This is a genomic window from Caballeronia choica (genome assembly GCF_001544535.1).
GTDB lineage: Bacteria > Pseudomonadota > Gammaproteobacteria > Burkholderiales > Burkholderiaceae > Caballeronia > Caballeronia choica.
In genome coordinates this window covers 1-56,889 of sequence record NZ_FCON02000024.1, presented here as the reverse complement: position 1 = coordinate 56,889, position 56,889 = coordinate 1, and the positions used below count along the sequence as shown (strand labels likewise).

General features: G+C 62.4%; 51 protein-coding genes and 1 pseudogene (1 of these 52 only partly in view). 21 read left to right on the top strand and 31 right to left on the bottom strand.

Annotation, left to right across the window (positions count from 1 at the left end; all coding sequences use genetic code 11):
- Positions 1 to 952, top strand: partial view of an efflux RND transporter periplasmic adaptor subunit gene (locus AWB68_RS13640; RefSeq protein ID WP_087644886.1) — the 3' portion only. Its footprint begins 389 nt before the window's first position; the window shows 952 of its 1,341 coding nt (coding positions 390-1,341); the start codon falls outside the window, past its left edge; its stop codon occupies positions 950 to 952.
- Entirely contained in the window at positions 952 to 3,048 is a 2,097-nt protein-coding gene (locus AWB68_RS13635; RefSeq protein WP_235028316.1) for a site-2 protease family protein, read from the top strand. Before AWB68_RS13640 ends, AWB68_RS13635 begins: the two co-directional genes overlap by 1 nt.
- Before the next feature lie 91 nt (positions 3,049 to 3,139).
- Here AWB68_RS13635 and AWB68_RS13630 read toward each other — a convergent pair whose 3' ends face one another.
- Complete coding sequence (locus AWB68_RS13630; RefSeq protein WP_087644884.1) at positions 3,140 to 3,904, bottom strand: bestrophin-like domain; 765 nt, start codon at positions 3,902 to 3,904, stop codon at positions 3,140 to 3,142.
- Positions 3,905 to 4,308: 404 nt separating this feature from the next.
- Between AWB68_RS13630 and AWB68_RS13625 the strand changes: the two genes are divergently transcribed.
- From AWB68_RS13625 to AWB68_RS13595, 8 genes are all read left to right on the top strand, one after another.
- On the top strand, positions 4,309 to 5,226 hold the full coding sequence (locus AWB68_RS13625; protein WP_160110011.1) for an amidohydrolase family protein: 918 nt from the start codon (positions 4,309 to 4,311) through the stop codon (positions 5,224 to 5,226).
- 243 nt (positions 5,227 to 5,469) lie between these two features.
- Positions 5,470 to 7,203, top strand: a complete 1,734-nt coding sequence (gene ggt, locus AWB68_RS13620; protein WP_087644882.1) for a gamma-glutamyltransferase — start codon at positions 5,470 to 5,472, stop codon at positions 7,201 to 7,203.
- A 513-nt stretch (positions 7,204 to 7,716) separates the two neighbouring features.
- A complete protein-coding gene (gene kdgT / locus AWB68_RS13615) occupies positions 7,717 to 8,736 on the top strand; it encodes a 2-keto-3-deoxygluconate transporter (RefSeq protein ID WP_087644881.1) in 1,020 nt (339 codons plus the stop codon).
- A 574-nt stretch (positions 8,737 to 9,310) separates the two neighbouring features.
- A complete protein-coding gene (locus AWB68_RS13610) occupies positions 9,311 to 10,771 on the top strand; it encodes an amino acid permease (RefSeq protein ID WP_087644880.1) in 1,461 nt (486 codons plus the stop codon).
- A 167-nt stretch (positions 10,772 to 10,938) separates the two neighbouring features.
- A complete protein-coding gene (locus AWB68_RS48195) occupies positions 10,939 to 11,088 on the top strand; it encodes a hypothetical protein (RefSeq protein WP_160110010.1) in 150 nt (49 codons plus the stop codon).
- A 188-nt stretch (positions 11,089 to 11,276) separates the two neighbouring features.
- Entirely contained in the window at positions 11,277 to 12,161 is an 885-nt protein-coding gene (locus AWB68_RS13605; protein WP_087644879.1) for a hypothetical protein, read from the top strand.
- 195 nt (positions 12,162 to 12,356) lie between these two features.
- Complete coding sequence (locus tag AWB68_RS13600; RefSeq protein WP_235028314.1) at positions 12,357 to 12,776, top strand: hypothetical protein; 420 nt, start codon at positions 12,357 to 12,359, stop codon at positions 12,774 to 12,776.
- A gap of 346 nt (positions 12,777 to 13,122) precedes the next feature.
- Entirely contained in the window at positions 13,123 to 13,812 is a 690-nt protein-coding gene (locus AWB68_RS13595; protein WP_087644878.1) for a ferredoxin reductase domain-containing protein, read from the top strand.
- A 256-nt stretch (positions 13,813 to 14,068) separates the two neighbouring features.
- On the opposite strand, the gene AWB68_RS13590 is transcribed toward AWB68_RS13595, so the two are convergent.
- From AWB68_RS13590 to AWB68_RS13575, 4 genes are all read right to left on the bottom strand, one after another.
- Positions 14,069 to 14,308: a hypothetical protein gene (locus AWB68_RS13590; protein ID WP_087644877.1), complete on the bottom strand. Its 240-nt coding sequence runs from the start codon at positions 14,306 to 14,308 to the stop codon at positions 14,069 to 14,071.
- 363 nt (positions 14,309 to 14,671) lie between these two features.
- A complete protein-coding gene (locus tag AWB68_RS13585) occupies positions 14,672 to 15,493 on the bottom strand; it encodes a gamma-glutamylcyclotransferase family protein (RefSeq protein WP_087644876.1) in 822 nt (273 codons plus the stop codon).
- A 216-nt stretch (positions 15,494 to 15,709) separates the two neighbouring features.
- Complete coding sequence (locus tag AWB68_RS13580) at positions 15,710 to 17,035, bottom strand: epoxide hydrolase family protein (RefSeq protein ID WP_200828690.1); 1,326 nt, start codon at positions 17,033 to 17,035, stop codon at positions 15,710 to 15,712.
- 466 nt (positions 17,036 to 17,501) lie between these two features.
- Positions 17,502 to 18,455 carry a LysR family transcriptional regulator gene (locus AWB68_RS13575; RefSeq protein WP_200828689.1) on the bottom strand — a complete coding sequence of 318 codons (954 nt, stop codon included), beginning with the start codon at positions 18,453 to 18,455 and terminating at the stop codon, positions 17,502 to 17,504.
- 63 nt (positions 18,456 to 18,518) lie between these two features.
- Between AWB68_RS13575 and metE the strand changes: the two genes are divergently transcribed.
- The 3 genes from metE (at position 18,519) to AWB68_RS13560 (ending at position 22,351) form a co-directional block, all read left to right on the top strand.
- On the top strand, positions 18,519 to 20,810 hold the full coding sequence (gene metE, locus AWB68_RS13570) for a 5-methyltetrahydropteroyltriglutamate--homocysteine S-methyltransferase (protein WP_087644873.1): 2,292 nt from the start codon (positions 18,519 to 18,521) through the stop codon (positions 20,808 to 20,810).
- Positions 20,811 to 21,076: 266 nt separating this feature from the next.
- Positions 21,077 to 22,006: a DnaJ C-terminal domain-containing protein gene (locus AWB68_RS13565; RefSeq protein WP_087644872.1), complete on the top strand. Its 930-nt coding sequence runs from the start codon at positions 21,077 to 21,079 to the stop codon at positions 22,004 to 22,006.
- 6 nt (positions 22,007 to 22,012) lie between these two features.
- Positions 22,013 to 22,351, top strand: a complete 339-nt coding sequence (locus tag AWB68_RS13560) for a chaperone modulator CbpM (RefSeq protein WP_087644871.1) — start codon at positions 22,013 to 22,015, stop codon at positions 22,349 to 22,351.
- Positions 22,352 to 22,412: 61 nt separating this feature from the next.
- Here the strand turns inward: AWB68_RS13560 and AWB68_RS13555 are convergent, their stop codons facing one another.
- Together AWB68_RS13555 and AWB68_RS13550 are read right to left on the bottom strand one after the other, a co-directional pair.
- A complete protein-coding gene (locus tag AWB68_RS13555) occupies positions 22,413 to 23,333 on the bottom strand; it encodes a sterol desaturase family protein (RefSeq protein ID WP_087644870.1) in 921 nt (306 codons plus the stop codon).
- A 310-nt stretch (positions 23,334 to 23,643) separates the two neighbouring features.
- A complete protein-coding gene (locus tag AWB68_RS13550) occupies positions 23,644 to 24,018 on the bottom strand; it encodes an NUDIX domain-containing protein (RefSeq protein ID WP_087644869.1) in 375 nt (124 codons plus the stop codon).
- Between the two features lie 487 nt (positions 24,019 to 24,505).
- Here AWB68_RS13550 and AWB68_RS13545 point away from each other — a divergent pair, with 487 nt between their 5' ends.
- Positions 24,506 to 24,844: a hypothetical protein gene (locus AWB68_RS13545; protein ID WP_087644868.1), complete on the top strand. Its 339-nt coding sequence runs from the start codon at positions 24,506 to 24,508 to the stop codon at positions 24,842 to 24,844.
- Between the two features lie 127 nt (positions 24,845 to 24,971).
- Here the strand turns inward: AWB68_RS13545 and AWB68_RS13540 are convergent, their stop codons facing one another.
- The 8 genes from AWB68_RS13540 to AWB68_RS13505 form a co-directional block, all read right to left on the bottom strand.
- A complete protein-coding gene (locus AWB68_RS13540; RefSeq protein WP_087644867.1) occupies positions 24,972 to 25,595 on the bottom strand; it encodes a hypothetical protein in 624 nt (207 codons plus the stop codon).
- Between the two features lie 239 nt (positions 25,596 to 25,834).
- Positions 25,835 to 26,254: a DUF3830 family protein gene (locus AWB68_RS13535; RefSeq protein WP_087644866.1), complete on the bottom strand. Its 420-nt coding sequence runs from the start codon at positions 26,252 to 26,254 to the stop codon at positions 25,835 to 25,837.
- A 136-nt stretch (positions 26,255 to 26,390) separates the two neighbouring features.
- Positions 26,391 to 26,912, bottom strand: coding sequence for an outer membrane lipoprotein YfiB (gene yfiB, locus AWB68_RS13530; RefSeq protein ID WP_087644905.1), 522 nt, complete (start codon positions 26,910 to 26,912; stop codon positions 26,391 to 26,393).
- Positions 26,913 to 26,997: 85 nt separating this feature from the next.
- Positions 26,998 to 28,266, bottom strand: a complete 1,269-nt coding sequence (gene dgcN, locus AWB68_RS13525) for a diguanylate cyclase DgcN/YfiN (protein ID WP_087644865.1) — start codon at positions 28,264 to 28,266, stop codon at positions 26,998 to 27,000.
- Entirely contained in the window at positions 28,263 to 28,961 is a 699-nt protein-coding gene (gene yfiR, locus AWB68_RS13520) for a regulatory sequestration protein YfiR (RefSeq protein ID WP_087644864.1), read from the bottom strand. The genes dgcN and yfiR overlap by 4 nt, the downstream gene beginning before the upstream one ends.
- A gap of 185 nt (positions 28,962 to 29,146) precedes the next feature.
- Entirely contained in the window at positions 29,147 to 30,838 is a 1,692-nt protein-coding gene (betA, locus tag AWB68_RS13515) for a choline dehydrogenase (protein WP_087644863.1), read from the bottom strand.
- Positions 30,839 to 30,880: 42 nt separating this feature from the next.
- A complete protein-coding gene (locus AWB68_RS13510) occupies positions 30,881 to 32,407 on the bottom strand; it encodes a purine-cytosine permease family protein (RefSeq protein ID WP_087644862.1) in 1,527 nt (508 codons plus the stop codon).
- 63 nt (positions 32,408 to 32,470) lie between these two features.
- Positions 32,471 to 33,979: an aldehyde dehydrogenase family protein gene (locus AWB68_RS13505; protein WP_087644861.1), complete on the bottom strand. Its 1,509-nt coding sequence runs from the start codon at positions 33,977 to 33,979 to the stop codon at positions 32,471 to 32,473.
- 146 nt (positions 33,980 to 34,125) lie between these two features.
- Between AWB68_RS13505 and AWB68_RS13500 the strand changes: the two genes are divergently transcribed.
- Positions 34,126 to 35,073: a LysR family transcriptional regulator gene (locus AWB68_RS13500; RefSeq protein ID WP_235028313.1), complete on the top strand. Its 948-nt coding sequence runs from the start codon at positions 34,126 to 34,128 to the stop codon at positions 35,071 to 35,073.
- Here the strand turns inward: AWB68_RS13500 and AWB68_RS13495 are convergent.
- Entirely contained in the window at positions 35,070 to 36,212 is a 1,143-nt protein-coding gene (locus AWB68_RS13495; protein ID WP_087644903.1) for a branched-chain amino acid ABC transporter substrate-binding protein, read from the bottom strand. The two genes, AWB68_RS13500 and AWB68_RS13495, sit on opposite strands and share 4 nt — an antisense overlap.
- Positions 36,213 to 36,362: 150 nt before the next feature.
- Here AWB68_RS13495 and AWB68_RS13490 point away from each other — a divergent pair, with 150 nt between their 5' ends.
- Complete coding sequence (locus tag AWB68_RS13490) at positions 36,363 to 37,331, top strand: LysR family transcriptional regulator (RefSeq protein ID WP_235028312.1); 969 nt, start codon at positions 36,363 to 36,365, stop codon at positions 37,329 to 37,331.
- An 8-nt stretch (positions 37,332 to 37,339) separates the two neighbouring features.
- On the opposite strand, the gene speB is transcribed toward AWB68_RS13490, so the two are convergent.
- From speB to AWB68_RS13475, 3 genes are all read right to left on the bottom strand, one after another.
- Positions 37,340 to 38,317, bottom strand: coding sequence for an agmatinase (speB, locus tag AWB68_RS13485; protein ID WP_087644860.1), 978 nt, complete (start codon positions 38,315 to 38,317; stop codon positions 37,340 to 37,342).
- Between the two features lie 222 nt (positions 38,318 to 38,539).
- Positions 38,540 to 39,223 carry an SDR family NAD(P)-dependent oxidoreductase gene (locus AWB68_RS13480; RefSeq protein ID WP_087644859.1) on the bottom strand — a complete coding sequence of 228 codons (684 nt, stop codon included), beginning with the start codon at positions 39,221 to 39,223 and terminating at the stop codon, positions 38,540 to 38,542.
- Between the two features lie 123 nt (positions 39,224 to 39,346).
- Entirely contained in the window at positions 39,347 to 40,219 is an 873-nt protein-coding gene (locus AWB68_RS13475; RefSeq protein WP_087644858.1) for a LysR family transcriptional regulator, read from the bottom strand.
- Between the two features lie 96 nt (positions 40,220 to 40,315).
- Here AWB68_RS13475 and AWB68_RS13470 point away from each other — a divergent pair, with 96 nt between their 5' ends.
- Positions 40,316 to 41,530 (top strand): YbfB/YjiJ family MFS transporter, encoded by a 1,215-nt coding sequence (locus AWB68_RS13470; RefSeq protein WP_087644857.1) that lies wholly within the window; start codon positions 40,316 to 40,318, stop codon positions 41,528 to 41,530.
- Positions 41,531 to 41,622: 92 nt separating this feature from the next.
- Positions 41,623 to 42,366 carry an SDR family oxidoreductase gene (locus AWB68_RS13465; protein ID WP_087644856.1) on the top strand — a complete coding sequence of 248 codons (744 nt, stop codon included), beginning with the start codon at positions 41,623 to 41,625 and terminating at the stop codon, positions 42,364 to 42,366.
- Positions 42,367 to 42,576: 210 nt separating this feature from the next.
- Here the strand turns inward: AWB68_RS13465 and AWB68_RS13460 are convergent, their stop codons facing one another.
- The 5 genes from AWB68_RS13460 to AWB68_RS13435 form a co-directional block, all read right to left on the bottom strand.
- The gene (locus tag AWB68_RS13460; RefSeq protein ID WP_087644855.1) at positions 42,577 to 43,575 is read right to left on the bottom strand and encodes an AraC family transcriptional regulator; all 999 of its coding nucleotides are present in this window, start codon (positions 43,573 to 43,575) and stop codon (positions 42,577 to 42,579) included.
- Between the two features lie 114 nt (positions 43,576 to 43,689).
- A complete protein-coding gene (gene antC / locus AWB68_RS13455; RefSeq protein ID WP_087644854.1) occupies positions 43,690 to 44,730 on the bottom strand; it encodes an anthranilate 1,2-dioxygenase electron transfer component AntC in 1,041 nt (346 codons plus the stop codon).
- 16 nt (positions 44,731 to 44,746) lie between these two features.
- Positions 44,747 to 45,235 (bottom strand): anthranilate 1,2-dioxygenase small subunit, encoded by a 489-nt coding sequence (gene antB / locus AWB68_RS13450; RefSeq protein WP_087644853.1) that lies wholly within the window; start codon positions 45,233 to 45,235, stop codon positions 44,747 to 44,749.
- A gap of 3 nt (positions 45,236 to 45,238) precedes the next feature.
- Entirely contained in the window at positions 45,239 to 46,627 is a 1,389-nt protein-coding gene (gene antA / locus AWB68_RS13445) for an anthranilate 1,2-dioxygenase large subunit (RefSeq protein WP_087644852.1), read from the bottom strand.
- A 490-nt stretch (positions 46,628 to 47,117) separates the two neighbouring features.
- Positions 47,118 to 47,444 (bottom strand): HdeA/HdeB family chaperone, encoded by a 327-nt coding sequence (locus AWB68_RS13435; protein WP_087644850.1) that lies wholly within the window; start codon positions 47,442 to 47,444, stop codon positions 47,118 to 47,120.
- Positions 47,445 to 47,739: 295 nt separating this feature from the next.
- On the opposite strand from AWB68_RS13435, the gene AWB68_RS13430 reads away from it, so the two are divergent.
- Together AWB68_RS13430 and AWB68_RS13425 are read left to right on the top strand one after the other, a co-directional pair.
- Positions 47,740 to 48,246, top strand: a complete 507-nt coding sequence (locus tag AWB68_RS13430) for a universal stress protein (RefSeq protein ID WP_160110009.1) — start codon at positions 47,740 to 47,742, stop codon at positions 48,244 to 48,246.
- A 187-nt stretch (positions 48,247 to 48,433) separates the two neighbouring features.
- A complete protein-coding gene (locus AWB68_RS13425) occupies positions 48,434 to 48,826 on the top strand; it encodes a hypothetical protein (protein ID WP_087644848.1) in 393 nt (130 codons plus the stop codon).
- 765 nt (positions 48,827 to 49,591) lie between these two features.
- On the opposite strand, the pseudogene AWB68_RS46455 reads toward AWB68_RS13425, so the two are convergent.
- The 6 genes and pseudogenes from AWB68_RS46455 to AWB68_RS13400 all read right to left on the bottom strand — a co-directional run.
- Positions 49,592 to 49,684, bottom strand: a pseudogene (locus AWB68_RS46455) (SDR family NAD(P)-dependent oxidoreductase); the annotation flags it as partial.
- A 33-nt stretch (positions 49,685 to 49,717) separates the two neighbouring features.
- Entirely contained in the window at positions 49,718 to 50,071 is a 354-nt protein-coding gene (locus AWB68_RS13420; RefSeq protein ID WP_087644847.1) for a carboxymuconolactone decarboxylase family protein, read from the bottom strand.
- 93 nt (positions 50,072 to 50,164) lie between these two features.
- Positions 50,165 to 51,286 carry an acetoin dehydrogenase dihydrolipoyllysine-residue acetyltransferase subunit gene (locus AWB68_RS13415; RefSeq protein WP_087644846.1) on the bottom strand — a complete coding sequence of 374 codons (1,122 nt, stop codon included), beginning with the start codon at positions 51,284 to 51,286 and terminating at the stop codon, positions 50,165 to 50,167.
- A complete protein-coding gene (locus AWB68_RS13410) occupies positions 51,286 to 52,308 on the bottom strand; it encodes an alpha-ketoacid dehydrogenase subunit beta (RefSeq protein WP_087644845.1) in 1,023 nt (340 codons plus the stop codon). Before AWB68_RS13410 ends, AWB68_RS13415 begins: the two co-directional genes overlap by 1 nt.
- Before the next feature lie 33 nt (positions 52,309 to 52,341).
- Entirely contained in the window at positions 52,342 to 53,346 is a 1,005-nt protein-coding gene (locus AWB68_RS13405) for a thiamine pyrophosphate-dependent dehydrogenase E1 component subunit alpha (RefSeq protein ID WP_087644844.1), read from the bottom strand.
- Between the two features lie 40 nt (positions 53,347 to 53,386).
- On the bottom strand, positions 53,387 to 54,457 hold the full coding sequence (locus AWB68_RS13400; RefSeq protein WP_087644843.1) for an ATP-NAD kinase family protein: 1,071 nt from the start codon (positions 54,455 to 54,457) through the stop codon (positions 53,387 to 53,389).
- A gap of 668 nt (positions 54,458 to 55,125) precedes the next feature.
- On the opposite strand from AWB68_RS13400, the gene AWB68_RS13395 reads away from it, so the two are divergent.
- Positions 55,126 to 55,950, top strand: coding sequence for an isocitrate lyase/PEP mutase family protein (locus AWB68_RS13395; RefSeq protein WP_087644842.1), 825 nt, complete (start codon positions 55,126 to 55,128; stop codon positions 55,948 to 55,950).
- Positions 55,951 to 56,148: 198 nt separating this feature from the next.
- On the opposite strand, the gene AWB68_RS13390 is transcribed toward AWB68_RS13395, so the two are convergent.
- The gene (locus tag AWB68_RS13390; protein ID WP_087644841.1) at positions 56,149 to 56,595 is read right to left on the bottom strand and encodes a hypothetical protein; all 447 of its coding nucleotides are present in this window, start codon (positions 56,593 to 56,595) and stop codon (positions 56,149 to 56,151) included.
- Positions 56,596 to 56,889: the final 294 nt, after the last annotated feature.

Here is a 56,889-nt window from a genome sequence, read left to right as displayed (position 1 = left end):
CAGACGGCTCGGCATGCTGCTCGTCCTGCTCGACCAACGTCCGCCCGAAACCTTGCCGCCGATGCTGCACGGCGTCATCCAGACCTGGGCCTACTGCTGGGACGCCCTCGTGCGTCGCCGGCGCCGCCTGCTGTGGAGGCCGAGCCGCCGCCAGAGCAGCGCCGCGCTGGCAGTCGTCGCGATGCTCTTGTTCGTTCCCGTGCGCCAGACCGTGCTGGCTCCGGCCGAGATCGTGTCGCGGGACGCACGCATCATCAGCTCGCCGATCGATGGCGTGATCGAACGAATCGCGGTGCGTCCGAACCAGGCCGTGCAGGTCGGGGCGCTGTTGTTCACGCTCAATGAAACGTCGTTGAAAAGCCGCGTCGACGTATTGAGCAAGCAGGTCGCGGTAGCCGACGCGGAACTGATGGCGGCGAGCCAGCGCGCCTTCGACAACCCGCAAAGCAAGAACGAACTGACCGTGCTTGGCGGCGTTGCCGAGCAACGCCGCGCCGAACTGGCGGCGGTGATCGCGCAACTGGGGCGCACCCAGGTGTTCTCGCCCGAGGCGGGCGTCGTCGTATTCAGCGACCCGAACGACTGGATCGGCAAGCCCGTCGTGACCGGCGAGCGCATCCTGCAACTGGCCGATCCCGCGAAGCCCGCGATGCTGATCCAGCTCGCTGTCGCCGATGCGATCGCCCTCGAACCGGGCGCGCAAGTGACGCTTTATCTGAGCGCCTATCCGCTTGCCCCGCTGCACGGGCGGATTCTCGAAACCAGCTATCAGGCGAAGGCAAGCGAAGACGGCATCGTGGCTTACCGGCTGCTCGCGAGCGTCGACGGCGAGCACGCGCAAGCGCGCCTCGGCCTGCACGGCACCGCGAAGCTGTACGGCAAGGAGGTGAGCCTCGGCTACTACCTTCTCCGCCGGCCGCTTGCCACGCTCAGAGCGTGGTCGGGACTATGATGCCAGTCGATCCGGACCTGCCCTCGCCTGCGCTGCGCGAAGACCTGCGTCTCGGCGAGACGGCCGATGGACGCGACGGCGAGCCGTCCTGGATGATTCAGGACACCGTGCTCAACCGCTTCTATCGCGTGGGGTGGCTGGAGTTCGAATGTCTCGTGCGCTGGGAAAAACCGCCCGCGCAGATCTGCAGGGAGATCAACGAACAGACTTCGCTGCGCCCGGACCTGGACCAGATCCTCGACTTCCGGCGCTTCCTGGAACAGCACGAACTCCTCAGGCCCACGCCCGAAGCGCTCGCCCGCCTGCAGCAGCGCGACCGGCGCGGCGGATGGCTGACGTGGCGCTGGTGGCTGCACCACTATCTGTTTTTTCGTATCCCGCTGCTGCGTCCGCAACGGTTCCTCACGCGCATCGCAAGACGGCTCGACTGGCTGTTCAACCCGGTCGCGGCGATCACCGTCGTACTGCTCAGCCTCGTGGGGATCGTGCTCGTGATGCAGCAATGGGACACCTTCACGACCGCCGTGGTGGAGTCGTTCTCGACCGAGGGCCTCGTCAGCTTCGCGCTCGCGCTCGTGGTCGCGAAAACGCTGCACGAACTGGCGCATGCGCTCGTCGCGACGAGGCTCGGCTTGCGGGTCGCGCACATGGGCATCGCGTTCGTGGTGCTGTGGCCGATGCTCTACACCGACACCGGCGAAAGCTGGAAGCTGCGCAGCTCGCGCCAGCGGCTCGCCATCGCCTCGGCGGGCATTCTGTGTGAACTCTCGCTCGCCGGGCTCTCGACCCTCGGCTGGGCACTCTCCGATCCGGGGCCGTTGCGCAATGCGCTGTTGTATCTCGCGACCACCAGTTGGGTGCTGTCGCTGGCGCTGAACGCCAGCCCCTTCATGCGCTTCGATGGCTACTTCATCCTGTCCGACCTGCTCGATTTTCCGAACCTGCATCAACGCGCGTCGGCACTTGCGCGCGTGAGCATCCGGCGCACGCTGCTCGGCTTCGACGACGACTGGCCCGAAGCCTTCAGCGCTTCACATCGGCGGATGCTCGTCGCCTTCGAGTTCCTGACATGGCTGTACCGGCTGGTGCTGTTCCTCGGCATCGCGGTCACCGTGTACCTGTTCTTCTTCAAGCTGCTCGGCGTGTTCCTGTTTATCGTCGAAGTGACGTGGTTCATCATGATGCCGGTCGTGCGCGAACTGAAATACTGGTGGACCCAACGCAGCCGCATCCGGCCGGGCCGGAAAGTGCTGTTTGCGGGCATCGCGGGCGGCTTCCTGCTGCTCGTCGCATTGCCGTGGCGCACGCAGATCCACGCCGAGGGCGTCGCGCGGACCGAGCAACAGTTGCGGGTCTTCGTGCCGTTTCCCGCGCGCATCCAGTCGATCCATCCGACCGGCGACGTGCGCGCAGACGACACGCTGATGGTCATGGACGAGCCGGACATTGCCTCGCACATGATCGGCAGCGAAGCGGGCATCCGCGGTTACGAAGCACGGCTCTCCGGGTTGATCGCGGATGCCGGTGGACTCGATCAGCAGGCCGCCACGCGCGAGCGTCTCAGCGTGCAGTACGAGGAAGCACGGGCTGCCCGCACGGAAATTGCCCGCCTGATACTGCGCGCGCCGTTTGCGGGCAAGTGGATGGATGTCGATCCGCAGTGGCGGCCGGGACAATGGATCAATCCCAGGGAGCCGGTGGGCGTGCTGGTCGATCCGGGCCGCTGGCAAGTGGACGCCTACGTCAAGCAGGATGACGTCCAGCGCCTCGCTCCCGACGACAGCGCGCGCTTCTATCCGATCGGACAGGCTGCCCCGATACACGGCCGCGTCATCGCGATCGACACGACACGCGCGCGGGAACTCGCCCATCCGATGCTGGCTTCGCGCTACAAGGGGCCGGTATCGGTGGCCGCGGATCACGACACGCTGACGCCAAACCCGCCGATGTTCCATGTGCTCGTGCAACTCGATGGCGCACCATCCGGGCTGTGGGAAACGCGTGGTCAGTTGCAGATCGACGGGAACCGACGCAGCCTTTTGATCGAGGGGTTGGAGCACCTGTACGCGGCGCTGATTCGGGAGAGCGGATTCTGACGACGCCTGGCCGAACTCAGTCCGACGGTGACCCGGTGGATTACGGGCGATCGATTGGTTCGCGCAGGGCAGAAACGGACCCACCCCGGTCCTACTTTTCCAACGATTGAAGAAGCCGGGTCAGGTTTTGCGGTTGAACGTGAATAATGCCGCCACGAGGACTATCGATATCGGCTATCAGCGCAAGTGACAGCGAAATCGTCACGGGCAAGATGGTCATGAGCAGTGCCGTGCGGCGCCTCCCCTTCGCGCCATAACCCTGTACTGCGCAACCGAAAAATGCAATCAGGATCATCAGTACCCACGCCCCGAGCGGGATATGATTGATTCTTGCCGCCTCCGAATAGTCTTGCGAATTCAGCACGTCGTTCATTCCTGCCACGACCAGCGATCCAATGGGCGTAGGCTGAGTCTTTGCAACCTGCGCCGCCTGCTCCCACAATTTCGATTGAAGCGCCGAAATTTCCGCGTCAAGACGTTGGCGATCGTCGCGGTTGCGAGTCTGAAACTCCGTCAACCTCAGGCGGGTGTACTGGACCAGTGCCAGCCTTATCGAGTCACGGATGTGAGGCTCCGTCAAGTCAGCTCTCGCGTACTCGGTACCAATCGCGTTGGCCTCCGCCTCTTCAAGGGTCTTTCGCTGGTCATAGCGGCTTACCGCCATTGAGATACTGAATCCGATCAGTAACGCCAACAGCGTAAGGGTCGCGCCCTGAACGGCGTTGAAATCGTCTCGTTCGTCGTCGCGCAATGGAGCAACGCGCCGCAGGACGAATACCCCGAACGCGACCGCCACGATCAACAAGGCAAAGAGCACGACAAACAAAATCGCCGGATGGTCGACGAATGCTGCCATTCGATATCTCCTTTCAGAACGCTGCCTGGCATGCTCCTCAATCAATCCCGGAACGCACGTCAGCGGACCAGGAAGCATGGAGAGCCGGTCTCCGCCTCGCGGGCATGGTAAAAGGCCGAGCATCACGGCTCGGCCCTTTTACGCTCCAACGGGGGTCATGGAGCCTGACCTGGCGTCATCAGTTTCCACTTGGCAACGGAATGTTGAAGCACCCGGAGTCCAAAACCCTGCTTGACGAACCAATAACGTTTTAGTCGCCTGATGACAAGGGGTTTTTCCAGACTCTGAAAATCGTCAGCCGAATCGTGCCCATGGAAGGGTGGGCTCATTTCTCCACCTACAATGCGTCTTGTGGTAGATGCCCCTATTCCCGTCTTGCCGGCGCCAGATCGCCTTCCTTCGCCATGAAAAACTTCAGCCCTGTCACCCGAGTCGTCGATTCACATCTTCACTTCTACGATCGCAAACAAAACCGGCACGCGTTTCTGGATGAGGTCGACCCCAACTATGAAGCGTTTGTCGGCAATTACGATGCCCTGCCCCGACGCTACCTGCTGGACGACTATCTTGCCGACAGCGATGGTTATGAGGTCGAGGCCGTCGTGTGGCACGAGTTCCTTTCGTCCGACCCCTTCAAAGAGGCGGCCTGGGCGCAACAGGCGGCAACCAGAAGCGAGATGCGTCATGCGCTGGTCGCGTTCGTTGACTTCCTTGATCCCGATCTGGAAAGCAAGCTGGAGCAATACAGCACGCTTCCCAATCTCACATCGGTTCGGGAACATCTCGTGTGGGACGACGACAACCCTTTGAAGCGATTCGCCAAACGGCCCGATTTGCTGACGGATTCAACATGGAGCAAATCGCTGACTTTACTGGGCAAGCACAGTTTCAAGTGCGGGCTCGAAGTATTCGCCCATCAGATTCCCGACCTGACTCGCGTCATACAAAGTCATCCGAATATCGGCTTCACCATCGCATTGATGGGGTGGCCGCTCGACTTGAGCAAAACCGGCTTTGACCGGTGGAAACGTGAACTTGCACGGCTTGCCGGTTGTGACAATATTTGCGTCGACATCTCTGCACTGGAATGCATTTTTGGCATGCAGTGGTCCGTTAGCGAGGCAGCGCCCTGGGTGTTGACCGCGATCGACATTTTTGGCGTATCGCGGTGCATGTTCGGTAGCCACATGCCTGTTGCAAAGCTTTCGACAGGATTTGCGGACCTTTACGATCGATACGCGCAACTGGTCGCTGGCTTCTCGACGTCTGAGACGGACGAGATATTTTTTGGTGTTGCCGACCGCTGGTTCAATCCAACGTGATCCACGCTATTCGCCCTGGCCAGCCGCACGGTCGGCCCTGATCCGGGCCTGACAATCACGACGACATGCGTACGCATCATGAAACCGGTGAGCGGCCTCGCGATGGCTGACGCCGCTGCCCTCGGCACGAAGCATCTGGTGCACCGCAGCGTACTGTGCCTTCGCAATTCGCCGGTCGGCATGTTATAAGCCCAAGGCAGTGCTTTTCACCATCATGTGGGAAATTGTCATGGAGGCGATCCGATGAAATTCTTCCGCAACAACCAATCGTCCGTGAGTGGACTTGCGCTAGCCGCACTCGTATCTGTTTCAAGCTGTTTTCTGGAAGCCACACCGGCCTTTGCGAAGGCGCCTGCCAAAACGCAGCCGGCCATTCTCACCGCATCGGCGATTGCGGTTGCAGACAAGTACAGCGCAGATGCAGCGGAGCAGATTTTCAAGGAAGGCGGCAATGCCGTCGATGCGGCCGTCGCGATCGCCTTCACGCTTGCCGTGACCTATCCGGAAGCGGGCAATATCGGCGGCGGCGGTTTCATGACGCTGTATGTCGACGGCAAACCGTACTTCCTCGACTACCGTGAGCGTGCACCGCTGGCAGCGACGAAGAACATGTATCTCGATGACAAGGGTGAAGTCATCAAAGGGATGAGCCTGTTCGGCTATCGCGCGGTTGGTGTGCCGGGCACCGTCGACGGAATGTGGCAAGCGCAACGACGCTTCGGCAAGCTCCAATGGAAACAGGTGCTCGCGCCGGCAATTCACTATGCACGCGACGGCTTCGAAGTCAGCCAGCAATTGCAGGATCGTCGGGATGACGCGGCGAAAGACTTCGCCGGCAAGACCAATTTCGACACCTACTTCGGCACTCTGAAACAGGGCGTCAACTTCAAGCAACCCGATCTCGCCGCGGTGCTCACGCGCATTTCGGATCAAGGCGCGAAAGACTTCTACAGCGGCAAGACGGCTGATCTGATCGCGGCTTCCATGCGCGGTCACGGCCTGATTACGAAGACCGATCTGCAACAGTACAAGGCCGTGTGGCGCCAGCCGATCCAGGCCGACTGGAATGGTTATCGCGTCTACACCGCACCGCCGCCGAGCTCGGGCGGCATCGGTCTCGTGCAACTGCTGAAGATGAAGGCCGATATTGCACCTGACTTCAAGGACGTCACGCTGAATTCCGCGCAATACGTGCATCTGATCGCGGAAATTGAAAAGCGCGTGTTCGCCGATCGTGCGCAGTATCTCGGCGACCCGGACTTCTACAAGGTGCCGGTCGCGCAACTGACCGCCGACGCGTACCTTGCCAAGCGTGCGGCCGAAGTCAATCCGACCACACCGTCCGATACGAAGAGCGTGCAGCCGGGCCTCGGCACGTCGATGCCGGAGAAGGTGGAAACCACGCACTTCTCGGTGATCGACAAGTGGGGTAACGCGGTGTCGAACACGTACACGATCAACGGCTATTTCGGCTCGGGCGTGGTGGCGGACCGTACCGGGATCGTGCTGAACGACGAAATGGACGACTTCTCCGCGAAGCCGGGCGTTGCCAATATGTTCGGCGTGGTGGGCAGCGACGCGAATTCGATCGAACCGAAGAAGCGGCCGTTGTCGTCGATGAGCCCGACCATCCTGACCAAGGACGGCAAGGTGTCGCTCGTGATCGGCACGCCAGGCGGTTCGCGCATCTTCACGTCGATCTTCCAGGTGATCACCAACATTTACGACTTCAACATGCCGTTGGCCGATGCGGTTGGCGCGATGCGCTTCCATCATCAGTTGTTGCCGCCGAACACGATCTTCTGGGAGCCGTACAAGCCGATCGAAGGCGAACTCGCCAAGCAGATCGAAGCCAAGGGCTACACGCTGAAGGGGCAGGATTTCAGCGGCGACATCCAGGCGATCAAGGTCAACGGCGATACGCCGGACGCGGCTGCCGATCCGCGTGGCCGAGGTGTGACGCGGGTGATTCAGTAAGCTGTCGGGTCGTCGGCCAACGAGACAGCCCGTCGTGCTGCTCGATGTCGCGCGACCCGGCAGTGAGTGGCAACGTGTCCAGAGTCGTCGTTGCAATCGACTAACCGACCGCAGAGTCACTTCGACGACGCCGACCACGAACCACGCTTGACCATCGTCCAGTAAAGCCATCTGATCAAGACCAGCCCAGAGACCGGAAGATGTCGTTTGCACGCGGGAGCCTCGTTATATCACAAGGAATATAGCGAACGCGTGTGGCAGAGGCCACGGAGAGCATGCATCGTGCTTGCCATCACGCGACGCGCGCTTCACACGCGGCGAACAGCGCACAAGAGCCAAACGTGAACCAGGATGCCCGCTTTCGGGTAAACGATTAACTCGTCACCTCGGGTCCATCGAGCGAATCGAAAAAAGCGATGCTATATTGCCCCAGACCGGTATGCACGTTGACACAAGCGGCCACCGGTCCGGGCAGACGGCCCGTCATCCGTACGCACAAATCACGGAGGAGACTTGAAGATCAAGAAAGCGATTGACCGCATTCCAGGCGGCCTCATGCTGGTGCCCTTGTTGCTCGGCGCCTGCGTTCATACGTTCGCGCCGGGCGCAGGCAAGTACTTCGGCTCGTTCACCAATGGCCTGATCAGCGGCACCGTGCCGATCCTCGCGGTCTGGTTCTTCTGCATGGGCGCGACCATCGATCTTCGCGCGACCGGAACCGTGTTGCGCAAGTCGGGCACCCTGCTGGTCACGAAGATGGCCGTCGCATGGGTCGCGACCCTCGTTGCGGCGCACTTCATCCCGATCGACGGCATCAAGACCGGCCTCTTCGCGGGGCTGTCCGTGCTGGCCATCACGACATCGATGGACATGACCAACGGCGGTCTTTATGCCGCCGTCATGCAGCAATACGGCAGTCGTGAAGAGGCGGGCGCGTTCGTGCTGATGTCGGTGGAATCCGGGCCGCTCATCAGCATGCTGATCCTCGGCGCGACAGGTGTCGCGTTCTTCGAGCCGCGGCTTTTTGTCGGTGCCGTGCTGCCGTTCCTGATCGGCTTCGCGCTCGGCAACTTCGACCGCGACCTGCGCGAACTCTTCGGCCGCTGCGTCCATCCGCTGATTCCGTTCTTCGGCTTTGCGCTCGGCAACGGCATCGACCTGCACGTGATCGCGACGAGCGGATTGCCAGGCATCGTGCTCGGGCTCGGGGTCATCGTGGTGACGGGTATTCCGCTCATCTTCGCGGACCGCTGGATCGCCGGCGGCAATGGCGCGGCGGGGCTGGCGGCATCGTCGACGGCGGGGGCGGCGGTGGCAAATCCGGCGATCATCGGCGAAATGATTCCGCGCTTCAAGCCGCTCGTGCCGGCGGCGACGGCAATGGTCGCGGCCGCGTGTCTGGTGACGGCCATCCTCGTGCCGATTCTGACCGCGATGTGGGTTCGTCGATATCGTTCTCGCCACGGTCTAAACGACGATACGCATGCGGATGAAGCCGTTCGACCGCTCAGCGAGCGCGACGTGCACGCGTGATTCATCAAGCGAACCGCTAGCGCGTTCCTCGTTCATGGCCGGATGCTTTTGCATCCGGCGACGATCTAGCGGTCGTACTGCTAAAGGACTCCAAAGTCCGGCAGTCGTGGTGGCCTGCGCCTCTTGTTCCATGCTCGCGGTTTATTGGCCGCGCGACTTGCAAGCGTGGGAGTCGCAAGCGCGGGAACCATCTATCCCAGCACCTGCCGGGCGGGACGTGCGCCCGGGGACAGCGCCACCCTTTCACGGCGCGCACCCACAACAGCCATTCGATCTTCTCTTCAACCGACTTCGGTAAGCGCAGAGTCGCCAGGACCCCTCGCTCCAGGTCCGTGCCGACCTACGGCCGGTTTCTGGACAAGGCCAGGACCCGTTCGCCATGAGCAGACGGTCTACCGTCTCGACAGCCGACCTCCGGTTCACTTTACTTCCGATTCAGACTACACTGAATCCGATACCTCCCTCCACCTCACCCCCGCCAGTCTTCGGTAACAGATGCTTTCGTCGTGCTCCGCGAGCCGAAACAAGCCGAGTCGGTTCGTGTCCAAACACCATTTGAACGGGACGACTCAACATGGCTGATACGAGCTACATGGCACGGAAATCCGTCGCCGATATCGTGGGAAGCGCCGATGTGGAAGGGGGCCACTCGCTATCGAAAACGCTCGGCGCCACGAGCATCACGGCGATGGGAATCGGCGCCATCATCGGCGCAGGCATCTTTGTCCTGACCGGCACCGCTGCAGCGCAGTTCGCCGGCCCCAGCATCATCCTGTCCTTCGTACTCGGCGGTATCGCGTGCGCGTTCGTCGGCCTCTGCTACTCGGAACTGGCCGCCATGCTGCCCGTATGCGGCAGCAGCTATACCTACACCTATGCCACGTTGGGCGAGATATTCGCGTGGATCATCGGCTGGGACCTGATCCTCGAATACGCGATGGGCGCAGCGACCGTCGCGGTCGGCTGGTCCGGTTATATCGTGAGCTTGCTGCATAACGTGGGAATCAATATCCCACCCGTTCTCTCCACCGCGCCCGGCACCGTCATCAAGCTCGCCGACGGCACGACGGCGACAGGCATCGTCAATCTGCCGGCGGTGCTGATCATCGCGATTCTCACAACCTTGCTCGTGCTCGGCACGAAGGAATCCGCACGGCTCAACAACATCATGGTGGCGGTCAAGCTGGTCGTGGTGGTGGCCTTCATCGCGCTCGGCGTGTTCTTCATCAAGCCGGCGAACTGGCACCCGTTCATTCCGCCCAATACGGGCGAGTTCGGCAACTTCGGCATGAGCGGAATTCTGCGTGGCTCGGCCGTGGTGTTCTTCGCGTTCATTGGATTCGATGCGGTCTCCACTGCCGCGCAGGAAGCGAAAAAGCCACAGCGCGACATGCCGATCGGCATCCTCGGGTCGCTGGTCATCTGTACGTTGCTGTACATCCTGGTCGCGGGCGTCCTCACCGGGCTCGTCCCTTACGCGGAGCTGAATGTCCCGGATCCGATCGCCAAGGGCGTAGACGCCATCGGCCTCACCTGGTTCTCCGTCCTGATCAAGATCGGTGCACTGACCGGGCTGACCACCGTGATTCTCGTGCTGCTGTACGGACAGAGCCGCATCTTTTTCACGATGTCGCAGGACGGCTTATTACCGCCTCTTTTCGCACGGGTTCATCCGCGTCTTCAGACGCCTCATCTGAGTCAGATACTGATTGGCACAATCGTCGCGATTGTGGCGGCGCTGACGCCGATCAGCGTACTCGGGGAGATGGTCAGCATCGGCACGCTGTTCGCGTTCATCCTGGTGTGCGGCGCCGTGATCTATCTGCGACGCAGCGACTCCGGTGCTTCACGCCCGTTCCGGGTTCCTGGCGTACCGCTCGTGCCGGTTCTGGGGATCTTGTTCTGCCTGTTGCTGATGGCGGGACTGCCGCTTGTCACGTGGGTGCGGCTCTTCGTATGGCTGGTGATCGGATTGATCATCTATGTGACGTATGGTCGTAATCACTCGAAGCTGCGTTTTCCCGAGCGCCAGTGAGAGCTGGATGGCGCCGTGCCGGCGCCATCGCAATATTTCTCACATATCGATGAAATCTTCTCGTTTGGCATACAGGTTTCGCCTGCTTACACTGGTCAAGGTGAACTGAGCCATGGCGTGGTGCCGTTGCGTTTCGTGACACCACCCGAACTGTGAGGAGATTTCTCGTGAACATGACCTTGTTTGAGATTCCGGCTGTGGTGCTTATCTTGTGTTTCATCGGCAGCGCGGTGATCAGGGCGTTTGCCTCGTCGCGGGCGGATGGCATCGATATATTCATCAGGCGGGACATGGCGGATGACCATCGGAGAAACTAAAAGGAATCCGGTTTCGCTCGCGTCGGTGGACGATGTGTTCTGCTGACGCGTGATGCAGGTTGATTTCCGATTGCTCCTGCCGACGTTCCCAAGGTGCCGACGTCGAATTCGATCGTGCGCGCGCAAGTACAATGTCTCTCTGAACGCGCGCGCATCGGCGCACTCGCTGCGGGCGCAACGGAGACACCATGACAGGTCGAGCGAACAACCTGTACGAAAGCTGGCAAGAGCAGATCCAGCAGGATCTGAAGGCGCGCATCAAGGCGCACCAGCGCGACGTGCTGCAGGCGAAAGCGTTGCACGCCCACCAGGCCGGCGCGCCCGCGCCGCTCATCCTGATCGGCGATGGCGATTCCTGGTTCGACTACCCGCTGCCGGACCCGCAGCACGCCACGGACGTGCTGCAGGCGCTGAGGGCCGCGGGCGAACTCGCTCCGATGATCCTCAAGCTCGCGCACTACAGCGACGCAACCACGACGCTCCTCGGCGTGACCAAGCGCGACCGCCTGATCGCCCAGTTGCAGGACCCGGCCAATGGACCCATCGACGCCCTGCTCTTTTCCGGCGGCGGCAACGACGTGGTCGGCGAGCAGTTCCGCTTCTGGCTCAACGACGCGAGCGCGGTCGGCAACGACCCGGCGCAAGGCGTCGACATTCAGCGCCTCGGCAACATCTTCGGCGTGGTCGAGAGCGCCTATCTCGACCTGATCCGCATCCGCGACCAGTACGCGCCTCACGCGCCGATCTTCGTGCACGCGTACGACTTTGCGATTCCCAACGGTGTATCGGCCTGCCATCTCGCGGGGCCGTGGCTGCGTCCATCGCTCGTCGATCGTGGCTGGTCAGGACTTGCGCCCGGCACTCTGATCGTGAAGACGATCCTCGTCCAGTTCCGCGCGATGCTGCAACGGCTCGCCAGCGATCCGGCCCACAACATGGTGTTGGTCGAGACGCAGGGCACGCTCGCACCAGGCGACTGGGCCAACGAGCTGCACCCCACCGGCGCCGGCTTCGCCAGGATCGCCGCCCATTTCAGGGCTGCGCTCGCCGCGCGGTTTGCGCATCGCATATGAGAGCCGTGTGCGCACGCATGACGGGCGTGTTCGCATGTCCGTCGCAATACAGAGCCACGTGATCGGACCTCGACCAAGGGAAGATTTTCTTCAGACCCCTGAACACCGCCGACAGGAATTACACACTAATATGGGAACAGCTCCGGCGAGCGCTTACGTCCAGTGCTGGATGCAAGGCGCCGCAGGCCCTGCTTGATGTTTCCTTCGCCTTTCTCGTTCATGGCAATGCCGCGCCGGGCCGTCCTCTTCATCAAGCGCTTCTGGCAGCCGACCAGCGCGTGCATGACCTGCATGCCGGGCAGCCTGGGCAACATCATGAGTCTCGCCCACTGGACGATCGCCCTGCGCACCGGCCTCCTCACTGGAATCCTGGCCGTGCTGCTGACTTTCACGCCCGCCGCGAAGCTCTACACAAACCGATATGGCAACGCATTGCTGATGGGCATGCTGACGATGCTGGGCGATGCCTGGTCGCATGTGAATCACTACGGCATCGCCTTTGCCGAGCCTGTCGTGACGGGTGTGATTTCGGGTCTCGTGACACTGGCTGGCTCCTATGTGTTCGAAGATCGCGCCCGGCGCCTGCGGGCCGCATGGGCGCGGATATTCGGATAGCCATGGGGTCCGCCAGACGCCATCAAACAGTCGGGCAAGAATATCGTCCGCCCGCCTTCACGACGGGCAGCAAGCTGCTTCGATCGATGCGTTCAGCGCCGATCCCTTCGCTTGAACTTGCCTTTGGAGCCTTGATTGAAGGCCTGGAAATCGGGCTTGAGCGCTCTGACGAACATCGCTTGAGGCATATAAGGGTCATTCGCCCGGCGCATCTTGTGGAGACTCGTAAGCCGCCCTACTCTGGCTTCGATTGACGTATTTCGTACGCTCGGATACCAGCCCTCTCCTCCAACAACGACATAGGCGGGTCCGTCCTGCAGGTACCTGCATTCCTATCGGAGAAGACATGCACGACAACATGATTGAAGCGATTGTGACCCGAAAATGGCAGCTCGCTCAGGGTTATCACGCAGTCGAATTGGAGACCAGATATCGTTCGGAACTACCGCCATTCGATGACGGCGCCATTGTCGACCTCGTTCGCGACAACGGTAGCCAGGCCGTGCGGTCACACCCTCTGTGGCGCATTCCATCACGTCGCCACGCATTCGTCCTGGGAGTGCGGCAAGAGGCGGATAGAGAACCCGAGCAAGCGAGCGCGGATTTCTCGTGGAACAGAGGAGACCAGATTTACGTCGGGTCTCCCAGAAGCGCTGTGGTGATGATGGACCGCAGTGCCCGTTACATTCTCTTGTCGGCTGGTGTTGGAGCTACAGCAATCGCCGGTGTCGCAAGGCGGCTCGCCAAGGCAGGCAAGTCCTTCGAAGTTCACAATTTCGCGCGCACGCCAGAACGAGCCGTGTTCCGGGAGGAGTTGGACGAATTCCGCACTCACGCGCGGGTTCATCACCGAATCGGTCTGAGTGAGGATGCGATTGCGCAGGCGACGTCTCATGCTGTAAGCCCCACGCACGCAAGCTCGCAGATAATTTGCAGCGGTCCACCCTCCTTCATGAATCTCATCGAACGGCAAGCTCTTGAATGGGTTTACCCCGCCCATGTCCACAAAATCATTCTTGGGGAGAAAGCGCTTTGATACGACCGTCGAATCGGCTCGGGAGGCCGGGTTGTTTGTCGATGTCCGCTCTTGCCGAGGCGGCTTTTCCCCTATGGCTCGTCAGTTTTCTCCATGACGGCGATTCACGACCGGCCAATGCAACTGGCCGCCGAATGACCGAATGACCGGCGTGGCCGACGTGCGGCCGTTGTATGGAACCCCTGAGCGCATCTCGGTTAGATGCGGCCGGTCAAGGCAAATGCCTTCCCGGCCGCACTTTCGACAGCAAGGCGATTTACTGCTGCGCTTCCATCGTGTCGGCGCCGCGCATGACTTTCGCGAGGCTCGCTTCGTCGGGACCGCTCGCGGCTGCCTGCTCGGTGGCGACGGTTTGTGCGCTCATGCCACGCTGCGAGGCCGGCGCGCCTTGATCCGCGGCGTAGAACGGAGCGGGGCCGTAACCGCTTGCGAAGGCCGGCATGGCGACGATCGAAGCCGCTGCGATCAGGAGAGACGTCAATTGTTTGCTAGTCATAGTGTTACTCCGGGTAGGGTTTCAAATGGTCCACTTCATTGGTCTCGCTTCCCTGCCTGCTTGTAATTGACCTGCTGAAATGTGAAGGCAGTGTAATTGCCATCCAACCAAAATTAACCCCTACTGAAGAGCACATTAGTTTGGGTGGTTCCGCGATTTGTCCAGGCCCGGAAATGTCCCGGAGAGGTGGCCGAGTCGTTACAGAATCGACCGGCTGTGACGCTCTTCGAAAAGAGCATCAGGCGGATTTCCTGAGACGAAGAAACGTAGCTCAAACATCCCGTTGACGCGTGCCCGGCCATGCTGCACGGGCTGTCCTGTGCGATCAGGCACGACATGGACGACTGGAGCCGAAAGCGCGGCCTACCGACCGTGCGCCTCACGAAGGCACACATCGCCTTTGCGTCTGGCACTCGCGGCAATGGCGGCGCTCGCGGAGGCATAGTCCTCGGAGAACGCCCGCTGCGCGAAGCAGGGTGCCGACGTAGCGAGCAGTGCATCGACCTTTGCGAACTGCTTGTCGAACACCCAGGGCCGGCGTGCGAGCGTGCGGTCGTTGAGCCAGTAGGGACTCCAGTCCCGGGTCGTCTCGATGATCTCGCGCGCGAATTCCGGCCCGTACTCGAGCCCGCCCTCGATCACGACATCGATATACGACTCGACGAGCGGAAACCTCGCATCGGGAACCGGAAGCCCTTCGCCCGGTGGCTTGCCTTCGGTCTTCGGCACGTAGACCCAGACCGTGCCCTCTGCCGGCAGCGGCTGCCATGACACGGCTTCGATGAGCGCGCGCGGCACCTCGACGCGCACGTATCCTTTCTCGCGCTCGTCGAACGCGGACATGTCGTTGCCGACAACGGGATAAATCACTCCGTTGATCGTCATCGGTCCCTCGCCCTCGAACGGACGCCGCAGACCGAGCGCCGTGAACCCCGAGCGCGCGCGGTCGCTCCAGCTGCGCACATAGCCGAAGGCCGCCGAGACGCGCACCGGAATCGCCGCAACCGGTTTGCCGGCCGTGTCGTTGCGCGATGGCGTGTTGATGAGCGAGCCGTAGCCGAAGATGAACTGCGTCGGCGGGTCGGGAAGACGCGTTCCCCAGAAGTCGGTGGTCTGCGCGTGCGCCGCCAGGCCAACGAACGCCAGTGCCACAACGAATCCTCGAATCCTTGCCATCGCTGACATCGTCTGATCTCCGTTGAATGGGATGCCGCAGATGATCGCCTCTGCCGGGCCGCCTGGCAACTGCGCGCGTCATTGCGGCCGCCTCGATGATGGCGGGTCTCGTCCCTTCCTTCCAGCAAGCGAGTGACGCTTCCTGCCCGCGACCCAACTACCTGGCATCGTTAGCATACGAGACGATTGCCGAGCGCGACTCCGACAACCTCACGGCGACGACGTTCAGCGCAGCGACCGGAAGCTTGCGCGAATCTCGTCCGTGAAAAGTTGCGGTTGCTCCCAGGCGGCAAAATGCCCTCCTTTGGGGAGGCGGTTGTAATGGATCAGTCTGGGATACGCTTGCTCCGCCCAGCTCCGCGGGGCGGCGTACAACTCGTCGGGAAACACGCTGACGGCGACCGGAATCATGACGTGTTTCGGCGCAAAGAAATTCAGCTTGTTTTCCCAATACAAGCGGGCCGACGAGATCCCCGTATTGGTGAACCAATAGAGCGTGACGTTGTCGAGGACGTCGTCTCGCGAAAGACCTTCGGACTGCCCGTCGAACACGCGCGCAATCAGCGCTTCACTGGCGGCATCGTGGTCGAGCATCCACGCTGCCAGGCCGATGGGTGAATCTTCGATCGCATATAGCGTCTGCGGTCGGTTCGCCATCTCCTGTGCGTAGCCGAGGCCGTGCTTGTAGAAATAGTCGAGCTGATCGAAAGCGTGCTTCTCGTCGGGCGTAAGGCCAGCCGGAGCGGGGTCGCCGAACTTGAGGGCCTTTGCGATGTCGTCCGGTACGGTTGCAGGCATATTGGTGTGAATGCCAAGCAGTTCCGGCGGCGTGAGGAGGGCCATCTGTTCCGTGACAGCGTTCCCCCAATCGCCGCCTTGCGCTACGTATCGCTTATAGCCGAGGCGCTGCATCAGTACGACCCAGGCGCGTGCGATGCGTACAGGATCCCAGCCGGTCGTGGTCGGCTTGCCTGAAAACCCGTAGCCAGGCAGCGACGGAATCACGAGGTCGAAAGCGTCCGACGCAGTTCCGCCGTGGGCTGTCGGATTGGTCAGCGGCTCAATGATCTTCAACTGCTCGATGATCGAGCCGGGCCATCCGTGCGTGACGATCATCGGCAATGCATTCTGATTTTTCGAACGAACTTGGATGAAATGAATGTCGAGGCCATCGATCTCGGTGACGAATTGCGGCAAGGCATTCAGCCTCGCTTCGATCTTGCGCCAGTCGTACCCTGTCGACCAATAACGGGCAAGTTTCTGCATCGTCGCGAGTTGTACGCCTTGCGATGCATCCGTTACCGTTTCCCGCTCGGGCCACCTGGTCGCTTTGACGCGCCTTCGCAATTCGACAAGTTGCGATTCCGGCACGTGCAAACGAAGTGGACGAATGGCATTCTTGCCACTGCCCGTCGGTTGTGCGACTTCAGTGATAGCTTGATTCGTTTCTGCAAAAGCGAGCCGACTCAATGAAGTTGCGGCAAGGGTCGCTACTGCCGCACCAACAAAGCGGCGGCGCGACGGGGTCTGTGAAGGAATAACGTCTGACATACGAGCTCCTGTCGACAATGCACTTAGGATGTCTACTAAACAGGGCGCCAACGCTCATGTGCCATCCGATGTCGAAGGACACCCCTTCTGCTTTTGAGAATGCGACCGCGCAGTTTCACCTGATGGCTTCGGAGAATTCGGCGGTCGTTGCAATTGACTCCATGAATTTCGGCGGAGTCGATTATTGAATACGGATTCCGAATTGACATTCGACCCGCTACTTAACGAGCTGTCAATTGAAAGTTCACGCACGCTGGCAAGGCATTGCCTAGCGGAGTACTTCATGGGTTGAGAGGACCTGGAGTCAACGCTGACTGAATTGCGGGTTTGGGTGCAAAGGCGCGTCACCGTCCAACCAACGCCAGGCACCATCTTGAAGCCTAAAACCAGTACATCGAATACTTGTCCTGGATACACGCTGCGATGCTCGAAATACGCCGCATGGCAGGCATCGGCCACATGATCGCTACGACCGAAATCTGGCGACGTCCGCGTCTGATTCGCGTGCCAGCGCCACAAAGGCTGCGAGATAGTCGACTGCATCGTCCGCTTCGCGGGTGCCGAGAAAGATCTGCTTGGCGATCCCCTTCTTGCCGAGCCGGAGCGGCACGAGCGGCATCGAGTCGGCGTAATCTTCGGCAAGCCATCTTGGCAGCGCCGCAACACCCCGGCCGCTCGCGACCATCTGAAGCATGATGTCGGTCGTCTCGATCACCTTGTGGCGCTTCGGGACAACATTCGCGGGCGTCAGGAACTGCGTGTAGATATCCAGGCGGTCGGTCTCGACGGGATACGTGATCAGCACCTCCGTCGAAAGCTGCTCAGGCACGATGTAGGCCTCATTCGCGAGCCGATGCGAATCGGCCACGACGAGCACCTGTTCGTAGTCGAATACCGGCTGGAATCGCAGGCCCGCCTTCTTTAACGGATCGGGCGTGACGAGCACGTCGATGTCATAGCCGAACAACGCTCCAATGCCGCCGAACTGAAAGCGCTGCTTCACGTCGACATCGACGTCCGGCCAGCGTGCGAGATAGGGCGAAACGACCTTGAGCAGCCACTGGTAGCACGGATGGCACTCCATGCCGATTCGCAACGTGCCGCGCTCTCCGTTTGCATACTGTTTGATGCGCTCTTCGGCAAGCTCGAACTGAGGCAACAGCCGGTTCGCCAGACCGAGCAGATACTGGCCCGCCTGCGTGAGACGCATCGAGCGTCCTTCGCGCGTCCAGAGCGGCGAGCCCAGTTGCTGCTCCAGCTTCTTCACCGTGTGGCTGAGCGCCGATTGCGTGACATTCAGTACGTCGGCGGCGGCCGTCAGCGAGCCCTGGCGTTCCACCTCCCTGACGACCAGCAGATGACTGCGTTCGAGCATCGCGCCCCCATGAACAAATCTAATTGATGAATGAAATAAATCCATTTTATTTCATACAAGGAAAATTCTATCATCGCTTCCAGACAACCTACTGGACGGCACAACGACATGGTCACCACACATAACCTGGGCTTCCCGCGCATCGGTGCAAAGCGCGAACTGAAATTCGCTCTCGAAAACTACTGGAAGGGCCAGTCGTCACGCGACGAGCTCAAGGCGCTCGGCACGCAATTGCGCGAGCGGCATTGGAAAGATCAGGCACGGCTCGACTTCGCGCCCGTCGGCGACTTCGCGTTCTACGATCAGGTGCTCGACATGAGCTTCACGCTCGGCAACCTGCCCGAGCGCGTGCGCGATTTTCATGGCAATGTGCTCGACAACTATTTCCGTGTCGCGCGCGGACGCTCGGCCGAGGGCGCCGACGATCACGCCGCGTGCTGTGGCGGCGTCGCGGCCGGCGAAATGACCAAGTGGTTCGACACCAACTATCACTACATCGTCCCGGAGTTCGACGCGAACACGCAATTCAAGCTCGATCCCACGCGCTTCATCGAGCAGCTTGCGCAAGCTCGTGCGCTCGGCGTGAAGGCCAAGCCTGTCATCATCGGACCCGTGACGTATCTGTGGCTCGGCAAGGCGAAGGACGATTCGGACAAGCTCGCGCTGTTGCCGCGCATTCTTCCCGCGTACGCCGCACTGCTCGACCACTTCACGGCGCAAGGCGTCGAGTGGGTACAGATCGACGAGCCGGCGCTCGTGACCGAACTCGACGCGAAGTGGCGCGACGCATTCGTCACCGCCTACGATGCGCTCTCCGCACGCCGCGTCCGTGTGCTGCTGGCGACCTACTTCGGTCAGTTGCAGGACAACCTGGACCTTGCGTGCAAGCTGCCTGTGGACGGCCTGCATATCGACGCGATCAACGCCCGTGAGGAAATCACGGAAGTCATCAAGCGCCTTCCGGACGCTTCGGTGCTCTCGGTCGGTGCGATCAACGGCCGCAACATCTGGAAGACCGATTTGAATGCCGCGCTCGACTGGCTCGAGCCCTTGCACGCGTCGCTCGGTGATCGGCTCTGGATCGCGCCGTCCTGCTCGCTGCTGCATACACCGGTCGACCTGAACAGCGAACAGAAGGTCGATGCCGAGATCAAGTCGTGGCTCGCGTTTGCGTTGCAGAAGCTCGACGAACTCACGGTGCTAGCAGGCGCGCTCAATCATGGACGCGCGTCCGTCGCCGATGCGCTCGCGGCAAACGCGGCAGCCATCGAAAGCCGGCGCAATTCCTCGCGCGTGCACAGCCCGGCGGTCAAGGCGGCCATCGCGAAGATCGACGCGGCGCTCGGCAAACGCGTGAGCGCGTATGCGCAACGCGCCGGGAAGCAATCGGCTCTCCTCGGCCTGCCGGCGTTTCCGACCACGACGATCGGCTCGTTTCCGCAAACGGGCGAAATTCGTCACGCACGCAGCCAGTTCAAGAGCGGCGAACTCGATGCAGCCGACTACAAGGCGGCGATGGAGCGCGAGATCACGCGCGCCGTGAAGGAACAGGAAGCGTTGGGGCTCGACGTGCTCGTGCACGGCGAAGCCGAACGCAACGACATGGTCGAGTACTTCGGCGAACAACTCGACGGCTACGCATTCAGCCAGTTCGGCTGGGTTCAGTCCTACGGCTCGCGCTGCGTGAAGCCGCCGATCCTGTTCGGCGATATCAGCCGCCCGAAGGCGATGACCGTCGAATGGACCAAGTACGCGCAGTCGCAGACCGCGAAGCCGATGAAAGGCATGTTGACCGGTCCGGTGACGATCCTGAACTGGTCGTTCGTGCGCGACGACCAGTCGCGCTCGGTGTCGTGCCACCAGTTGGCGCTTGCGATCCGCGAAGAAGTGCTCGACCTCGAAAAGGCGGGCGTACGAGTCATCCAGATCGATGAGGCGGCGCTTCGCGAAGGCCTGCCATTGCGCCAGTCGCAATGGGGCGAGTACCTGCAATGGGCGGTGGAATCGTTCCGCATTACCGCCAATGGCGTGCAGGACGAAACGCAGATTCACACGCACATGTGCTATTCGGAGTTCAACGACATCATCGCGTCGATCGCCGATATGGATGCGGACGTGATCACCATCGAAACGTCGCGCTCGGACATGGAACTGCTCGATGCGTTCGACGATTTCAAGTATCCGAACCAGATCGGGCCGGGCGTGTATGACATCCACTCGCCCAACATTCCGACGCAGGAACACATCGTCAACCTGATGAAGAAGGCGGCCGAGCGGATTCCGGCGGAGCGGCTGTGGGTCAATCCCGACTGCGGGCTGAAAACGCGCGCATGGGAGGAAGTGATTCCGGCGCTCACGAACATGGTCGCCGCTGCGCGCACGTTGCGTCAGGCAGGTTGAAGGCACGTCGCCGGTTCTGCATGACCCAAGGGCGTGTCAATAGATTCACGATACGCTCAGCGCAACCAACGGCCGCCCTCGGGTGGCCGTTTTTTCACATCCTTTGTCGCCTTGAAGGTCTGGCGGCAGCATCGAATGAATCGCGCCCGGAAGTCAAACAAACCCGGACATAAGCACATGCTTGTATATTTATCGCATGGCTTGGCGTCGCGACCGAGGGTCATGTCGTCAGTTTGGGTCTAATGATTGGACGATACGGGCAAACCATGAAATACAAGGACTATTACGCCGTGATGGGCGTTCCGCGAACGGCTACCGAAGCGGAAATCAAGACCGCTCATCGCAAGCTGGCACGCAAGTTCCATCCCGACCTGAACAAGGACGCGGACGCAGAAGCGCGCTTCAAGGATGTTGGCGAGGCTTACCAGGTACTTAAAGACCCGGAGAAGCGGGCGGCATTCGATGCCCTCGGCACCGGGCTGAAAGATGGCGACGAGATTCGGCCGCGCCCGGATGTCGGCGACGGATTCGAGTTCCGCGGAGGCGCGAGTCCGCAGGACGCCGACGACTTCTTCAGCGACCTGTTCGGCGCGCGCCCGCGACATGGGACCCGTCCGCGCGCGCCCGAGTGGCCGGGCGAGGATCATCATGCAAGGGTGTCGATAAGCCTGGAGGACACCTACAACGGAGCGCAGCGCACGTTCACGCTGCAAATGCCCGTTATCGATGAACAAGGGCACGTCACCTATCAAACGCGCACGCTTGACGTATCGATACCAAAGGGCATCCTCGATGGCCAGCGACTGCGGCTCGCCGGGCAGGGAGGCGCCGGTATCGGAAACGCGCCGCCGGGCGATCTGTACCTGGAAGTCGCGCTCGAGGAACATAAGCGGTTTCGTGTCGATGGCCGCGACGTGACGGTAGACCTTCCGCTGGCGCCGTGGGAAGCCGCGCTCGGCGCCGAGGTCATCGTGCCGACCCCTTCGGGGCAAGTGACGATGACCGTCCCGGCGGGGTCCGCGGCCGGCCGTCGGCTGAGGCTCAGGGGTCGAGGCATTCCCGGCAATCCGGCCGGTGATCTCTACGTCATGCTGGGCATCGTCCTGCCTCCCGCTGACACCGAAGTTCAAAAAGCGGCTTACAACGCCATGCGCGAGGCGTTCAAGTTCGATCCGCGTGCGCATTTTTATGGGTGACCCATCATGAAAGAAAGCGAACCTGTTTATTTGCAGGGCGATATCGTCGAGGAACACGTCGAGTTCACGCTGATTGAACTGTGCCGCATCACGGGTGCATCGAAGGACCAGTTCGCCCTTTGGGTGGAAGAAGGCGCATTCGAGCCGCGAGGCGCGCGCATCGAGGAATGGCGGTTCAGCGGTGCTTCCTTGCGTCGAGCCATCACTGCGCAACGACTCACGAGCGACCTGGAACTGAATGCCCAGGGCGTGGCGCTTGCGCTCGATCTGCTCGACCAGATCGATACGTTGCGCGCCCGTCTCGCCCGCTACGGCGACCGGGGCGACATACCTGAAGCGTCCTGAGAGCGAAGAGAGCGTTCGACCCCGGCGTTCGACCGGGGCACACGACCGCGACGAAATCCGTTCACCGTCCCGGCGTACCGGCCGGAACCGTACGCGCGGCCGGATTCTGCTGACGCAGCGCTTCGGTTGTTTCGCTGGCGCCGTCCGCGCGCCAGCCGGGCGGCAGGAACACGTAGCGGATCGCCGTCCACACGCTGCCCGCCGATGCGATATCACGCGCGAGGCTGACCCAGTGCTCGAATTCGACGACGAGCGGATTGTGTGAGCGCGTCGGTGTCGTGAGACCGTAGCGGCACGGCTCATCGGCGCGCTCTTCGACATACGTGCCGAACAGGCGGTCGAATATGACGAGTACGCCGCCATAGTTCGCATCGAGATAATCGACGTTCGATGCGTGGTGGACGCGATGCGCGGAAGGCGTATTGAACACGTATTCGAGCCAGCCGAGTTTCGGCGTCCACGTGTTATGCAGCCAGAACTGATAAAGCAGGTTGAAACTCAGCGTCGCCAGCACGATTTCCGGGCGTACGCCAAGCCACACGAGCGGCGCGAAAAACACCGCCGAGCCGGTTATCTTGCCGGTCAGGCCGAGCCGGTAAGCGGACGATAGCGTCAGTTGGTTCGGCGAGTGGTGAACCGCATGCGTCGCCCAGAAAAAACGGATGCGGTGCGACGCGCGGTGGTACCAGTAATAGCAGAACTCCTGGCCGATAAAGAGCAGGAACACCATCAGCGCGCTGCTGAGCGTGACGGTAAAGATCCGGTGATCCCAGGCGAGCGCGAAAATCGGCGTCGCGAGCGAAAGCGGCAACAGGGCGAACAGCTTGCGGCCGGCCAGATCGGCCAGCGATATCCACACTTCATGCCAGTCGAAGGGCGTGGCGCTGTCGCGCTGTCTGCGGGTGAGCACCCATGCCTCGATCAGCGAGACGCCAACGATAAACAGGGTGACACAAAGGGTGATTTTTCCAGTGGTGAGCATGATCGGCAGATAACGGGTTGAGATGAGACGCGTCGTCTGCGGGAAAGGCCGCCATCGCGTCGAGTGACGCTAATGTAGTGGGCTGCCCGATTAAAGACCATGCGGAAACTATGTCGCCGGATGTCATGGAATGCCGGCCGCGATGGCTCGCCGGCGGCGCAGGCGCGGGCGCTCGCGCCTCGCCTCAGCGGTGTCACTCCGCGACAGTTGACGGACAGGGCGCTAACGAAGTCGACGACCACACTCCGTTTGCATACGGCGTGCGGCGCGCTCCTTCCCATGCGGAAAGCACCCAGGCTCTGCCATCCCGTCATCGGACGGACGGTGATGCTGATAGCGCACGCTCAAGGATTGCCTTGGTTCCCGGTGTTGCGCGAAAGTTGATGAGTTGTTCGGGCGTGACCCATTTGACTGAAGCGGCCTCGGCGCACGCTTTCGGATGCTCGTTGTCGGAAATGGCGATGCGGAAAACATGATGCACATGATGCGCGGAGACGTGTTCAAACATGAACGCCGCCGCGTGCGCCTCCATACCGGTTTCCTCATACACTTCACGGATAGCCGCGACGATGACCAACTCGTCGCGTTCAACGACTCCGCCCGGCAGTAGCCACATGCCGCTATGTTCCCTGACCAATAAGACTGCACCTTTGCGGACGACCAGCCCCGTTGCTCGTATTCTCATGTGCTGTCTCTTCAAATTCCACAAGGGCGGGCCCCCTAGCCCAATCGTGGTCACCGTTTAATACACGGTTTTGGGGGAGGTCAAAATTAGAAATTTCCCTGCCTGCTACTGCGCGGTGCATTGAGCGAACGACAGTTCGGTGGCTACCGGGACGCACTTACGTCACACATCCCCGCTTCCTCGACAGAAGCGACGGCTCCTGAAGACGCGAAGACACGCTCAAGCAAGGGGGACAGGATCAAACATACAGAAAGGCCGGCAACAGAAAAGGTGGGATAGCGGGCGAGTTCTGCTTCAAATCGCAGGATTGGAGGATCGCATGAGAGCGCATATTAAGTGCGACGCTCGAAAGCCAGCCGCTCTGGATCATTTCCCCAAACGGAGCTAACGAGTTTCAAACTCACGCATCGACGCCTATAGTGAGATCGTGTTGCCCGACGGGCGACATCTCGTCTCAGGACAGGCACATTGGACGGAGAGCAGCAAGATGGCGACCGCTTCAGAATTGACTTCCGGCCCGAACGGGCATACGCCAGAGCCGCTGCGGGCGCTGGCCGGGTACCTCGAATTGTCGCTGGACAAGGGAAAGTGCGTCGTCATGATGCGCCACGGTGCGGATTCATGCTCGGTCTACGTGGGCGACCCGGCAAGCGAGGAGGAGGCCTTGACCGTTCGAGGGACAATCTCGACGCCGGTAGCCGACGAGCTACTCCAGTTGACTCAGGTTGGGATAAACCACCTGACCGTAGGCGACCAGACATACCGGTTTTTTCGGAGCTTCACGCACGTCGACGGCGTCGGCGCGGTGGTATTTACCCCGGCGTGAGTCGCTTTGGAATGCCGGGTTCCCGCTCGATCCAGTCACGCCGACGCCAGCTCCACGACGCGGGCGGCTTGGTAGTTGGGCGCAGCAGTGAGACAGTCTTGTGCGGCGAAGCGTTCATGGTCGCGCATCATCCGCCATGGGTGTTCGTGCGCGAACGGGCATAGGCGTCGACAACGAGCGGGCTGCCTCCGTATTGCCCGCAGAAGTCGCGAATCCGCGCTTGCCGGGTCTTGTAGGACGCGTCAACTTCCTCAGTCGTCCCAGCCGACGTGTAGCGCTTCTCGTCGGCGAAGAGCTCTTTGAGCAAGCTTTGACTCGGCTCATTCAGCACAGTGTGTCCATACTTTCGCACGGCTTGATGCAAAACCGGCCAGCGGTTGTTATCCGTGCGCCGAAAGAATCTGACCGCCGAGTCGACCATAAAAAAGACCGCATGATGCGACTGTGCTTCCAGGCCGCGCGCAGCCCAATAAGCCTGAATGTCTTCGACCGACGAAGCATGGAAGGCCTCGAAGCCTTCAGGCGTATTGAGGGCGTCGAAGTCGAATTCGCTGGCTTTGAATTGTTTGACCAACCGCGCGACCCAGGCTTCATATGCCTCCTTCGCGACGGCCGTCGATTTGGGGGAGATCTCTCGCCACGCTGATTTGTCGATGCCGCCGAAGGTGTCTTCGGGATGCGTTGCCAGCCAGTTTTCGCCTTGCGGAACGTAGGCCTCGTAGTGGTCAGCGATCTTTGTATTGATTGTCATGCGGCGCCTCCTGTCGTGGGCCGGTTCGTGGCGTTGGTCGATCCGGCGACTTGCTTCGATCGCGCTCGATCAGGGGCTCGGCAGACTGCGGAACAGCGCGAGCGGCTCGACAAGGTGAGCGCGCCGTCCCTGCTCTGCCCGTACCGGCACGGGGTGCAGACAGCAGGTGCGGCGTCATCGATGCAGCCCCGACGTGTTCCAGTCAAACCCGAGAGCACCGTGGACATCGCTTCGACCCGCTATTCATCCGCCAGTGTGAATACGATGTCCTGAGCGCCTTCCCACAGCACGAGCTTGCCGAATGCAGCGAGATTCTCATGACCTTCGAGCAGGGTAAAGAAATGATTCCCGGCGAGCTGACCCATTTTGCTTGCGAAAATCGAACTGCCGTAAACGAATAGAAATTCGGTTTCGCTGAATTTCCCGGGATAAAGCAAGATATCGCCGCGCGAAGCGTGGCTGGTATGGTTCTCGAAGTCCAGCCCGGTATCGAATTCGCCCAGCGGGATCCATACCGCCTCACCGCTCCAGCGAGAATGGATGACCTTGTTCCTGAAAGGCAGCAGTTCGAGAAAGCGCTGGCAGGTCTTCGGCGCCTTTTCCTCTTCGAGTTGCCCAAGGAAGCGGAACGGACCCGCCTGAACGTTGATCTTCTTCATGTCGTCCCCTGAGATGGCCACTGAAGGAAGCGTAGTGTGCGGACACTAATTTATCAAAGATAGTGACGGGCGGGTGCTATTGCGGTGTTTAACGGTGCTCGACGAGATGCACCTGCTCCCGGCTTGGCTGACGTCCTCAACGCGGCGAAACGACGATCGCCGCGCGGCGGTTTTGAGCCCGGCCGGCGACCGTGCGGTTGTCGCCCACAGGGTCGAGCTTGCCTTCGCCGATGGTCTCCAGGTGGTCGGCAGGAAGGCCCGTGTCGACCAGTTCGGCCGCCACGGTCTCGGCACGGCGCTTGGACAAGCGGATGTTGTAGGGTTCCGAACCCACTGCGTCGGTGTAGCCATAGACACGCACGCTGGTAAGCCCCACCGCCACGAGCGTGTGGCCGATGTGCTCGACGATCCTGCGCACGTCAGGCCTGAGCTCGTACCGGTCGAAGTCGAACAGGATCGGTTCGTTCGAGCCGAACTCGAAGCCCTGCTCGGTCTCGTCGAATCCTTCCGACTTGAGCGCCCCGACCTGCGTCGGCGTCAGGCCGCGGTAAAGCGGCGGCGGCGACGGCGGCGTCTGGCAGCCCCCGAGCAGCATGCACAAGAGCAGTCCGCTCCCGATGCCGGCCCGCGAGATGCTTGCAGGAAACGAGTGTCTCATCATCGCATTCCCCTCGAGTGCGCCCGCCTTGCGCGCGCTGTTTCGCACCGTTGCGACGGCCAGGCTGCCCTGTTAGGCCGCGGCGTCATGCCGGTCCGGTGACGCTTGCAGCAAACTGCCACGAGCCCGGCCGCGCGCGCTTGGCCCGGTACATCGCTGCATCGGCGACACGCAGCAAGCCGATTGCGTCGGCCGCATGATCGGGATAGAGCGCCACGCCGATGCTCATCGTCGTGGTCACCGTGGAGCCATCGGGCAGGACGATCGTCGGCGCCATGCTGGCCAGCAGGCTTTCGGCGATGCGGCCGGCGCTGGACGCTTCGCGCATTGGCGCCAGCATGACGGCGAATTCGTCGCCGCCCAGACGCGCGACCAGATCGGCCTCGCGCAACTGGGTGCGCACCCGCGCCGCGATGCCGACCAGCACTGCGTCGCCCGCTTCATGACCGAGACAGTCGTTGATCTCCTTGAAACGGTCACAGTCGAGATATAGCACAGCGACCCGCAGGCCCGTCTCCGCGGCATCGCGGAGGGCGCGCGCGAGGCGCGACTCGAACTGCACGCGGTTGGGCAGCCCCGTGAGGGAATCGTGATTGGCCTGGTGTTCGAGCGAGGCGTTTTCTTCGCGCAGATTGTTTTGCCAGTCTTCCAGTTCATCGAGCAAGGCGTTGAAGTCGTCGCCGAGCTGGTTCAGTTCCGCGATTGCGGCGGGCTCGACCCGCAGCTCGAACGCGCGCTCGCGCCGCACCGCGTGAGCGACGTCGGCCAGCGCGCGCAACGGCGCAACGATGTTGCGCAGCAGGCGCTGCGAACTCACATAGGCGCCGAGCACGCTGATGGCGAGGCAGGCCAGAATACCGCCGACGCCGCCGATCAGGAAGCCAAAGAGCTGGCGCCCCTGTCCGCGCACTTCGACGTAACCGACGACGATGCCGTCATGCAGCACCGGCGTGGTCGCCGGTCCCGGCAGCGCAATCGCGGCGACTTCCCGCTCGAACCTGGCCAACGCACTGTGGACGGGCGACCGCCAGCCCGCGAATGGCCGGCCCCGGCCATCCGTGACGATGACCTCGGCCACGTCCTCCTTGTTGGCGATCATCCCGATTGCCTCGGCTGCCGCGATCCGGTCGCCGAACACCAGCGCCGCCTCGACCGTATAGCCGAGCGAGCGGGCCAGCAGGTTCAGATTGTTGCCGGCGTAGGCGCGTAGCGCGATCACCGCGACCAGGATCAGCGACACAGCGGCCATCGTGACGGCGACGAACGCCAGGCGCAGATGCGCGCGGCGCAACACGCTTTGCAGTGTCGGACGCGGCACGCGCGGCGGGACAACGGGAGGCGTGGGCTGTCTCATGGCGTCAGGGGCCGCCGGGCGAGCTTCAGCACATTCGGCTGAACCCGTACGCCGCTGCGCGCCATGGCGTCGAGATTGATGTCGAACGTGACGGGTTCGTCATCGACATTGAGGCAGAACATGCTGCCGGTGGTGCAGGACGCGTTGTGTTCCGAGATGGTCAGGACCGGATGGCCGGCCACGGCGGCCCTGACCTGCTGTCGTTCGTTATCGCTCAGGAAGCCGGAATAGACGACGTCGCAGGCCGAGCCGATGGCGGGATCGTCGAAGCGAACGCGCTGCACGTCGAGCGGGGTCGTGCCGGCCTGCAGCGTGTCGACCAGGCCGTGTGCGTAGCTCGGCCGGCCCGTCACGCACAGGCGCAGGCGGACGGGCGGCGTCGGCCAGTGCGTGAAACTGATGATGCCCAGCACGACCTGACGCACGGCGGCGTCGCGCGATGAAATAGTGGGATCGGCGGGGCGCGTGGTGTCGACGGCGCTGGCGTCGCTGGCTGAACCGGCTGGATCGGCGGGTGTGCCGGGGTGCGCGGCCGGTGCCGCGGCCAGCGCGCAAGCGACCACGAGCAAGGCGTGGCGAAGCGAGGCGGCCCACCCACGCCGACCGGACGTCGTCCGCGCCGAGATCGCCACCAGGCCTCGTGGCGCGTTAGCAGCCGCACGACATGCAACTGCCCAGCACACTCTCGCATGCATGATGAAAACACTCGTTGGCGTCGATCCCGGCGCTACCTCCTGCCTCCCGCCAATCGCGGGCCTGCACTATCACGCGCACGAAGCGATTATTTTACGCACAAAGTCGTGCGATCAGCCAGTAGGGAACACCCACGAGTGCCTTGGCGGAACGTTACAAACTTCACGATCGCAAAAGATCGCGCTGCCTAACCGACATGTAAATTTCGCGCCGGCGCGTGGGTGCGTTGCCGTGTCTCCCATCCCTCGGCCAGGCCCACCTCCGCGTCGGACGCGGGCAGCATCGAAACCGCCCGGACCAGGTCGGACGCACGTTCGGCGAGCATGATCGTCGGCGCATTCAGGTTGCCGTTGGGCTCGGTCGGGAACACCGACGAATCGATCACGCGCAAGCCGTCGATGCCGCGAACCCGCAACTCGGAATCGACCACCGCCATGTCGTCTTCGCCCATGCGACACGAACCGCACGGATGCATCGTGCTTTCCAGGTTCGCCCGGACGAAGGCGTCGATCTGTTCATCCGTTTGCACATCCGGCCCGGGAGAGAGTTCGACATCGCGGAAGCGGTCCATCGCCGGCTGTCCGATGATTTCGCGCGTCAGCCGAACGCAGCGTCGAAAGCCCTCGCGGTCCTCTTCGCGATCCAGATAGTTGAAGCGGATCTCCGGGTGGTCATAGGGATCGGCCGACGTCGCTCGCACGTACCCTCGGCTCTTCGGCTTGTTTGGTCCGGTCAGTACCATGAAGCCGTGGCCCTTGAACGGCTTGTCGCCGTCATAGCGCATGGCTGCCGGCAAGAAATGGAACTGAATGTCCGGCCAGCGCAAGCCCGCTTCCGAGCGGATGAATCCGCCCGCCTCGAAGTGATTGCTGGCCCCGAGACCATCCTTGAACAAAAGCCAGCGCAACCCGATCATGAACTTGCTGAACGGATCCATTTTCGCGTTGAGCGTGACGGGTTCCTTGCACGCGTACTGGATATAGATTTCCGCGTGATCCTGCAGGCTCTCGCCCACGCCGGGAAGGTCGTGCCTGAGTTCGATCCCCGCGTCACGCAGCACGTCGGCAGGCCCGATGCCGGAGCGTTGCAGCAGGTGCGGCGAACCGATCGGGCCAGAAGCGATCAACACTTCGGCACGGCATCGTGCGGTATGCGTGAGCCCGCCTTGATCGTACACGACCCCGACAGCGCGCTTGCCCTCGAGAATCACGTGACGCGTCATCGCGTTGGTGACCACGGTCAGATTGGGGCGCTTCATCGCGGGGCGCAGATAAGCGTTCGCGGTGGACCAGCGCACGCCATTCTTGACCGTCATATGCATCGCGCCAAAGCCTTCCTGCATGTGGCCGTTGCAGTCCTCGGTCTTGATGTAGCCGGCCTCCGCCCCCGCCTCGATCCACGCGCCATACAACGGATTCGCCATGTTATTGCCGTTGTTGGTGGATAGCGGCCCCTCCGCGCCCCGATACTCGTCGCCACCGAACTTGTAACTCTCCGCGCGCCGGAAATACGGCAAGCAGTTGCGATACCCCCAGCCTCGCGCGCCGAGTTCCTCCCATTCATCGAAGTCGCACGCGTGGCCGCGGATATAGACGAGGCCATTGATCGACGACGATCCTCCCAGCACCTTGCCGCGCGGGCAATGCAACTGTCGGCCATTCAGATGGGCTTCGGGGGCGGTCTGATAACGCCAGTTGTACTTGGACGTATTCATCGGCATTGAGAAGGCGCTCGGCATCTGAATGATGACGCTGCGATCGCTGCCGCCGTATTCCAGCACCAGAACGCGAACCGCGGGGTCCTCGGAGAGCCGGTTGGCCAAGACACATCCGGCCGATCCGGCGCCCACAATGATGTAATCGAATTGCTCGGTGTTCATGATATTCCCCTGCTTCCTGGATCGTGACGGGATCGTCTGTGATTAGTAGCGACCCTTGTCGCCGGTGGTGTACTGCGGTGATGTCTTCTCGATCTGAGCGATGACCGATTCCTCGTGCCGCAGATCGAGCGACCGCGACAACGCGTAATAGGCGACGCCCGAGACGAACAGGCCGACCAGCCAGGCCAGATCGACACTGCCCATCGCACGGGCAAACGGGCCGACATACACTTCGTTCGAGCCGTCGAGAACGCAGAAGAACGGAATCATCGCGACAAAGCCGATCGCATAGGCCAGCAAACCGCGCGCGCCCCATTTGCCATACAGGTTGTTGCGAGGCATGAAGAAGTGCGGAATCGCGTAGCGTCCCTTGCGGACGAAGAAGTAATCCGTCAGATTGACCGCGGTCCAGGGCACCAGGAAATACAGCATGACCACGAGGTAGATATTCAGGACGGAGAGGCCCTTACCCGAGGTATAGATGCTTAAAGCCACGCCGAGTTGAAGGGCCACCACGAAGAGAATCGCCAGAATGCGCGTCTTTGGAGTGGGCTGGACTTTACGGAACGAATCGACCGCCGTGATAGCCGTCAATTTGGCGCTGTAGATGTTCATCGCGATCACCGGCAGGAACGCCAGAATCGTGACGGCAACCACAACGCTTCCCATCCCCGGCGCCAGGTCGCTACCGACCTGATTCAACGCGACCAGCACGTCGGTTGCATGCAGATGGTCCGCGAGCCAGCCCCCGATCGCGATCATCCACGCTCCCGACAGCGATGCGCCCAGGAACACCGCCGCGATCAGCTTGCCGCTCGGCGTGTTCTTTGGCAGGTAGCGGGAATAGTCGGATACATACGGTGCGTAAGCGATGTTGTAGCTGGCGGCGGCCGCGAATTGCGCGATGAATGCAGTCCAGTTGAAGCCCAGCGGTGGCGTCGGTGCCGCGCCCGGTGCGACGGCGGCGAGCGGCACGTCATGGACCCAGTGCATCAGGACGGCCACGGTTACGAGGCCGTAAAGGGGAAGCGAAAGATACAACGCCCATTTGAAGCTGCGGTGCATCCAGTCGTGACCGAGAATCGCCAGGATGGAAGCCGGCACCGTGACGGCCAGCGCCACTTTGACGGGATCCCAGTTGAACAGGGCTTTGAGACCCTGCATCATCAAGACGAGGTTGACGATGTTGAATCCCGCGAACACGAATAGCGTCGCCAGCAAGACAACGATCACCCCGCGATAGCCGAACTGCGCTCTCGACTGGATCATCTGCGGCAGGCCAAGATGGGGGCCTTGCGATCCGTGAAAGGCCATGAACAAGGTGCCGAACATGATGCCCAGCGTGCCCGCTATTGTCGTCCACAGCGCGCTCAGCCCGATGCTCGGACCGACAAAGCCGATGGTCATGGTGAAGAACGTGAAATTGCCCAGAAACCAGAACGGTCCCTGTCTGGATAGCCTGTCGGTTCGTTCGTTATCTGGAATAAAGTCGATTGAATGACCTTCGATGGCCCCGTGCTCGACCCCGGCAACTACGCGTTCAACTGTTTCGTCTGCTGCTTGCATCATGTACCCCTGGCTGCGATGAGAGGTTGATGGAACGGTGAGAGATGCTGCATGCGCAACTGCGCTTCAGTGCAGCGTAATCCAGACCGCCTTGCTCTCCATCAGATGATCGAGTTGTTCGGGACCGAGGTCCTTGCCGAAACCGGACTCCTTGAATCCGCCGAATGGCATTGACGGATCAATGGTGCTGTGTGCGTTGACATAGACCGTGCCCGCACGCAATTGCGGGATCAGCCTGTGCACGCGGTTCAGGTCGTTGGAGTAGATCGCGGCGGCGAGACCGTAAGGCGAGTCGTTCGCCATCGACAACGCATCGCCAAGGTCGTCAAAGGGAGCGGTCACCAGCACCGGGCCGAAGATCTCTTCGCGGACTATCTTCATGTCGCTGCGGCAATGGGCGAAGATGGTCGGCTCGACGAAATAGCCGGGCCGATCCGGCAGGCAGCCGCCATGCACGAGTTCCGCGCCCTCGCGCCGCCCCGCTTCGATATACGAAGCAACGCGATCCTTTTGAAGCCCGGAGACCAGCGGGCTGATGAAGCAATCCGGATCGAGTCCGGGCGCGATCTTCAGCGTGCGCGTGTGTTCGATCAGCGCGGCAATGAACCTGTCGTGAATGCCGCGCTGGATATAGACGCGTGCGCCCGCATCGCAGACCTGCCCCGAATTGAAGAAGATGCCGTTTGCGACTGCCTGGGCCGCCGCGTCGATGTCGGCGTCCTCCAGCACCAGTACCGGAGACTTCCCGCCCAGTTCGAGCGTGAGGCGCTTGATGCCTCCCACCGCCGTGTGACCGACCGTGCGGCCCACCTCGGTCGAACCGGTGAACGTGATCTTGTCGATACCCGGATGGGCGGCCATTGCCGCGCCAATGTCCCGCCCGCGCCCGGTTATGACGTTGACGACGCCGTCAGGAAAGCCGGCCTCATGCACCAGTTCCGCGAAGCGAAGCGTCGACAGCGAGGTGAGTTCGGCGGGCTTGATCACCGTAGTGCAACCGGCGGCGAGCGCGGCGGCTACCTTCCACGCCATGGTTTGCAGCGGGAAGTTCCATGGAACGATGACGCCGACCACGCCAATCGGTTCTTTGCGCGTGTAGGCAACGTAATCACCCGGCAGGGAGGGTTCGACCGTGCGGCCGTGAAGCTTTGACGCCCATCCGGCAAAATATCGGAAGGTGTCGATCGTGCCTTGAACGTCGACGTCACGCGCATTGGCGACGGACTTGCCTACGTCGATCGATTCGATCTCGGCCAGTTCGGTCGCGTTCGCCTCGATCAGGTCAGCGAGCCGATGAAGCAGCCGTTCGCGTTCAAGCGGCTTCAACTTTCGCCATGGTCCACCGTCGAATTGTGTTCGGGCAGCTTCAACCGCGCGGTCCAGATCGGCGGTCGTGCCCAGGGGAATGTGCGTGATCACGCCCGTGGTGGACGGCTCGATCACCGCGAAGGATTCCCGGTCGCCTTGCGGCACCCACTTGCCGCCGATAAACATGCATTGCGGCTTGACGAGAAAGCGTCGCGTCTCTTCCCGGACGCCGAACTTCTCCAGATAATCTTGTACGACGGTATCCATCGATGTCTCCTGGTTTATAACGTGGCTTGTGGTAGCGCCGCGTTTAGAGAGACTATGGACGACATGGACGGAGGCAAAAATCACGTGCATCAGATGTTCATATCGGGAATATCGAAGCAATCGGTGCAATCAGTGCAATCGCTGCGATGGAGGCGAATACCGTGATCCAGTTGCAGGACGTGGACCTCAAGCTACTCAGGGTATTCATGACCGTGGTGCGGTGCGGCGGTTTTTCCGCCGCCCAGGCGACCCTGAACGTGAGCCAGTCGACCATCAGCGAGCAGATGACGACGCTCGAAACGCGATTGGGGCTCAAGCTTTGCGAGCGCGGGCGAAGCGGATTTCGCCTCACCGAACATGGGGTGGCGACTTATGAGGCGGCGCAGCGGCTACAGGTGGCCGTAGAAAGCTTCTGTGTGGATACCGATGCGCTAAAGAAGCACATCTCGGGGAAGCTGTACCTCGGCATCATCGACAACACGGTGACCGACTCGGCCTCGCCGCTGCCGAACGCACTTCAGGCGTTCGTGTCGAGGGGGCACGACGTGCATCTGGATGTCTATGTCGGCACGCCTGCCGAACTGGAGGAGCGCGTGCTGGATGGCCGGCTGCACATCGCCGTGGGGCATTTCCCGCTTCATGTGCCGGGGCTCACCTACACGGATCTCTATGCCGAACCGGACGGCCTGTATTGCGGAAAAAATCACCCGCTCGCCGGCGGTTCGCAAGCCGATATCGCGCTCGAGCAGGCCATCGCATCCAGCCGCGTGGTAGCGCGAGGCTACCTGCAGCAGCACGACCTCCAGATGCTCAAGGCAAGTAAAGCCGCGGCAACCGTCGACAATATCGAGGCGCAGGCTATCCTCGTTCTATCGGGCGCGTACATCGGATTTTTGCCGATTCACTACGCTGCCCGATGGGTCGCGCGCGGCGAGATGTATCGGATATGCCCGGACGAGTTCGGCACGCAATGGCCGTTTTGCGCGATCATCCGGCGGACCGCGGTGCCTCCCACCATCCTCCAGGTGTTCATGATCGACCTGATGGAAAGCTACCGCATGGTCGGGCAGACGCCGCCCGTGACGCAAGCCTAGGGTTGTGCGGACGCAAGGGGCGTCGGCTCGCCATTTCGATAGTGATAGATGGTGATCGGAGAATTCGTGAGATCGCGATTCTTGTCGAACTGATAGTGGCCGGAAACCCCACGAGAATCGATGTTCGCCAGCGCAGCGCGGTATTGGGCCGGTTCGATCGAATTGGCCTTCGCCATCGCTTGCGCGACGATGTTCACGCCATCGTACAAGGCAGCGCTATAGGTCAGCGGGTCGGTATGAAAGCGTTGCTTGTAGTCCGCCTTGAAGCGGCGGCCTTCCGGCGTTTGATCGAGAACGGGGCCGCCTTGCGGGCAATACACGCGCGTGTCGACCGCATCGCCCCCAAGTTTCCCCAGTTCGGCATTGCACATTGCGTCGCCGCCGAGCAGGTAGCCGTTCATCGCGAGGCGCTTCATCTGCTTGCGTAATGCGCCGGCCTGAGCGTAGTAGCCGCCGTAGAAAATCCCTTCGGCGTTCGAGCCCTTGACGTGCGTCAGGATCGATACGAAGTCGGTTGCCTTGTCGGTCGTGTATTGACGATCGACGATCTCGATGCCGTTGGCTTTGGCCGCGCTGACGAACTCGTCGGCGACGCCCTGGCCGTACGCAGTGCGATCGTCGATCACGGCGATACGCTTGACCTTCAGTTCCTTTGCCGCAAATTCTCCCATCCGGCTGCCAAGCTGCGTATCGCTGGCGGAGATTCGAAACACGAACGGATAGCCGTGCTGCGTGATCTGCGGATTGGACGCGACGGTCGCCATCACGATTCCCGACACGTTCACGAGGTTCGAGATCGGAATCGCGACGCCGGAATTGAACGGCCCGAGAATGACCTTGACGTTCGCGTCGACCAGGCTTTGTGCGACCGTCATGCCGGTACGCGGGTCGGCCGCGTCATCCTCCGAGACCAGTTCAAAGCGCGTCTTCTGGCCGCCGATCACGAGACCTTCGGCATTCAGGCGCTCGATCGCCATTCTCACGCCGTTCTCGTCGTCCTTGCCGATGGCGGCCTGCGGGCCGGTCAACGGCCCCGTCAAGCCGATCCTGACGACCTGCTCGCCGGCCTGCGCGCCCAGGGAAATCATGCCCAAAGCGACGGCTGCCCACCAGTTTGCACCTGCGTACGGCTTGTTCATCATGCGCTCCTCACCTCGTGTGGTGTGCCAGACCGTGGCACAGGAAACCTCGTGTGGCCCCGCCCGCCGCGCCGTTTCTGCCGATCTCCGGGAACAGTGGGGTTGACAGCAATTCTGCGTAGCCAAAAACTCCAATAAAATGCACGATTGATGAAACACATTTCGGGAACTTCCGAAGTAACCACGGGCGGCACGATGCAAGTTCAGGACACGGATCTCAAGCTCTTGCGGATCTTCGAAACCATCGTGCGGTGCGGAGGTTTCGCCGCTGCGCAGCCCATTCTCAACATCGGCGCATCGAGCATCAGCGAGTACATGTCGCAACTGGAAACGCGACTCGGACTGCGGCTATGCGAGCGCGGACGCGCCGGTTTCCGGCTCACCGAGGAAGGCGCGGAACTGCACGCCGCCGCGCAGCGACTGCTCGGCGCGGTCGACACGTTTCATATGGAAGCCGGTGCGCTGCGCAATCAGCTTTCCGGCGTATTGCGCTTCGGCATGATCGAAGCGACCTTGACGGACAAGGACTCGCCCCTGCCGATGGCGATCCGAGAGTTCGGCCAGATGGCGCCGGAAGTGCGCCTGCACGTGCAGATCGAAACGCCCGGCAGCATGGAGCAGCACGTGCTGGACGGCCGCCTGCATCTTGCAGTGGGACCGTTCCCCGCGCAGATTCCCGGGCTCGATTACCTGCCGCTCTATCGTGAGGAACAAGGGCTTTACTGTGCGTCGACGCATCCGTTGCACGAACGGGCGAGCGGCAGGGTTCCGGTTGCGCTGCTCAGCAAGGAGCGACTAGCGGCCCGCGCCTATCTCGGCAGCCAGGAATTGAAGTTATTGCGCATGCCGGAAGCCGCGGCCTCCGTCGATAACGTCGAAGGCCGGGCCATGCTCATCCTGTCCGGCAACTACATCGGCTTTTTGCCGCCGCACTATGCCGAGCCGTGGGTGAACAGCGGATTGCTGATCCGCATCGATCCCGAGCACTACGCGACCCATCTGGACTTCCAGATCGTCACGCGCAAAGGGAGCGAACCGGCACGGGTCGTACAGGCCTTTTGCAAGCTGTTGCAGGCCGCGGCCGCGCAAGCCGACCGCACCACGCGAAGCGGAAAATAACGTGCGGGTCAGCGGAAGAGGTTTCGTTTGACCTTGCGTTGATGCATCACACGGCCGATGGTGTTCAGCAGCAATTGCGCCGCAAGAATCGAAGTCGAGCCCGAATGGTCGTAATCGGGTGCGACTTCCACGAGGTCGATGCCGATGACCTCGCCTTGCTCCGCCAGTCCCGCGAACAGTTCGAGTCCTTCGTAATACAGCAGGCCGCCGTGACTCGGCGTGCCCGTGCCCGGCGCGATCGAGGGATCGAAGCCGTCGATGTCGATCGTCAGGTAATAGCGCACGCCCTTCGGGATGCGGTCCAGCACACCCTGAATGCCGAGTCGCCGGAGATCGCGCACCGAAATGATGTCGGAGCCCATCTCGCGCGCCTGGGCGTAGCCCTCGCGCGCAGTCGACGACACATTGCGGATGCCGACCTGCGTCATGCCCGACACCACGCTCTTCTCCGCCGCGCGCCGCAGCGGATTGCCATGGCCGTGCCGCACACCGTGACGCTCGTCGACGAAATCGAGGTGGGCGTCGATATGGACGATATGGAACGGCTCCTGCCCTTCGAACGCGTTGATGCACGGAATATTGATCGAGTGATCGCCGCCCATCACCACCGGCAGCGCGCCCGCCGCCAGGATCTTGCGCACGCCGTACTCGATGTTTGCGTGACTCTTTTCGGTGTTGGTGTGCACCATGTCCGCATCGCCGATGTCGACGATACGCACTTCGTCGCTGGGCAGATAGACGACATCGTCTTCGAAGTCATAGGCGCCGCCGTGGCCGAACGAGAACAGCGTCGACGCGTCGCGAATCGAGCGCGGGCCGAAACGCGCCCCGGCCCGCCATTGGGTGCCGCAGTCGAAGGGCGCGCCCATCACCGCGACGTCCGCGTCGATCTTGTCCCAGTCGAGACTCAACGGGGACTTCGCGAACGTGCAGATTCCCACAAACGGCAAGTTGAGCCGACCCGTTTCGTAGCTGTTTTCAGACATGATTGTCTCCGTCCTGTTTGACTCGTCCAGATAGGTGCGACGCAGAGGCGCCGCGCTCTCCATTCCTGCAGCAACGCGCTTTATCAACAGCGCGCGGTGCATCTGAAATGGAGTCTAGGCAATCAAATTCAACGGAAAAATACCAAAGACAAGAAATCCACTTCGGAATAGTCCGAAGCAATGTCTGAACGTGGCCGACGGTGGCCGACCGTCAAGCGTCGATCATACGCGCCCCGTCACCGGCAGCAACGCGCCCGTGATGGAGCGAGCCGCATCCGACAGCAGAAAGCCGATGGCCTGCGCGACGTCCTGTGGCGTGACCCACGCGCTGAAATCGGCGTCGGGCATGTCCGCGCGGTTTTGCGGCGTATCGATGATGCTTGGCAGAACCGCGTTGACCGTCACGTTGCGGTGCTTGAGCTCGTCGGCGAGCGATTCCGTGAAGCGAAGGACCGCCGACTTGGCCGCTGCGTAAGGCCCCATTCCGGCCGCCGCGCGGACGGCGGCCGCCGCCCCGATGTTGACTATCCGGCCGCCGCCGCCATTCAACAAATGCGGCAACGCCGCCCTGGACGCCGTCACGCAGGTCATCGTGTTGATCGCGTACATCCTCTGCCATTCCGACAGGTCGCCGTCGTCTTCGAGCGTCTTCCAGGTGAAGCCGCCCGCGATGTTCACCAGTCCGTCGATCCGGCCGAACCGCGCGGCGATCGCGTCCATCGCTTCGCGCGTGTCGGCAAGCGAAGCGAGATCGACGCGCCACGGGTGCGCGCCGTCGGGCGCGTCGCCGATGGCGATGTCGAGCAGCGCCGCTTTCGCGTGTTCACGCAACACCTCGGCGGTCACCGCACGGCCCAACTGGCCGAACGCGCCGGTAATCACGATAACCTTGTCGTCGAGTCGCATGTCAGTCCTCCGTTGCATCGCATCCGGCCTCGCGGCGATCGGAGGTGATGCGTTGCTCAGGAGCGGATTCCCGAGCGGTGCCGCTTATTTTATTGAGTTTGGCCGGCGAGGTCTCGACAGTGGCTACGCGCCGTCCGCGAGCAGATCGCGCAGCACGTTGAGCGCGGCCGAGAAGTGACCCTTGCGCCACACGAGCAGCGTATCCACCTGTCCCAACTCGCCGATCGGATGCAGGTCCACCTCACCGTCGAGGCCCGCCAGTTCGAGCACCGAGCGCGGCGCCACCGCGACGCCCGCGCCCGCCGCCACGCACGCGACGATCGCGTGATACGAACCCAGCTCCAGCACGCGCGCCGGCCGGATACCCTGCAGTTCGTACCAGCGCATCGCGTACGAGCGGTACGCGCAGCCGCGCTCGAACGCCACCAGCGTGGGCCCCGTGGCATCGCGCGCCGTGACCAGCGGATGCTGCCCGCGCGGCGTGAGCAGCACCAGTTCCTCGTTGAACACCGGGACGGACTCGAACTGCTCGGCGGGCAGCGCATCGGGCTCGATCGGCCGCGCCATCAACGCCGCGTCCAGGTCGAACGTGCGCACGCCATCGATGAGCGCGCGTGTCACGCCCGTCACCAGTTCGAGCGTCACTTGCGGCCAGCGCTGGTGGTAAGTCGCCAGCACGCGCGGCAGGCGGCTCGCGGCCGTGCTCTCCATCGTCCCGAGCCGCAGACGGCCTTGCGGACGATTCTCGCGAACCGCGTGGCGGGCTTCATCGGCGAGGGCGAGCAGGCGTTCCGCGTACGGCAGCAAGGTCTCGCCGGCCGGCGTCAGCACGAGGCGGCGGCCGTCGCGGATGAAAAGGTCCGCGCCGAGCGTTTCCTCGAGCTGGCGGATGCGCGTCGTCACATTGGACTGTACGCGGTTGAGCTTGGCCGCCGCCCGCGTCACGCCGCCTTCGCGGACGACAGCACGGAAAATGGTCAACGCCGACAAGTCCATGATCTTTCCAGAAGATTGGTGGCATCTCAATTATTCATTTTTCAAGATGCATCGGTCAAGCTAGGATCGCTGCATTCCTGCTTCGATCGTCGACTCATGGCTACGCCCGCCCATGCTGCATCGCTTTCTGCTGATCCCGCGCGACAGGCCGCGCTCGCGTGTGCTGTCGCGCTGGCGGTGGCGCTTGGCGTCGGGCGATTCGCCTTCACGCCGCTGCTGCCGCTGATGCTGGCAAGCGGCGCGCTGGATATCCGCCACGGCGGCTGGCTCGCGTCGGCCAATTACGCCGGATATCTGATCGGCGCGCTGTCGTGCGCGGCGATCCGTCTCGACCACGTACGTGTGGTGCGTCTCGCGCTGGCGTCGACCATTGTGCTGACACTCGCGATGGGACTCGTCGACACGTTCTGGCTGTGGGCCGCAATACGGTTCGTGGCAGGCGTCGTCAGCGCGTGGGCGTTCGTGTTCGCGTCGCAGTGGGGTTTGAGACGGCTCGCCGAACTCGACGCTCATGGCCTCGGCGGCGTGATCTACGCGGGACCCGGCGTCGGCATCATCGCGACGGGCTTGCTGGGTGCCGCGGCCGCGGCGCTCGGCGTACCGCCGCCCTATGTGTGGATCGGATTCGCGCTGTGCTCGGGCCTGGCGGTGGCGATCGTATGGAAGACATTCGCACATGAAGCACCGGCGACGCGCGGCCGCGCCCGTGTTGGCGATAGCGCCGCGCCCGCGTCGACGCGCGCCGATTCGGCCTGGCTCGTCGGCCTCTACGGCCTTGCCGGATTCGGCTACATCATCACCGCGACCTTCTTGCCCGTCATCGCGCGACAGGCGTTGCCGGGGTCGTCGTGGCCGGACCTGTTCTGGCCGGCGTTCGGGCTGGCGCTGATCGCGGGGGCCCTGATCGCCGCGCGACTGCCGATGTCGTGGGACAACCGGTTGCTGTCGGCCGCGTGCTACGTCATCCAGGCGCTGGGAATCGTACTGGGCATCGTGTTCCCGACCGCGCTCGGCCTCGGGCTCGGCAGCCTGTTGCTGGGGCTGCCGTTCACCGCCATCACGCTGTTCGCGATGCGGGAGGCCCGCAGACTGCGCAGCGACGCCGCCGCCGGTTTGATGGGCTACGCAACGGGAGCATACGGGCTGGGACAGATTGTCGGGCCGTTGGTCGCGGCGCCGCTTGCCGAGCACACCGGATCGTTCTCTGCCGCGTTATGGATCGCAGTGGTCGCGTTGGGAGCAGGCGCCGCGGGATTGGCCTGTCTTGGCACGCGCGGCACAGCGGCGACCCGTCGCCGATTGTTTAAGTAAATGGACAGATATTGCCGAACTCGGCGTGATTATCTTGCTGTCAGAATGATTCATGATTCGTTCATCCACTCATCACCCGAACGGAGCGAATCATGAACACCATCGAAAACAGCCAGGTAGCCATCGTCACAGGCGCTTCGCGCGGCATAGGAGCTGCCGTCGCGCGGCGGCTCGCGAAAGATGGCTTCGCCGTCGCGATCAACTACGCGTCGAGTTCGAAGGAAGCCGACGCGCTGGTCGCCGAACTCGCGTCCAAGGGCGCGAAGACGATTGCAGTGAAGGCGGATGTCTCGAAGGCCGACGAAGTGCGCGCGATGTTCGAGGTGGTCGAACAGCAACTCGGCAAGGTCGACGTGCTGGTGAACAACGCGGGCGTGCTGAAAACGGTCCCGCTCGCCGATACCTCCGACGCGCTTTACGACCAGACCTTCGACATCAACGTGCGCGGCACTTTCAACACGCTGCGCGAGGCGGCAGCGCGCATGAATGAAGGTGGCCGGATCGTCAATTTTTCGAGCACGACGCTCGCGCTGAACATGCCCGGCTACGCGATCTACAACGCGACGAAGGCCGCCGTCGAAGCGTTCACGCATGTATTCGCCAAGGAGCTGCGCGGGCGCAACATCACGGTGAATGCGGTGGCGCCGGGTCCGATCGCGACCTCGCTGTTCCTCGACGGCAAGACCGAGGAACAGATCCAGACGTTCGCGAAGATGCCGCCGTTGCAGCGCCTCGGCCAACCCGAGGACATCGCGTCGGTCGTGTCGTTCCTCGTCAGCCCGGATGCGGGTTGGGTCAACGGTCAGATCCTGCGCGCCAACGGCGGCATCGCCTGAGCTGGATTTCCCGAGCAGCCCGTCGCGCACCGCCTGCCGGATGGCCCGGTGCGTGGCATCGTTGCGCAAATGATGATTGGTGGCGAGTACGACACCCTCGCGTCGACACGCCTCGATGATCGCCGGCGCACCGGCTAGCGCGAGCGGATTTTGGGCTTCCACTACTGCAATCGCTTGCGCGGCGTGCAACGCGTTGGTCGTGCGATTCGCCTAGCGCCTGACGACACGCTTGAGCGTTTCCGACGGTGCTTCCCCGAACAGCTTCTTGTAGTCGCTGGAAAAGCGCCCGAGATGCGTGAATCCCCAACCCATTGCGATCGACGAGATGTTCCGTTCGGAGCGGTCAACGAGCATGTCGCGGCGCACCGCCTCAAGCCGGTATTTCTTCAGGTACGCCATGGGCGCTTGCCCGAAATGCTGCCCGAAGCCGTCGAACAGCTTGTAGCGAGACACGCCAGCCGCCCGCTCGATGTCTTCGAGCGTGAGATTCTCGCGCGCGTTGTCCTGGATGAATTGTCTCGCCCGCAACAGATAGTGCGGGCAGGAAGGGCTCAACGCATCGACGAGCGCTTCCGAATAGTTATGCGGCTGGGACAACAACAGCCCCTTGAGCAGCGCCTGCTCGAGGTCGCCTGCCATTTGCAGGTGATTCACGAGCGGCCCGCTGCGCTCCATTTCCGCCAGCATGAACTTGACCATGCGCCACCAGGCGGCCTGGTCGCCGCTGGCGGCGTCCATGCCGGGCTGGAACGTCAACGGCGTATCGAGCGGGCGATGCAGCAGCCCTTCGAGCACCTGGCGCAGCGCGGGACGCGGAATCGCGACAATGATCTTGCGGCAATTGCCGGTGATTTCGAGGTCCTGCGCCTCATGCGGGGAAACGATCAGCCCCTTGTCCTGGTCCGATTGCCAGAGGCGGCCATGTGCCGCCAGTTCCTGCTCACCGGAGAGCGGCAGGCTGATGCTGTAGCAGTTGAGCGGGGAATCGGTGCTGACGGACACCGTGACATCGGTACCGTACTCGACATAACCGAGCGTTGTCGACATCGCGCGCAGCACGGTGCCCGAGTGATGAAACTGCAGATGCTGCGGGCTGTGCACGCGCAACCAGTGCGGCCCGCAAATCGCCGCCATCCAGTCGCGCGCACCATCGAGGTCGCGACGTTCCGCTTCTACGCCACGGCTGTCGTGGCCGGCTTGCGTCTGCATCGGATCACTTACCTCTTGACGAGCCGTAAAGTGTAAATGAGGTCAAACCCGATGCAAATCGGTGCGCACCCGAACGAATGCACACGGGGCCGGCTGCGCGGCCCCGTCCGCTCTTCAAGACGCCTGATGACTCGTGTTGCTGTCAGCGAATTTCTCGTAGTACAGGCGGCCTCCCTCGATGCCCTGCTCGGCCAGCCATCGCTTGATCGCCTCGACCATCGGCGGCGGTCCGCATACATACATGTCGAATGGATTCGACTCGAGAAAACCACGGTCGAAGTGCTCGGGAATCAGCCCGGTCTTGCCCTGCCAATCCGGCGCGGGGTTCATCACGACGATTTCGCAGGCGAAGTCCTCGATCTTCTCCGCATAGCCCTTCAGACGGTCGAGCTCGCACAGGTCACGCGCATTCGTCACGCCGTAGTAAAGCCGGACCGGCTGGCCGCAACCGCCCCTTTGCGCCAGCTCGTCGAGCATGCCAAGGAAAGCCGACAGCCCGGTGCCGCCCGCGACCATCACGAGCGGGCGCTCGACCTCGCGCAGGTAGAACGCGCCGAGCGGCGCTTCGAATTCGATCGTCTGGCCCGGCTGGCAGCGCTCGCGCATGTAGTTGCTCATCACGCCGTCCGGCAGCAGACGTATCAGGAACTGCAACTGATTGCCGTCGTTGGGCCGGCTGGCGAACGAATACGAGCGCGAGGCGCCCGTCTCCGGTACCTGCAGGCGCGCGTACTGACCCGGCAGGAAATCGAGGCGCCGCGGATGCGCACCGGCATCGAGATGGAGGATCGCAGTCGTTTCCGACACCTGCTGCACTTGCGTGACCTGTGCGGACACGACGCTCGTGCCGCCCGCCTGGCACAGGCTCGAGTCGTAGTCGAAATAGAACGACGCATCGGACTGCACGCGCGTCTGGCACGACAACATCTTGCGCTGGGCCAGGTCCTCGGGCGACAGCGCTTCCTCGTCGACGTAATCCTGGCTGTAGCTGCCCGATTCGCAGCGCCCCTGACAGGTGCCGCAGACGCCCTCGCGGCAGTCCAGCGGGATGTTCACGCCGTTGCGAAGCGCCGCGTCGAGGAGGAGCTCGTTCGGCCGGATGTTGAAGAATACGGTCTTGCCATCGGCGAAACTGAAAGCGACCTTGTGGCTCATAATGACGCGCTCCCGCTCAAAGATGATAGAAATCGAGCACCGCGTTGATGCGGTCGTTGAGCAGCAGGACATGCTTGCGCGCGATTTTCCAGCCCTCGCCGTCGGCGCGCAGGTGATAGGTCACCCGGCCGAAGAAATGCTCGGCCACGCCAAGCCGCGCGTAGAACGTCGCCCAGTTGGCCCTGACTTCGAGCAAGCCGCCTTCGAGCTCGGCGATCCGCACGTTGCTGACCTGATGCATCGTGCGCGGCAGCGGCGTCGAGGCCGCCGACTTGCCCGTGCGCAGCCGGAAGACGCGATCCTCAAGGCCAGAGCGATTCGTGTAGTAGATCAGCGACATGCCGCGCTTCGGGTCCGTCGTGTATTCGTGCTCGGAATCCCACTGGGGCACATGGAACTCGCTCTCCTCGTCGAACAGGTCCAGATACTCGTCCCAGCGCTGGGCGTCGCACAGCTCGGCCTTGCGATAGAGAAACTGCTCGATGGAATGTTGCAACTGTTGCATGGCTCAACCCTCGTTCGTGCGGTTCGACTGCGTGGCGAGACCCTTGAGCAGGAACTCGCGCCACGCGCCGTGCTGATTGACATACAGGCCTTCGTGCGTGAGCTCGGTGCCGCTCAGCACCGGCTCGATGCCGAGGAGCCGCGTGTTCACCGTCTCTCCCTCGACCCACTTATGGTGGCCGCGCGAAATGTCGCTCCAGCGTTCGAGCCGTGCCTGAAAGCCGCGCTGTTGTTCGCGGAACTCGACGAGGTCGTCCGGCGTGCCCATGCCCGACACGTTGAAGAAATCCTCGAACTGGCGGATGCGGCTCTCGCGATCCTGATCGGACTCGCCCTTCACGCCGATGCACTGGCTGATGATCTCGGTCTTGTTCCAGGCCACCGGGCGCACGATGCGCAACTGGGAGCTGATCTGGTCCATGAAGAACATGCTCGGATAGATGTTGAGGTTGCGCAGGCGGTGCATCATCCACTCGGCCTTCTGCTGGCCGTGCGACTCGACGAGACGCGGCATCACGCTCGCGTAGCCCGGACGCACCGCCGGGTTCGGCATGTCGCTGAAGAGCACGCTATGGCCGTTCCTGAACGAGAACCAGCCGTCGTCGGTCTCGGCATCGCCGGCGCCGAGCTTGCTGTAGTCGAGCGTGCTGCTGGCGGTGTCGCCCTTTTGCGCGTTGGTTTCCTGGCGATGCTTGACCGTGGACACGTAGTTGTAGTGCACGGTGCTCACGTGATAGCCGTCGAGGCCGTTCTCGTTCTGCAGCTTCCAGTTGCCGTCGTAGCTATAGGTGGACCTGCCCGGCAGCACTTCCAGTTCGCCGGTCGGCGATTGCGCCACGATCATGTCGAAGAAGATGCGCGCGTCGCCCAGATACGCCTCGAGCGTATCGGTGCCCTCGACGTCGAGGCTCACGAACACGAAGCCCTTGTAGCTCGCGATGCGGGCTTTCTTCAGGCCGCGCGTGGACTTGTCGAAGTCCTCGCAATACTCGCCCGGCGACTTGACCTTCACGAGCCGCCCGTCGCTCTTGTAGCACCATGCGTGAAACGGGCAGGTGAACGTCGATTGATTGCCCTTGGTCATGCGCGTGAGGGTGGCGCCGCGGTGCTGGCACGCATTGATCATCGCGTTCAACTGGCCGCTGCCGTCGCGCGAGATGATCAACGGCTGGCGGCCCGCGCGCATCGTGATGTAATCGTGCGGCTTCGGGATCTCGCTCTCGTGGCACGCGTAGATCCAGTTCTTCTCGAAGATCAACTCCATCTCGAGCTCGAACAGCTCCGGCTCGGTGAACATCTGGCGCGCGATCCGGTACACGCCTTCCGCGGGACGGAAGTCCAGGCAGCCGCCTACGAACTCCTGCCACTGTGATGGGTTTCTGACGTTACTCACGATGTCTCCTCCTGCCGTTTCACGGCGTTGCGTTGATGAGCTGACGAGGAGCATTGAATACCTGATCGGAGGCCGGAGCTATCCGGCTACTCGACGTTCGCTATCCGCTTTTTTTGGCGCCCTTTTCCGCTGCTGCGTTCGTGCCGGCGGGGAGGCGGAATGCATGGAAAAGCGCCGGACGCACCGGCAATCGTGGGCGTGAGACGCGCTATGACGTGCGCCGGAAAAATCGGATAACGAACGTCGGGTAGCCGGATAGCCGGCGCCTGCGATCAGGTATTCAATCCCTCTCGTCGCGCCTGTCAGCCCCTTGCTTGCGTGACCGCCGCCGAGCGTCGGCGGCGCGCGCAGAAGGCGCTGACCCGGCCGTTTGCCTCGATCGACTTCGACCTCCGGCTGCTCCCCGAGCACGCCGCCGCGCCGACGGCCGAGATCGAGCGCCAGCGCGCGCTGCCTGACAGGATACGGTCCTGGAGGGACGTACTTGCGCTCAGTGACGGTCAAAGAGCGCGATCTTGTTGGCCTTGATCATGGACCTGACTTTCGTGATGAACGGAGCGTGCGGGTCCTTCTTGCACTCTTCCACGACCATGTCTCCCACCGGATGAGCCGTATCGACGACCAAGGTGTCCGTTTCCTTGACGCCAAGCTTATCGACGCCGGCGACCCAGTACACCAATGCTGGCCGATAGACCGCATCAACGGATACAAAGTCCGTGCAGCTCATTTTCGCAGGACTCAATTGCGTTTCTTGCGCGCTAGCCGCCTGAGCGAAGAACAGACACGCCACGATGGTTAGAACTTTGGCAGGTTTCATGAAGTGCTCCAGATATCAATAAAGTGGGTTTCAAAGTGGGGTTTCTATATGAGGCCGGTCACGCGCAATGCGAATGCCGTCCGTCATGCCTGCGCATCGTAAGGGCATTGAATTAGGTCTGAATTAGGCTTCGAGCGCTGTTGCGTCTCTGGCGGCATGGGTGCCGCAGCAAGCACGGGCGTCGTTTCCGCGACGCGCTAATTTTCCGCTCATTCTGACGCTTGATGATGAGGCCATGGATCACGAACGGCATAGGCCGCCAGGTTCCACTGTCCCACTACAAGAGGCACCCAGAATGTTCACGAAGTTTCTAGTTGCGGTTAGTGCAAGCTCGGTCGATGCAGTATTGGGATCGGCCATCGAGATTTCCCGAAAGTACGACGCGCGCATTTTTGTGCTGCACGTGGTCGACCCTGCGCGCTGCATGACAGGGACAATCGACTACGACTTCGGACTCATCGTCCAGGCGCTGGAAGAACATGGACGAGAGATCGTTACGCGAGTGACGGATGCGCTGGACGCCCATTCGCTTCCCGCCGAAACCCGCACCGTCACGCTGCCGATCACGGGTTCCTCGGTAGGTCGGGCGATCGCCTCGGCCGCCGACGCGTCGGGTGCCGATCTGATCCTTCTCGGCGAGCGCAGTTCGGGCTGGTGGCGCTGGCTGAACGAAGACGTTGCCTCGGAGATACGGCGCCACACCAGCACGCCGATTCACACCGTCTCCGACAGGGTCAACGTCGGTTCGACGCGCCGTGCCGCTACACGCTGGAGCAAGGCACCCGCCGCTGACGCCCGATAACCCGGCACGGGGCGGTCGGCAGGATGTCTTTATCGATAAACCCAATCCTCGGCCTGACAAAATCGATACGTTCTGCATCCCTGATTATTGGATGCATAGCGTGAGTTGAAGTGCCACGGTGATTCGCCTGGATCATTTCAGCGTCGCCTTACCGATCCATTCGTGCCGAGTTCGCAAGGAGTAGAAAATGCGTCACTATCATTGCAACAGTCCCGAGGCAGCGGGCCGCATCCTGGCGGCATGTCTGCTTTCCGATGGACACCTCAGCCTCACGGAACTCGAGGCGCTCGATCGCTGCGGCATGCAAAGACGGCTGTTGTTGAACCGAAGCCGTTTGCTCGCCATCGTGCGAATGCTGTACGAAGACCTGACGCGCTGCGGGTACCTGAATTGGAGCGACGTGTGCAACGTCGACCCCGAGACACTCGCCTGGCTGGCGGCCGATGTGCAGGACCGGCGACTCCGTCGCGACATCATCGAACTGTGCAGCGAAGCCGTCACGGCGGACGGTAGCAATTGTGATCGGGAAGCCGAGTTCCTGAGACTGCTGCGCGCCGCGTGGCAACTTCCGGCGCAATGACTTCAGGCGCTGCAGCCCCGTCCCTGGCGGCCTTGACCACTCGCTACTCCATCGGAAAAAAGCGCATCGCAGAGTGTATCCATGACAATTATTTGAATGTACTGGTTGTCGACATTAAGATGGTGCCGTAGCCTTGGTTGACCGGCCACCCCCCAAGCCGGTGAAGCGAGCAGCAGCGCCGAAGATTCGTCAGCCGGTCCAGCAGGGTGCGTACTGAAAGTGCTCTCATGCACGGGGCCATCGATACGGGCAGTTCGAACTCAACCTCATATGCAGGAGTTCAATTGAAATCGTCTGACACCTCTTTCGCGCAAGCGCGACGGCTGAACTGCGAGACGGCCGACCTGCCAGAGAAAAGGAGCAATCGTGGATAAATTCCTGATTGCCTTCGGTGTGCTCTGTTTTGTGATCTGTGTGTACGCCCGACTGGCGTATCGCATCAAGGAGATCGAGCCCGAGGCGGAGCCACCGTCCGGGTCTCTACCGTGGATCAGCAAGGCGGCCTTCATGCCTGCATGCCCATCAGTCGCGTCGGCGGCTTGCTACCCTCGTGAGCCAAGGAGGAATTCGCGGCAGCGATTGCTGCGTTGCTCGACGAGTCCGGGGCGAACTCGTTCTTCTCGCCGGTGAAGTTCCGTCGTGGTACCGATCGCGTATGGCGGCGCTGTCCGCACCAATACGCAAAGTGATGCAGGGGCCGGACTCGTGCCGGCCCCTGCGACACCGCTAACGCATGAACTTGCAGCGACAAGGGCACGGCCCTCGTCAATGACACGTGAACCCGCCATTGACATTGACCGATTGCCCGGTCACGTTATCCATGGTCGCGAAGAACAGCGCCATGCGGCCCACGATTTCCAGACGTCGCCGCCGCAAGATGCGGCGATACGTCTATTGGCTCAGCGCATCGAAATAGGCGAGCGCCTTCGACGCGTACATCGCACCCGGACCACCGCCCATTTCGACGTTGACGGCCAGCACGTCGGCGAATTGAGCGCGTGTCGCCTGATGGCGCAACGCCTGCGACGTGTGGAACAGAACGCAGTCGTCGCAGCCTTTGTGCACGGCGAGCGCCACCGCGACGAGTTCCCTGAATGCGGCAGGCACGCTGCCTTCCTGAGTGGCCGCCTTCATCACGGACTGAAAGCCGCCCATGACGGCGGGCTGTGCCTGCCCCAACGCGGCGAACTGCTGGTTGATGCGGGTAAGGCGGCTCTTGAGATCGATCGTGGCTTCTGTGCTCATATCGGGTGGATTCATTCGAAGGTAAGTGATAAGTCATGCGATGGCGGACATGGCGCGCGCCATGTCCGCTCCATCGCGACGACGACAGCGGGATCAGTCCGCCTTGCCCGCCAGATGCTGCTTGAGCAGCGCGTTGACGTCGTTGGCCTTTTCCATCTGACTCATGTGGCCGGCATTGTCGAAGACCTTGACGGTCGCACCCGCCGGCGCGTTCGCGGCATGCGCGGCGGGAATGATGCGATCCTGCGCGCCCCACACCACCAGCACCGGCTTGCCCGTTTCGCCCAGCTTGTCGCCGGGCAGTTCACTCTGCTTGCCGCCCGCGAACAAGCTGCCGCCGAGTGCCGTGAGCGCTTCGCTCACGCCGTCGAGCCGCTTGTACTTGAGCAGGTCGTCGAGCATCTGGCGGCTGACGAGCCCCGGGTCCGCGAACAGCAGTTCCACCACCGGCTTGAGATCGCGCCGCGACTGCGCATTGACGAAGCCTTCCGTATAGCCGTTGTTGACTTCGCTTCCCAGCCCGGCCGGCGAGATCAACGCCACCGACAGCACGCGCGCCGGCGCATCGACGGCCATCTGCGCCGCCACGCCGCCGCCCATCGAATGGCCGACCAGATGCGCCTCGCCGATGTCGAGTGCGTCCATGAAACGCAGCACGAACTGCGCGAGATCCTTCAGCGTCGTGCCGGGCAGCTTCGGCGTCGACTGGCCGTGCGCCGGCAGGTCGAGCGCGACCACCTTGTTGCGCTCCGCGATGGGGTCGAGGTTGAAGAGCCAGTTGTCGAGATCGCCGCCGAAGCCGTGGATGAATAGCACGGTCTTGTCGCCCTCGCCCCGGCTTGCATACCGCACGCGGATGCCGTCGACCTCGACGAAGTGATACGCCGCGGCGCCTTCGTCATCGCCCCCGGCATCGTCGGGCGGGGTTTCATACGACGCGATGTACGCATCGACCTCGGCGTCGCTGACTTCGGCCGGCGCCAGCACGCCGAGCAGCGCCTTCACCGGCAGCAGGTCGCCGGCCGCGGCCACCTTGCGGCGCAAGGTCCCCGCGTCGGGCGCCTCGACCGCGTTGGCGATCTTGTCGGTTTCCACGTCGAGGATCGGCAGGCCGACGGTAATCTGCGCGCCCTCCTCGACCAGCCACGCGTTCACCGTGCCTTCCTTCATCGACAGGCCCCACTTGGGCATCACGATCGGAGTGATCTCGGCCATCAGTGCGCCCCTCCCTTGCCGTTCATCGTCTTGCGCGCCGCTTCCACGATCTGCGCGGCGCTCGGAATGTACAGGTCCTCCAGTATCGGCGAGAACGGCACCGGCGTATGCGGCGGCGCGACCATCTGGATGCCGGCCTTTAGCGCCCCGAACGCCTGCTGCGAGACTTGCGCGGAGATGTCGGTGGCGATGTTGCAGCGCGGACTGGCTTCATCGACCACGACGAGCCGCCCGGTGTTCTCGACCGTTTCGAGCACCGTGTCGATATCGAGCGGCGACAGCGAACGCAGATCCACCACCTCCGCTTCGATGCCTTCCTTCGCGAGCGTCGCGGCCGCTTCCAGCGCGCGATGCACCATCAGGCCGTAGGTCACGATCGATACGTCCTTGCCGTCGCGCACGATGTTCGCCTCGCCGAACGGAATCGCGTACGAGTTCTCCGGCACTTCGCCTTCGAAGCCGTACAGGTTCTTGTGCTCGCAGAAAATCACCGGGTCGTTGTCGCGGATCGCCTGGATCAGCAGGCCCTTGGTGTCATAGGGCGTCGACGGGCACACGACCTTGAGGCCGGGAATATGCGTGAAGATCGGCGTGAGCATCTGGCTGTGTTGGGCTGCCGCGCGAAAGCCCGCCCCGACCATCGCGCGGATCACGACGGGCGTTTCCGCCTTGCCGCCGAACATGTAGCGGAACTTGGCGGCTTGGTTGAAGATCTGGTCGAAGCACACACCCATGAAGTCGATGAACATCAGTTCGGCCACCGGCCGCATGCCGCAGGCGGCCGCGCCGATCGCCGCGCCGACGTACGCGGATTCCGATAGCGGCGTGTCGAGCAGCCGGTCGCCGTGCTTCGCATAGAGTCCCTTGGTGACGCCGAGCACGCCGCCCCATGCGTCCTTCTCGCCATCGGCGCCTGCCCCGCCGACGATGTCCTCCCCGAGCACGATCACGCTCGGGTCGCGGGTCATTTCCTGGTCGAGTGCTTCGTTGATCGCCATCTTCATGCTCAATTTACGGGCCATGTTTGTCTCCTGATTTGCGGTGAATGCCTGCGTTCAATAGCTGACGTACACGTCGGTGAGCAGATCGGCGGCGCTCGGTTGCGGGGCGTCCTTCGCCTCCTGCACCGCGCGGTCGATCAGCACGGCGACGTCGCGGTCGATCGCATCGAGTTCCGCGCGCGAGATCACGTCCGCCTGCGTCACCGTGTGCGCGAATTTCTTCAGACAGTCCTTGTTCGAACGGATGTCGTCGAGTTCGCCGGGCGCACGGTAGGTCTGCGCATCGCCTTCGAAGTGGCCGTAGAAGCGGATCATCTTGCATTCGAGCAGCGCCGGTCCGCCGCCTTCGCGCGCGCGCCGGATCACTTCGCCCGCCGCTTCGTGGACCGCGAAGAAATCGGTGCCGTCCACCGTCACGCCCGGGATGCCGAAGCCCGCCGCGCGATCGACGTAGCTGTCCACCGCCGTGCCGTATTCGCGCGAGGTCGATTCCGCATAACCGTTGTTCTCGATGACGAAGATCACGGGCAGGTTCCACACGGCCGCGAGATTCAGGCTTTCGAGAAAGGTGCCCTGGTTCGACGCGCCGTCGCCCGCGAAGGTGATGCCCACTTCGCCCTTGCCGCGGAACTTGGCGGCGAGCGCCGCGCCGCAGATGAGCGGCGCGCCCGCGCCGAGGATGCCGTTCGCGCCCATCATCCCTTTGGAAAGATCGGCGATATGCATCGAGCCGCCCTTGCCGTTGCACGAGCCGCCCTTCTTGCCATAGATCTCCTTCATCATCGCGACCGGATCGACGCCCTTCGCGATGCAGTGGCCGTGTCCGCGATGGGTGCTCGCGATGCGGTCGCCGTCGGTGAGGTGATACATGATGCCGACGCCGGCCGCTTCCTCGCCGGCGTAGAGATGCACGAAGCCGGGGATGTCGCCGCGGCCGAAGTCCACGTGCAGGCGCTCCTCGAAATCGCGGATCGTGCGCATCTTGCGATAGACCGTCAACAGTTCCTCCTTGTTGAGCGGCAACGCGCCGGCGTCCTGCTGCGTTGAACGGACTGTCATGTCTGTCTCCTTCGTTGGGGTGGTGGGCGAAAAACGGGGATCAGGGTTGCGCTTGAACGACCTGGCGCATCAGGCCGGTACGTGCCGCGTAGCGCATGCACGCGGCGACGTCGATGCTGTTGAAGGCGCCCTCGCGCAAGGTGACGGTGACTGTGTCGCCGGCGGCGAAGGCCATCTCGCGTTCGCCGTCGAGCGCGACGATGCCGGCGCGCTGCCGCACGCGTTGCGGCACGCCATCGGCAAGACGCTGCCAGCCGGCGATCGGCACCGAGCGCATCAGGCCGGGCGCGATCGGCGCGCACAGGTCGAACTCGCCCTCGCCGGGCGCGGCGAGTTCGACGGCGAGGCCGCCCGGTTCATGGCGGCCAACCGGCTCCAGGAGGCCCGCGATGGCCGAGAGCCCGATCGCCTGCGGATCGGCGTACGACACGTAGACGGCCGCGAGCGTGTCGATCTTCCAGAGCGCTCGCGCGCCGATGTAGTGCTCGTGCGAGATGACGGCGTCGACGAGCGCGATGTCGCTGCGCACGGTGCCGTGCGCGTCGCGGATGTCGATGTCGAGGCGCTTGTTGCGCTGGATCGCGTCGGCGGCGGGGATGCGGCCGGCGGCGTAGAGCCCGGCCGCGAGTCCCGCGATGGTCGGCTCGCGCATCTCGGGGAACGCGTTATTGGTGCCGGTGGAAAGCCCCGCGACCGGCACCGCGCCGCACTCGCGCACCACCGCGCGATGGGTGCCGTCGCCGCCGAGCACGATGATCGCCGCGACGCCCGCCTCGCGCATCATTTGCGCGGCACGGAAGGTGTCGTCGACGCGCGCGGTGACCGGCATGTCGAGATAGTCGACCGCGGCGAGGGTCGCGTCGGGTCCCTGGCGCCGCGACAGGTGGCGCTCCAGCATCACCTTGAGCCCTTCGCGGTCGGGCATCATCAGCACGCGATCGATTCCGCATGACGCGAGCGCCGACAATAGCCGCAGCACGATGTTCACGCGATCGGCGAGTTGCAGGCTGCTTGCGTTCGCGATCACGCGGCGGATGTCGCGGGCGGAAATCGGGTTCGCGATGATGCCGATGAGCGGCGACGGCGGTCGCAGCGGCGCTGGGTTGCGCATTCATATCTCCTTTGGTTGTCGCTGGCGCTTGGGTTGTGGTGTGTTTGCGCCGTTTGATTTTTGTTGCGCTTCTATGGAACTTGTTTTGTTTTTGGTCTATTTGCTCTGCCCCTGTCCGGGGCGGGACTCACTTTCTTTGCTGCTGCAAAGAAAGTAAGCAAAGAAAGCAGCTTCCCACCGCCAATCCTTGCCATGTGCCTCCAGGCCGCTCACTCGGAGTGGTCCAACCGGGGGAGTGTCGTTAGCGAGGTTTCATCGTTGTTGGCATGTAGAAGAGGCGCGGGCATCGCGCCGCTTTTGGGAGTGGATCAGCAGTCATTCATCCGGCTTCGCGCTACGCGCTCACCCGTTAGCTCGTTAGCTCGATAGCGCCAGCGACTAGCCTAGTGCAAGGGCTATGCCAATTTGAACGGCCCGCGCGAGGCCTTATTGTCGCGGGATTACCCGGAGGAACGGGCTTGAAATGCCGCGTTCGGCGGCGCCGCTGGACGTCTCGTGTGACAGGTGTCACAGCGGCAGTTGTCACGGTGGAGTGCAGGTGTATCGGAATGCAGACGCTCACGTACTTCGTGAATAATGCGTTCATATCGACACGAACCTTCCCGTCGTCGACGCTGAAGTCGTATAACAGCACGGGTAGCTTTAAACCCCCTTTCAGGAGACTCGCCATGTCCCGCACCATCGCCGAAAAGCGTGCCGCTTTTCGTGAGCTGCACGCTTCCGGATGCTTCATTCTCCCCAACCCGTGGGATATCGGCAGCGCGCGTTATCTGCAAAGTATCGGCTTCAAGGCACTCGCCACGACCAGTTCCGGATTCGCCTGGTCCATCGGACACGCCGACAATACAGTGCCCCGCGCAGCGATCCTCGCGCATCTGCGCACGATCGTCGAAGCAACGGACCTGCCCGTCAACGCGGACTTCGAAAACGGCTTCGGGGCCGATGCCGACGGTGTGGCGGAAAGCGTCAAGCTCGCAGTGGATACTGGCGTCGCCGGACTCTCAATCGAAGATTCGACCGGCGATGCCAATCACCCGATCTTCCCCGTCGACGTCGCCGTGGAACGGATGAAGGCAGCACGCCGCGCCATCGACGACGCAGGCGGCGACACGCTGCTGATCGGGCGCGCTGAGAACTTCTTCGCCGGCGTGCAGGATCTCGACGACACGATCGCGCGTCTGAAGGCGTACGCCGCAGCCGGCGCCGATTGCCTCTACGCACCGGGTATCGGAACGCGCGAACAGATTGAAGCAGTCGTGGCCGCAGTGGCGCCGAAGCCCGTGAATCTGCTGATCGGCTCGACCTCCGATCTCACACTGCAGGACGTGGCCGCGCTCGGCGTGCGACGCATCAGCGTGGGCGGAGCGCTGGCCCGCGCCGCGTGGGGCGGCTTCATGCGCGCCGCTGAAGCGCTGACAGACGGACGCTTCGATGGCTTTGCCGACGCGGCATCCGGCGCACAACTCAACGGCCTCTTCCGGGAAAACGGTTGACGTCGACCGGGCAGGCCGTGCATATATCGCGTTGCGTTTTCTCATTCCGCTAACGGCCTTTACAGGCACGTTAGCGGTTTTTTTTGCGGCGCATTAAAGCCTGATACAGATGCGGTTGTTGCGCTGCGGCAGGTTCAACATTTGCGCCGCACGGTGCTGTCCTTTTGCGTGGTCAACTGCGGCTCACATCGACGCACATCAGGACGCGCCCTTCTCCCGAAGCGATGTGACATGCTGCTTGTCCGCTTCGTTGCCATGCGCCAGCGCCCGTAAGGCAAGAGCAAAACCCAGTTGCGTTTCATGAGCGACTGCGCTGCGGTCATCCTCGAATAGCTTTACCGCGCGCCGCAGATGTTGCGCCGCCTGAATATGGAGTTCCGACGCCGCCGCATGATGTTGCGCGGCAGTCAGGCCACTTTCAACGGACCCCGCCGGCGCCGGAACGCCTGCATGCTTGGCGGCGACATTCGCCTCGTCGACGGCATGCAGTGCATGGCCGTGCGCCAACACGGCCTGATGAGCGGCATGGTCATGATCCTTGCCCGCCTCGTAATACTGCGATGCCTCCCGGTGAAATCGCGCCGCTTGCTCGTGGTGCGATGCGGCAGCCTCTAGATGTCCCTTTTTACCTTGCTTGGTATTCATGGCAGCTCCCCGCTAAAACGGCTTCATATCGGACGGCTGACGCCGACAAGGCCAATCGCGCCGAAATCCATTCTACGCGACGACCCGGCTCACCTGCTCATGAACTCGCAACCCTTTCGACGCGGCAATCCGCGACAAACATCAGGCGTCACCTTCGTCGACCACCAGAAACGCAAAAAGCCCGCCAATCTTCTGGCGAGCCTGCAAATATCGGAAACGAAAGTAAATAACGGTAGCGGCAATGCGGGTTGTCCACCGCCCGAAGACGGCCCTCGAAGAACACCCCTTGCCGCT

What these genes read in the sequence shown, in the direction of transcription:
- AWB68_RS13635 (WP_235028316.1), top strand. Translation starts at nt 952, where the DNA reads ATGCCAGTCGATCCGGACCTGCCCTCGCCTGCGCTGCGCGAAGACCTG.
- AWB68_RS13630 (WP_087644884.1), bottom strand. Translation starts at nt 3,904, where the DNA reads ATGGCAGCATTCGTCGACCATCCGGCGATTTTGTTTGTCGTGCTCTTT.
- AWB68_RS13625 (WP_160110011.1), top strand. Translation starts at nt 4,309, where the DNA reads ATGAAAAACTTCAGCCCTGTCACCCGAGTCGTCGATTCACATCTTCAC.
- ggt (WP_087644882.1), top strand. Translation starts at nt 5,470, where the DNA reads ATGAAATTCTTCCGCAACAACCAATCGTCCGTGAGTGGACTTGCGCTA.
- AWB68_RS13610 (WP_087644880.1), top strand. Translation starts at nt 9,311, where the DNA reads ATGGCTGATACGAGCTACATGGCACGGAAATCCGTCGCCGATATCGTG.
- AWB68_RS13605 (WP_087644879.1), top strand. Translation starts at nt 11,277, where the DNA reads ATGACAGGTCGAGCGAACAACCTGTACGAAAGCTGGCAAGAGCAGATC.
- AWB68_RS13600 (WP_235028314.1), top strand. Translation starts at nt 12,357, where the DNA reads ATGTTTCCTTCGCCTTTCTCGTTCATGGCAATGCCGCGCCGGGCCGTC.
- AWB68_RS13595 (WP_087644878.1), top strand. Translation starts at nt 13,123, where the DNA reads ATGCACGACAACATGATTGAAGCGATTGTGACCCGAAAATGGCAGCTC.
- AWB68_RS13590 (WP_087644877.1), bottom strand. Translation starts at nt 14,308, where the DNA reads ATGACTAGCAAACAATTGACGTCTCTCCTGATCGCAGCGGCTTCGATC.
- AWB68_RS13585 (WP_087644876.1), bottom strand. Translation starts at nt 15,493, where the DNA reads ATGTCAGCGATGGCAAGGATTCGAGGATTCGTTGTGGCACTGGCGTTC.
- AWB68_RS13580 (WP_200828690.1), bottom strand. Translation starts at nt 17,035, where the DNA reads ATGTCAGACGTTATTCCTTCACAGACCCCGTCGCGCCGCCGCTTTGTT.
- AWB68_RS13575 (WP_200828689.1), bottom strand. Translation starts at nt 18,455, where the DNA reads ATGGATTTATTTCATTCATCAATTAGATTTGTTCATGGGGGCGCGATG.
- metE (WP_087644873.1), top strand. Translation starts at nt 18,519, where the DNA reads ATGGTCACCACACATAACCTGGGCTTCCCGCGCATCGGTGCAAAGCGC.
- AWB68_RS13565 (WP_087644872.1), top strand. Translation starts at nt 21,077, where the DNA reads ATGAAATACAAGGACTATTACGCCGTGATGGGCGTTCCGCGAACGGCT.
- AWB68_RS13560 (WP_087644871.1), top strand. Translation starts at nt 22,013, where the DNA reads ATGAAAGAAAGCGAACCTGTTTATTTGCAGGGCGATATCGTCGAGGAA.
- AWB68_RS13555 (WP_087644870.1), bottom strand. Translation starts at nt 23,333, where the DNA reads ATGCTCACCACTGGAAAAATCACCCTTTGTGTCACCCTGTTTATCGTT.
- AWB68_RS13550 (WP_087644869.1), bottom strand. Translation starts at nt 24,018, where the DNA reads ATGAGAATACGAGCAACGGGGCTGGTCGTCCGCAAAGGTGCAGTCTTA.
- AWB68_RS13545 (WP_087644868.1), top strand. Translation starts at nt 24,506, where the DNA reads ATGGCGACCGCTTCAGAATTGACTTCCGGCCCGAACGGGCATACGCCA.
- AWB68_RS13540 (WP_087644867.1), bottom strand. Translation starts at nt 25,595, where the DNA reads ATGACAATCAATACAAAGATCGCTGACCACTACGAGGCCTACGTTCCG.
- AWB68_RS13535 (WP_087644866.1), bottom strand. Translation starts at nt 26,254, where the DNA reads ATGAAGAAGATCAACGTTCAGGCGGGTCCGTTCCGCTTCCTTGGGCAA.
- yfiB (WP_087644905.1), bottom strand. Translation starts at nt 26,912, where the DNA reads ATGAGACACTCGTTTCCTGCAAGCATCTCGCGGGCCGGCATCGGGAGC.
- dgcN (WP_087644865.1), bottom strand. Translation starts at nt 28,266, where the DNA reads ATGAGACAGCCCACGCCTCCCGTTGTCCCGCCGCGCGTGCCGCGTCCG.
- yfiR (WP_087644864.1), bottom strand. Translation starts at nt 28,961, where the DNA reads ATGCATGCGAGAGTGTGCTGGGCAGTTGCATGTCGTGCGGCTGCTAAC.
- betA (WP_087644863.1), bottom strand. Translation starts at nt 30,838, where the DNA reads ATGAACACCGAGCAATTCGATTACATCATTGTGGGCGCCGGATCGGCC.
- AWB68_RS13510 (WP_087644862.1), bottom strand. Translation starts at nt 32,407, where the DNA reads ATGATGCAAGCAGCAGACGAAACAGTTGAACGCGTAGTTGCCGGGGTC.
- AWB68_RS13505 (WP_087644861.1), bottom strand. Translation starts at nt 33,979, where the DNA reads ATGGATACCGTCGTACAAGATTATCTGGAGAAGTTCGGCGTCCGGGAA.
- AWB68_RS13500 (WP_235028313.1), top strand. Translation starts at nt 34,126, where the DNA reads ATGGAGGCGAATACCGTGATCCAGTTGCAGGACGTGGACCTCAAGCTA.
- AWB68_RS13495 (WP_087644903.1), bottom strand. Translation starts at nt 36,212, where the DNA reads ATGAACAAGCCGTACGCAGGTGCAAACTGGTGGGCAGCCGTCGCTTTG.
- AWB68_RS13490 (WP_235028312.1), top strand. Translation starts at nt 36,363, where the DNA reads ATGAAACACATTTCGGGAACTTCCGAAGTAACCACGGGCGGCACGATG.
- speB (WP_087644860.1), bottom strand. Translation starts at nt 38,317, where the DNA reads ATGTCTGAAAACAGCTACGAAACGGGTCGGCTCAACTTGCCGTTTGTG.
- AWB68_RS13480 (WP_087644859.1), bottom strand. Translation starts at nt 39,223, where the DNA reads ATGCGACTCGACGACAAGGTTATCGTGATTACCGGCGCGTTCGGCCAG.
- AWB68_RS13475 (WP_087644858.1), bottom strand. Translation starts at nt 40,219, where the DNA reads ATGGACTTGTCGGCGTTGACCATTTTCCGTGCTGTCGTCCGCGAAGGC.
- AWB68_RS13470 (WP_087644857.1), top strand. Translation starts at nt 40,316, where the DNA reads ATGGCTACGCCCGCCCATGCTGCATCGCTTTCTGCTGATCCCGCGCGA.
- AWB68_RS13465 (WP_087644856.1), top strand. Translation starts at nt 41,623, where the DNA reads ATGAACACCATCGAAAACAGCCAGGTAGCCATCGTCACAGGCGCTTCG.
- AWB68_RS13460 (WP_087644855.1), bottom strand. Translation starts at nt 43,575, where the DNA reads ATGCAGACGCAAGCCGGCCACGACAGCCGTGGCGTAGAAGCGGAACGT.
- antC (WP_087644854.1), bottom strand. Translation starts at nt 44,730, where the DNA reads ATGAGCCACAAGGTCGCTTTCAGTTTCGCCGATGGCAAGACCGTATTC.
- antB (WP_087644853.1), bottom strand. Translation starts at nt 45,235, where the DNA reads ATGCAACAGTTGCAACATTCCATCGAGCAGTTTCTCTATCGCAAGGCC.
- AWB68_RS13435 (WP_087644850.1), bottom strand. Translation starts at nt 47,444, where the DNA reads ATGAAACCTGCCAAAGTTCTAACCATCGTGGCGTGTCTGTTCTTCGCT.
- AWB68_RS13430 (WP_160110009.1), top strand. Translation starts at nt 47,740, where the DNA reads ATGTTCACGAAGTTTCTAGTTGCGGTTAGTGCAAGCTCGGTCGATGCA.
- AWB68_RS13425 (WP_087644848.1), top strand. Translation starts at nt 48,434, where the DNA reads ATGCGTCACTATCATTGCAACAGTCCCGAGGCAGCGGGCCGCATCCTG.
- AWB68_RS13420 (WP_087644847.1), bottom strand. Translation starts at nt 50,071, where the DNA reads ATGAGCACAGAAGCCACGATCGATCTCAAGAGCCGCCTTACCCGCATC.
- AWB68_RS13415 (WP_087644846.1), bottom strand. Translation starts at nt 51,286, where the DNA reads ATGGCCGAGATCACTCCGATCGTGATGCCCAAGTGGGGCCTGTCGATG.
- AWB68_RS13410 (WP_087644845.1), bottom strand. Translation starts at nt 52,308, where the DNA reads ATGGCCCGTAAATTGAGCATGAAGATGGCGATCAACGAAGCACTCGAC.
- AWB68_RS13405 (WP_087644844.1), bottom strand. Translation starts at nt 53,346, where the DNA reads ATGACAGTCCGTTCAACGCAGCAGGACGCCGGCGCGTTGCCGCTCAAC.
- AWB68_RS13400 (WP_087644843.1), bottom strand. Translation starts at nt 54,457, where the DNA reads ATGCGCAACCCAGCGCCGCTGCGACCGCCGTCGCCGCTCATCGGCATC.
- AWB68_RS13395 (WP_087644842.1), top strand. Translation starts at nt 55,126, where the DNA reads ATGTCCCGCACCATCGCCGAAAAGCGTGCCGCTTTTCGTGAGCTGCAC.
- AWB68_RS13390 (WP_087644841.1), bottom strand. Translation starts at nt 56,595, where the DNA reads ATGAATACCAAGCAAGGTAAAAAGGGACATCTAGAGGCTGCCGCATCG.